The sequence below is a fragment of the Streptomyces sp. NPDC058008 genome (assembly GCF_042886395.1).
Lineage (GTDB): Bacteria > Actinomycetota > Actinomycetes > Streptomycetales > Streptomycetaceae > Streptomyces.
In genome coordinates this window covers 1-45,715 of sequence record NZ_JBHVQX010000050.1, presented here as the reverse complement: position 1 = coordinate 45,715, position 45,715 = coordinate 1, and the positions used below count along the sequence as shown (strand labels likewise).

Below are 45,715 nucleotides of genomic sequence, written 5' to 3'. Positions count from 1 at the left end.
GGGCGGAAGGTGCTCCGCCCCGCGCGCCGCCGCCTTCGGGGGTACGTCCGGGCGGCCGGTCAGCCCGTGCGGGCTCCGGTGTGCAGGGCGAGCGCACCGTGGGCCGGGAGTGTGGCCCGGACGGTGCCGTCGTCGCCGACCGTGACGGTGTTGCCGTCGCAGTCCTCCGGTGCGGCCGCGATCACGTCGCAGTACGTGCCGCCCGGCAGCGAGGTCGTGAAGGTCTCGGCCAGGTCGCCGTCGCCGTCGTTGACGGCGACGAACCCCTTGTCGCCACGGCCGAAGGCGATGGCGCTGCCGCCGTCGTCCCACCAGTCGGTCAGCTCCGCCTGCCCCACCTCGTTGCGGAAGCCGACCATGCCGGTGACGGTGCGTTCGGCGTGCGTGTCCGTCCATCCGTCGGCGCCGCTCGGCGGGCCGGCGTCCTTGTCGGACCACTCGTAACCGGAGTACACGTTCGGCGAACCGTAGGGCGAGGCCAGCATGAAGACGTTGGCGAGGGTGTAGGCCGCGCCGTCCTTGTAGGTCAGCGTCGAACCGTTGCGTTCGGTGTCCCAGTTGTCGACGAACGTACGCGCGGAGGCACCGGGCAGTTTGCCGTCGGCCACGGATTTCAGCTGAGCGAGGGCGCCTCCCCGGAAGGCGCTCTTCAGATGGCCCCCGTAGCGGAACTCGTCCACGTCTCCGATCGCGGTGTACTCCTCGGGCTGTACGGCTTCACCGCCCCCGTGGATGACCTCCGAGACCCAGAAGCCCGGATCGGCCGTCTTCCCCTTGATCGCGGCGAGGTCGTCGGCCGCCATGTGCTTGGCCGCGTCGACGCGGAAGCCGTCGACGCCCAGCGACCGCAGGTCGTCGAGGTACGCGGCGATGGTGGCGCGGACGTTCTCCTTGCCGGTGTCCAGGTCGGAGAGCCCCACCAGTTCGCAGTTCTGGACGTCGTCGCGGTCCGCGTAGTCCTTGATGTCGGTGCGGCAGGTGTGGAAGTCGGCGTCCTGGAAGGAGCCGGGGTAGTCGTACTTCGTGTAGGCCGTTCCACCCGTGCCCGTCCCCGACCCGGCGGCCATGTGGTTGACGACGACGTCGGCCATGACCTTGACGCCGGCGGCGTGGCAGTCCTCCACCATGCCGGCGAACGCGTCGCGGTCCCCCAGCCGGCCCGCGATCCGGTGGCTGACCGGCTGGTAGGAGGTCCACCACTGGTCGCCCTGGATGTGTTCGGTGGCGGGGGACACCTGTACGTAGCCGTAGCCGGCGGGGCCGAGCTGATCGGTGCAGGCGGACGCCACGTCCGCGTACGGCCGCTCGAACATGGTGACGGTGACGGTCTTCTCGCCGGGCGGCACGGCCTGTGACTGCCAGGGGGCGAGGGTGGTGAGACAGGCGGCGGTGACCACTCCGGCCAGCGTTCCGCCGATCAGGCGGACTCGGTGCTGCATGTGCGGCTCCTTCGACGACAGGGCACGGCTGTGCCCTCGAAGGCAGCCACGCGCCAGGCTGCCGTGGGGGGAACGCCTGGGAGCCTGCCGCTCCGGCCGCGCGGTCGTCAAGGATTTCTGCAAGCTCTTTCAGATTCTTGCGCAAGTCCCCGCGGACAACTGCCCCGTGTGCGTGAGCCGCGCGGTCCGACGCGCCGACCGCCCGGCCGGAAGGACACGCCCGCGTCGCCCGGCGGTCCCGTGCGGCGTGGGCGCACGGCTCCGCAGGCTCGTGCGGTCCGGGCGGGGCCCGGCCGCGGGCCGCCCGGCGGACCCGGACAGGCCCCGTCGCGGATCAGGCGGGCGGCGGTGGCAGCAGTCCCGCGGCCTCACGCAGCGACTCGGCGTGCCGGGCCAGTTCGGGTTCGCCGCCGCGGTCCGCCGGCATGGACGCCATCAGGGCCAGCCGGTCGCGCCAGCTGTTCCCGGCGAGCGGCACGGCGACGGTGTTCATCCCCGGCACCGACTCGCCGGCGCTGTCGGCGCGGCCGAGGGTACGGATCCCGGCCAGCTCCGAGAGCAGCGCCGTGCGGGAGACGAGGGTGCGGCCGGTGGCACCGGGCAGCCGCTCCTGCGGGTAGAGGGCGCAGACCTGTTCGGTGGTCAGCCGGGCGAGCAGCACCTTGCCCGCCGAGGTGGCGTGCGCGGGGTGGGCGCGTCCGGTCTCCAGGACGGCCCGCACGGGGTGCGGCGACTCGCGGCCGTCCGTGATGATCACCTGGTCGCCGATCAGCGCGGCGGTGCTCACCGTCTCCCCGGTGGCGGTGGCCGCCGCGTCGAGCACCATCCGGAGCCGGGCCCGGATCTCGGGGCCGTACCCGGCAGGGCGTCCGAGCGTGACCAGTTCGGGCCCCGCGGAGTAGCCCCGGCCCGAGGTGTCACGGGTGGCGAATCCGCGTGACTCCAGGGTGCTGAGCACCCGGTGGGCGGTGGAGCGTGCCACGTCCAGTTCCCGGGCGGCGTCGGTGACCGACAGGGTGTCGTGGGTGAGGAAGAGGCGCATCAGACGCAGTCCGGTGTCCAATGACTCGATGATGTAGCTCCTGGGATCGGCCACGGGGTCCTCTCGGTCGTGTCACTGGGGCCGTGTTCCTGCGCGGCGCCCTGCGCCCATGATTCCGCCCCGGCCGGGCGGCGGAGCAACCGCCGTCCGCCACAGGGCCGGTGAGGTGGCGCGGCACGGCTCACGCGAGGCCGGAGCGGGCGGCGGAGCCGTACGGCCGGGCGTCGGAACCACGCCAGGAAGGCCGAAAGTTTCCCATTGGACGGAATGGCTGTATCGCGGCCCGTGTGACGGAGGCCACGCTCGTCCGACCATCGCATGCGAACCCACAGGAACTCTCTCCGCGAGCCGCGTTCGGAGGATCCATTGTCCGCGCACACCCCCTCCCTGACAGCCGCCCGCCAGCCGGGCGGCCGCACCGCAACACCTCGGCCACAGCCCCGGAAGGCCGCACTCGCGGCGTTCCTCGGCAGCATGCTCGAGTACTACGACTTCTTCATCTACGGCTCCGCCGCCGCCCTGGTGTTCCCGACCCTCTTCTTCTCGTCGGACAACCCGGCGGTCGGCACCGTCTCCGCCCTCGCCACCTTCGGTGTCGGCTACGCGGCCCGTCCGCTCGGCGGCGTCGTGCTCGGCCACTTCGGCGACAGGGTCGGCCGCAAGAAGGTCATGGTCTTCACCCTCCTCATGATGGGCTTCTCCAGCCTGGCCGTCGGTGTGCTGCCGACCTACGAACAGGTGGGCATCGTCGCCCCGGTCCTCCTGGTGGTAGCGCGCCTCGGCCAGGGCATCTCGGCCGGCGGTGAGGCCGCGGGTGCCAGCACCCTGACACTGGAACACTCGCCCGAGGGACGCCGCGGGTTCTTCACCAGCTTCACGATGTCCGGCACGATGGCGGGCATCCTGCTGGCCAGCTTCGTGTTCATCCCGGTGGCCTCCCTCCCCGAGGCCCAGCTGATGTCCTGGGGCTGGCGGGTGCCGTTCTGGCTCAGCATCGTCATGATCCTGCTGGCCTACCTCGTACGCCGGCGTCTGGACGAGACACCGGTGTTCGTGGCGGAGGCGGACGCGGAGGAACTGCCGCCGCTCCCCCTGGCGCACCTCTTCCGCACCCAGTGGGCCGATGTCCTGAAGGTCATGTTCGCCTCGCTCTTCGCGGTGTTCCAGACCGTCTTCATGGTGTTCGGCCTGGCGTACGCGACCTCCGACGCGGTCGGCCTGGACCGGTCGGCCATGCTCTGGGTCTCGGTGGCCGCCAACGCGGTGGCCGTGGTGGCGGTGCCCGCCGCGGCGGCCCTCTCGGACCGCGTCGGACGGAGGCCGGTGTGGGTCGTGTCGGCCCTCGCCTGCGCGATCCTGGTCTGCGCCTACTTCTGGGCCGTCTCCACCGGGAACTTCATCCTGATCGTCGTGGTGGCGGTCCTGCTCAACGGTGTGGCGTACTCGGGCATGAACGGTCTCTGGCCGGCCTACTTCTCCGAGCTCTTCGCCGCCCGCGTACGCTACTCCGGCTTCGCGACCGGCAGCCAGTTCGGCTTCCTGCTCGCGGGGTTCGCCCCGGCCATCGGTTTCGCGATCATGGGCGAGGGCGTCAACGGCTGGATCCCGGTCGCGGCCTTCGCCGCACTCTGCGGAGTGGTGTCCGCCGTCGCCGTGCTCACGGCGCGCGAGACGCACAAGGTCCCCCTGGCCGAGCTGGGCACACCGCGACCCCGCCGCTGAACGCCCCTGACCCGCACGCACGCTCGTCGGAAGGATCCGCCATGCCCGTCTTCGCGGTCGTCTACACCTACACGCAGGACACGGCGGGACGCGACGAACACCGCCCCGCGCACAAGGAGTACCTGTCCCGGCTCGGCGACCTGGGCGTCAATCTCTGCTCCGGGCCGTTCGGCCCCGAGGAGGCCCCCGGGGCTCTCCTCCTGATCCGGGCCGGCACCAGGGAGCAGGCCGTCCGGCACACCGAGGGCGACCCGTTCCGGCTCCACGGCCTGGTCGGCGAGGTGTCGGCCCGGGAGTGGACACCCGTGCTCGGCCCGCTCGCGCCACTGATCTGACCCGTGCGCGGGGCACGGGGCGTCGCGGGGCATACTCACGCGACGCCCCGGCCGGTTCGCCAACGCCCACGGGCCACCCGCACGGGTGGCGCGCCCACGGTGACACCCGCCGGAACACGTGCCCGTCCGGAACCGCCGGAACAGAAGGTGACCGCACATGGCCAGATCGAACGCAGGAGAGTCGGTTCTCAGCCGCGCCATGCGCATCCTGCGACTGTTCACGTCCAGTTCGCCCACCCTCACGGTGTCGGAGATCGCCCGGCGGGCCGGCCTCCCCATGGCGACGGCCCACCGGCTCGTCGGTGAACTGGTCGAACTGGGAGCCCTCGACCGGGTCGAGGGCAGACAGGTGCGCATGGGCTACCAGCTCTGGGAACTGGCCTCACGGTCCTCCCGGGCCCTCGACCTGCGCCAGGTCGCCATGCCGTTCATGGAGGACCTCCAGACGGTGGTGCGCCACCACACGCAGATCGGTGTGCTGGAGGGCACCGACGTGCTCTACCTGGAGCGGCTGTCCGCCCGTGGCGCGGTGAACAACATCACCAGGATCGCCGGCAGGCTGCCCATCCACGCGACCTCGGCCGGTCTCGTGCTCCTCGCCCACAGTCCTCCGGATCTCCAGGAGGAGGTGCTGTCGCAGTCCCTGCGGCGCTACACCGCCCGGACGGTCACCGATCCGGTACGGCTGCGCTCCCTGCTGGCACAGGTGCGCCGGGAGGGGTTCGCCGTCGCGGCCCAGATGATCAGCCAGGCCGGGACGGGCATCGCCGCCCCGGTGCGGGGCGGCGACGGCGACGTCGTCGCGGCGCTGTCCGTCGTCGTTCCCGCCGCCGATCCCGGTCCCCGCGCCCTGGTCCCGGCGCTACTGGCGGCGGCCCGCGGCATCTCGCGGGCGATGGGCGCCCCCACCTGCGACGACGACCTGCTGCGCAGCCACGGGCCCCGGCTGCCGGGCGACGGCACCGACCGCCCTTTCCATTGAGCGGAAAGCGTGTTGTGGGCCTCCTCGGCCGCACGGCACGCTGGTCACACCGCCGGACGGCCCCCTGACGGGCCAACAGGCGCGAAGTACGGGGGAGTCGGAGCGCGGGTGCCCGCGGACCGCGTCGGTCCTCCCGGGTCCCGGCCGCCGACGGACCGCCCGGCTCCTCCGCCGTACCGACAGATCGTCAGCACGTGCCCCCGGTCCGCATCCGTGCGCGTACCACCCCCGGCAGGACGGTATCCATCCCATGACCTCACAGACCACTCGTGTCCGGACACAGGTCGGCATCGTAGGTGCCGGCCCGGCCGGGCTCATGCTCTCGCACCTGCTGTCCGTGGCGGGCATCGACTCGACCGTCGTCGAGGTGCGTGACCGCGCCGGCATCGAGACCACCATCCGGGCCGGCATCCTGGAGCAGGGCACCGTCGACCTGATGGCCGCCACCGGTGTCGGCGACCGCGTCCTGGCGGAGGGGAGCCGCCACGACGGCATCGAGATCCGCTACGGCGGGGAGAGCAGGCGCATCGACTTCCCGTCGCTGACGGGCCGCTCGGTCCACCTCTACCCGCAGCACGAGGTGCTCAAGGACCTGATCGCCGCGCGGCTGGACCGCGGCGCCGACATCCGGTTCGGCGTCACCGGCGTCACCCTCCACGACGTCACCACCGACCGGCCGGCCATCGGGTTCACCGATGCCGACGGAACGCCCGTCGAACTGCGCTGCGACGTGGTCGTCGGCTGCGACGGCTCCCAGGGCATCAGCAGGCCCGCCGTTCCCGACACCCTGCGCACGGACTACTTCCGCGCCTATCCCTTCGGCTGGTTCGGCATCCTGGCCGAGGCGCCGCCCAGTTCCGACGAACTCGTCTACGCCCATTCCGAGCGTGGTTTCGCCCTCATCAGCTCACGCACACCGACCGTGCAGCGGATGTACTTCCAGTGCGACCCCCGCGAGGACGCCACGCAGTGGAGCGACGCGCGGATCTGGGACGAGCTGCAGGCACGGGTCTCCGGCAACGGGTTCTCGCTCAAGGAGGGAAGGGTCTTCCAGCGCGGCGTCATCCCGATGCGCTCGTACGTGTGCTCCCCGATGCGGCACGGACGCCTCTTCCTCGCCGGTGACGCCGCCCACACGGTCCCGCCGACGGGGGCGAAGGGCCTCAACCTCGCCGTCTCCGACGTCGCGGTGCTCTCGCAGGCCCTGGAGCGCTTCTTCCTCGACGGCGACCCCGGCCTGCTGGAGGAGTACGGGAACACGGCGTCGGACCGCGTCTGGCGCGCCCAGCACTTCTCCTGGTGGATGACCTCCATGCTCCACCGCGACGAGGCGGCCACCGACTTCGACGCCCGCCGCCGGCTCGGAGAACTCGGCATGGTCACCGGATCCGCCGCCGGCCGCGCCTTCCTCGCCGAGGCGTACACCGGCTGGCCCGTAGCCCTCACCAATCCCTGGTCGGTGGCCGCCGAGGCCATCCGGCTCACCGCGGGCCGCACCCCGTGACCCGCCCCCACCGAGGAGGAGCACCGCCATATGAACGCTGATCGGCAGCACACGGGACGGGTTGCCGGCAAGGTCGCCGTCGTCACCGGAGGCAGTGGCGATCTGGGCGCCGCCGTCGTCCGCATGCTCAGCGCCCACGGGGCGAAGGTCGCCAACTTCGACCGGACTCCCCCCGCGGTCGCGTGGGGAACCGGCTCGGTGGCCGACTGGACCCTCGACATCACCGACGCCGCCCAGGTGGAGACGGCCGTGCGCGAGGTGGCCGAACGCTTCGGCGCCCCCGACGTCCTGGTCAACAACGCCGGTGTCCTCGGACGCCCCGCTCCCTCGCACGAGTCGACGGAGGAGGAGTTCGACGCCGTCATCGGGGTCAACCTCAAGGGCACCTGGCTGCTGACGAAGTACGTCGTGCCCCACATGATCAGGCAGGGGCGCGGCAGCATCGTGAACTTCTCCTCGATCCACGGCCTGACGGGCGGCGGCAACGTCCCGCTCTACCACGCGTCCAAGGGCGCGGTCCGGCTGCTGAGCAAGTCGGACGCCGTGGTGTACGGGCCGTACGGGATCCGGGTGAACTCCATCCACCCCGGCTCCATGCGCACCAGGATGAGCCGCGCCTCGGCCGAACGCAGCCCGCTGGGCCCCGAGGAGTACTACCGGCAGCTGGTCTCCGGCAATCCGATCGCGCGCCAGGGCGAGCCGGACGAGATCGCGTACGGGGTGCTGTACCTGGCGTCCGACGAATCGTCCTTCACGACGGGCACCGAGCTCGTCGTCGACGGTGGCTACACCGCCCACTGACTTCCGAGCCGCGAAAGCTGGACATCATGAGTGACACGACCTACGAGTGCGACGTTCTCGTCGTCGGTTCCGGCGCCGCCGGGATATCGGCCGCCCTCAAGGCGAAGCAGCAGGGCCTCGACGTCCTGGTGGTCGACAAGGAGCCGTACCTGGGCGGCACCACCGCCGTCTCCGGGGGCTGGCTGTGGGTGCCGGGCAACAAGCAGGGCGTCGCCGAGGGCGACACCCGCGAGGAGGCCGAGACCTACATCAGGGCACTGGCCGGTGACTCCTACGACCCGGACGCCGTCGGGGCGTTCCTCGACCTGGTGCCCGAGGCGCTCGACTTCTTCGAGAACGACGCGGGTGTCGAGTTCCACTATCCCGAGATGGCACCCGACTACCAGATGGACACCCCCGGGGCACGCAGGTCGGGCCGCGCGCTGACGGTGAGGAAGGCCGACGGCCGGACCCTGAAGAAGGACCGCCGCCGCGTCCAGCCCTACCTCCACACGTACACCGTGTTCGGCTACATGCCGGAGATCGGTCCGGACATCGCCACGTTCATCAAGGCCAACCGGTCCGCCAAGGCGTTCCTCTACGTGACGCGGCGGCTGGTCAGGACCTGGTCGGAGCGGATCCTGTTCCGCCGCGCCTTCACCCGCACCAACGGCAACGCCCTGATGACCCGCATGCTCGCCGGCGCGGGGGACATGGGCATCCCGATGTGGACCGGCACGAAGGTCACCGAGGTCCTCCGGGACGAGCGGGGTGCGATCGGCGGTGCGGTGATCACGGGTGCGCACTCCGGAACGGTCCGCGCCAGGTACGGAGTCGTCCTCGCCGCCGGCGGCTTCTCCGGCAACGCCGCGCTGCGCACCCGGGCCTTCGCGCACGACCCCCGCGGCGACGACCACTTCACGCCCACGATCGGGCACCAGGGTGACAGCTACTTCCTGGCCGAGCCGCACGGCGGAGTGCTCGACACCCGGCCCCACCAGCCCGCCTCCTGGGGGCCCGTCACCGTCTGGAAGAACCTGCGGGGCCAGGAGCGGATCTTCCCCCACCTGCGCGCGTTCGGACTGCCCGGCCTGATCGCGGTGAACCGCGAGGGTGAACGGTTCGCCAACGAGTCGTACTCCTACCACGACTTCGGCGTGGAAATGATCAAGGAGAACGCGGGCCGGCGGGACACCTTCGGATGGATCGTCGCGGACAGGAAGGCCATGCGCACCTACGGCATCGGGTACGCGAAGCCCTGGCCGCTGCCCGCCTGGTACTACAGGAAGGTCGGCTATCTGATCCAGGGTTCGTCGGTCGCGGACCTGGCCTCCAGGATCGACGTGCCGGCGGAAGCGCTCCGCAGGACCCTGGAGGAGTTCAACGCCGACGCGGCGCTGGGGCGGGACACCAGGTTCAAGCGCGGTTCGAACTGGTTCCACCACTTCAAGGGCGACATGGAGCACAAGCCCAACCCCAACCTGGCCCCCATCGACAAGGCCCCCTACTACGCCGTACGGATCCAGATGGGCGACCTCGGCACCTACGCGGGGCTCTCGGTCAACGGGCGCGGCGAGGTGCTCGCCGCGAGCGGCCGGGGGGTCCCCGGGCTGTACGCCGTCGGGACGGCCGCCGTCAGCGTCTTCGGCGGCGGCTATCCGGGCTACGGCGCCAACATCGGCCCGGCCATGGTCTTCGGCTACCGGGTGGGCAGGGACATCGCCGCGCACGCCGCGGAGCGGTCGGGCGGGCTCCGGAAGGCCGCCGCCCGGGACGGGGACGGCTGAGCCGCCCGGACCCCCTGCGGTGAGCCCGTGCCCTCCGTCGCGCGCGGGGCCGGGGAGGCCCGGTCAGGGCTCCGCGGCGGCGTGGCGCGGGGCTGCCTCGGGCCGGTGGACCGCCGTACACCGGGGCGGTCTTGACCGGGTGTCGGCCGTGCTGCTTGGATCACGCGCATGAAGCGCTGCCAGGAGCTCACGCGACGACGCCACGTCGATCTCGCGCGTACCGCCGGCGCGCTCTGTCTCCGCGCGGGCTGACGACGCGGGCGGTCCACTCCGCCCCCGCTCCCCCGCACCGGCTCCTCCCCCTTCGCCCGACGACGGACGTGCGGGGTCGCCGCCGCCCCGCTGCGCCGTCCCGTGGGACGCCGCCGCAGTCCCCGCAGCCGCCTCCGGTGCGCTCGCGCACGCGTGTCCGCCGCTCACGTGCCGTCGAACGGACGCTCAACACCCCTGGTGCGCACGGCGGTCGGTGATTCCACGCCGGCCCTGCCGGTTCGCAGGTATCCGAAAGGACCGTCCCGTCGTGTCCCTCTCCCCCGCTCTCCGACGCACCGCCCGACGGAGGGCCGTCGGCGCTCTGGTCGCCGCCGTCGTCCTCGGTCTCGCCGGCTCCGCCTCGGCGGTGTCCCCCTCGTCCTTCGGCCCGACGCCTCCGCACAACCCCTACGCGGGCCCCGACGGACCGCCACCATGCACGGGGACACCGGTTCCTCCGACACGTCGCCGCTGGCCGGGCCGGGGGCCGGCGCCCTGTCCTCCTCACGCACCGCCCTCGCCTCCGCCTGCCCGACCGTCCTGGTGGGAGCCGACGGCTACCCCGTCGCCCTGTGCACCCCGATCTTCGGCCAGGTACCCACGGTGCATCTGCTCGATCCGGACGACGGGTCGTCCCTGGCCACGCTGAAGCTGGCGAAGGGGTCGCTGCTCGGGGGCGTCTACGCCTACATCGACCACCAGGACCGGCTGGTCGTCGCCGACGGCAGCCGCAGCCTGCTGCGGGTCGGGCACCACCAGGACGGCGACGGCGGCTGGAGCCTGGCGGTCGACCGGAGGCTGTCCCTGGCGTCCGTCATACCGGAGGACGACGCGGTCACCGGCCTGTCACCCGACTGGGACGGCCGTGTCTGGTTCGCCACCGGCGGCGGGGTGGTCGGCACCGCCGACGACACCACGGGCGCCGTGCGGGCTCTCGCCCTCCCCGCCGGTGAGCGCGTCGCCAACAGCATCTCCACGGCCCCGGAGGGCACGGCGGTCACCACCACCCACGCCACCTACCTGCTGACCGCACCGGACGGGACGCCCGAGGTCGTGTGGCGCACCGCGTACGACCGGGGCTCCGCTCGCAAACCCGGGCTGCTGAGCTGGGGCAGCGGATCGACCCCGACGTTCTTCGGCCCGGCCGGGGGCACCGAGTACGTCGCCATCGTCGACAACGCCGACGCGGCGGCGAACCTGAAGGTGTACCGCACCGCCGACGGCTCGGACATCTGCTCGGTCCCGGTGCTCCGGGCGGCGAACGGTCCCGGCAGCGAGAACTCCCCGGTGGGAGTGGGCCGCAGCGTCTTCGTCGCGGGTACCTACGGCTACCCGTACCCGGCCGTCCCCGAGGGGGCGGGCCCCGCCGTCCCCGCTTCCGCGGACTTCGCGGGCGGCCTGTCCCGGGTGGACGTACGGGCGGACGGTTCCGGCTGCTCCCTCGTGTGGGACAACACCCTGCGATCGGCGGCCGTGCCGAAGCTGTCGACGGCCGACGGGCTGCTGCGCACCGTGGTGCGCGACCCGCTGATCCCCGGCACCAGGGGGACCGGCCTGCTCGATCCGTACCGCTACGTGGAGATCGACCCCGGCAGCGGTCGGGTCACACGGTCCATGAAGGTCGGGGTGGGATCGCTGTACGACACCGTGCAGATGGCGGGGACGATCGCGCCGGACGGTGCCTATCTGCAAGGCACGGTGACCGGGGTGCTGCGCGTCACCGCGAAGTGAGCGTGCGTGGCGGGCGGTCCGGCCGGCCCGCCACGCACACCCCGGCCGTGACGTCCCGTCACCCCGGGGTGTCGTCCGTATCGAGGAGGGGCGGTGAGGGGAGCCCGAAGTGACGGGCGATGATCCGCAGGGTGAGCGCTCCGTCCACGTTGAACGCGGGATCGGCCTCGTACGCCGGGGTCCGTCTTCCGACGATCCCGGCGGCGAGCAGTTCGCGCACCAGGAGGTCCCCGCTCCGCCGCGATTCACGACGGCCGCCGACGTTGAAGACCGTCCGCTCGAATCCGCCGCGGCTGTGGGCGAACTGGAAGGGATGGTCGTCGCAGTGCGGGATCATGTAGTTCTGGCCGTGCGCGCAGGTACAGGCGGGCGTGGACGCGAGGAACACGCTTTCCGCCGGCCCGGGGCCCTCCACCCGGTCCGCGTAGCGGAATCCGGTGAGGTCGCAGGCCAGTTGCCAGGCCGAGAGGCCGTCCGACGCGGGGTAGGCGTCATGGGTGACCCAGGCCCAGCCTGACGAGTGGCCGCCCGCGCGCGCGGGACGTCCCGCCTCCTCGAAGGCGGCGTACAGGGTGGGCAGGCTCATCCCCCTGAGGAAGGTGGCGTAGGTGTGCGGAGCGAGCCGGGTCACCGCGCCGCCACCTCCCGGGAGAGCGGGGGCGAGGGCAGCCGGAAGAAGTCGGCCATCACCCTCACCAGACGGATCTCGTCGTCGGGGTGGTGTTCGGAACAGTCGTGTCCCTCCCCTTCCTCCCACCCGCATTCCGAACCGGGGCCTATGAGGTTCGCGGCCAGGAGTTCGGCGGAGAGGTGGTCGGGGTTCTCGCCCACCCGCAGGCCGATGTCCTCGAAGCTGAAGTGGAGGATCGTGCGGCCGTCCCGGTAGTACGAGAAGTCCGGGCCGTGCGCCTTCGCGCTGCACGGCTCGGTCACGAAGACGACGGCCTCTCCGCCGTCCCGGGACAGACCCCGGTAGTCGACGGGGTCGAAGTCGTCGGCCTCGGGGTTCACCATGTCGTGCACGGCCCACGCCCAGCCGTCGCCCTCGCCGCACACCAGGGGTTCACGCAGCAGGCCGCGCAGCTCCTCGGCGAGTGCGCCGGGGGACGTGCCCCGGACGAAGACGAGGTTCACCTCGTGGTCGGGGAAGGCGTGGTCGGTCCAGTCGGTCATGCCGAGGACTCTAGACGCGGGCACTGACATCGAGCGTGGGAGCGGAGTCGGGCCACCGGGGCGGTCCGACTCCCCGTCGGCCTCTCTCCCGACGACCCGTCAGCAGAGCGCGTCCGCACGGCTGACGGTGCGGGGGCCGGGCGGACGCGTCCTGCGGCCGCGGGCACCCTCGCGGGCTCCGGGGGGCACGGCCGGCGCACGGTGGAAGAGTGGACCGCAGTCAGGTTAGGGTGCCCTTATCGACGCTCTTCCGGTACCCCTGCCTCCCCTCCCAAGGAGATGTCCATGCGCCGCGTGACGGAACAGGTTCGCCCCGCGGACGGTGCGGACGACTTCTTCGAAGGGTTCGGGCTGACCGGCACGCCGGGCTCCGACGCGTTCTGGGCGACGGCACGGGCCCCCGTGTCGGTGCCCGCCGACGACGGCGGCTGGGTGACCCTGTTCCTGTGGCGGGGGTCCCCGGCGAGCCTCGGCTTCGAGAGCCGGCCGGCCCCGGTGCCCCTGGTCCGGTGGCGCGACACCGACTGCTGGTACGCCGAGGTCCGCATGTCCCCGCGCCTGTGGGCCACCTACCAGTTCCTCACGGACGACGGGGCGTACGCCGACCCCCTCAACCCGGTCGGCGCGGGCGGGGACCGGTCCGTCGCCGCGGTCCCGGACGCCCCGCACCAGCCGCACTGGCCCGTCGTCGGCGCCGACGACGTCCTGCCCGTCCCGGCTGCCCGGATCCGCTGGACCGGCGGCCGGCTCGGCGGCCGGCGCACCGTGCGGATCCATCCGGCGGGCGGCGGCGGTCCGGTGGTCCTGCTGCTCGACGGGGACGACTGGCTGTACCTGCACCCGGCCATGGCCGCGTTCGACTCGGCCGTGGCGGCCGGCGACATGCCGCCCGTCACCCTCGTCTTCCTTCCGGCCAGGGACAGGGTGGCCGAGTTCGGGTGCGCGCCCGACCTGTGGGAGGCGGTCCGGGACGAACTGCTGCCGCTGGTGGCGGAGTCCGGCGTACGCGCGGACCTGGACCGGCTGGTCGTCGCGGGGCAGAGTCTCGGCGGACTGAGCGCGATGTACGCGGCCCTGGAGTTCCCGGAGCTGGTGTCCCGTGTCGCGTGCCAGTCACCGTCGTTCTGGTGGACGCCTGGGGCCCCGGAGGCGGCGGACCCGCTCGGGGGCCCGCTGGGCGGTGCCGTCGCGGAACGGCTTCGGGAGCGCCCGGACCTGTCCGGGCTGCGGGCCGCCTTCGACGTGGGAGAACACGAGTCGCGGATGCTCCCCCACTGCGAGCTGGCCGAGACCCTGACCGAACAGGCGGGTGCGACCGTGCGCGTCTCACGGTCGCCGTCGGGCCATGACCGGGCAGGCTGGCGGCACGCGCTGCTCCGGGACGTCGCCTGGGCGCTCGCCTAGGGTGTCCTACGCCGGGTCGTGGGCCGGGTGGGCGGACCAGGAGCACAGGCGGCCCCCGGCCCGGCCGGGGTCCGGCAGGGTTCGGGGGCCGCACGGCCCGCGCACGCGAGGGTCAGGCTCCCGCCGTCCCGGAGTCCTCGTGCAGCTTTTCGAAGATGAACTCGTGCTTGAGGAACGACGTGTCGTACTCGTGCCCCGGATGCGGCGGGATCAACTGCGAGGCCTGGATGAGCCGCCAGCCGTCCAGCAGGGCGTCCAGGCCCGTGCCGTAGGGAGGTTCGTCGCCGTCCCCCGTGGTCGGACGGGTCCGCCCGGTGCCGTCGTAGGACGACCAGCCGATCACCTCGGCGTCGAGTGCCGAGTTGGCCAGGAAGAGGATCAGGACCTGCTGTCTCATGCGTTGCTCCCCAGGGCCGGACGGTTGTTCACACGCGTGACCCAGTGGTCGATGTCGAAGGTGTCGTCGCCGGTGAGGGCCCGCCAGAGCAGGACCCGGTTGTGGACCTCCAGCCGGGCGGCGGCGGGCTCGTACCAGTCGAAGCCGGCCCGGAGTTCGCTCTCCACCTCCGGGGCGCCGAGGTCGTCGGTGTTCCACAGGCGGACCTGGGGAACGGTCGGGTTGAATCGGATCTTGAACATGTAGCGGGGTGTGTCGCTGTCGTTCCTGCGGCCTCCGTGCCAGATCCCGTGGTGGAGGAGGACGACCGTACCGGCGGGGCACACGAGCCGGGTCTGGCCGCGAAGGTTCTGGTAGCGGCCGGTGTCGGTCTCGTTGGTGCGGCGCAGGTGGCTGCCGGGCACGCTGAGGGTGCCGCCCATGTCGGCCGTGACCTCGTGCGGGTAGTACATGAGCTGGATGTCGAAGGCGTCGGGCCGTACGTCGATGATGGCGTCCCCGTGCAGCGGCTGGGCGGACCCCTGGTGCGGTTCCCGCACGTGCACGGCGTGGTGGTCGACGGTCGGCCCGGGGCCGACCAGGCTGGAGATCGCGCCGGCCACGGCGGGCAGCGACGTCAGACGCCGGGCGAAGGAGCCCGGGGGGAACGCCTCACCGAGCGGCGTCCCGTAGGGCACCGGGGGTATCCCGGCGTCCAGGACCTCGACCGCCTGCGCGTTCATCCCGGGTGGGACCACCGCGTCCATGCGCAGGGACCCGCTCGCGACGAAGCGGGCGACCTGGACCGAGGTCAGCAAGTGTTCTCTGGTCGTCATGTCGCAACGGTAGGGGGCACCCGGCGCCCAGGGCATGGGCTGCATTCGTGGTCCACTGGTAGATTTTCGGCATGGACGAGGTCTCCATCCCCCTGGCCACGCCTCCCCGCGTGGTGAACATCGGCGTCGGTGTGCACGGTGTCAGCGGCCTGCGCGACGTCTTCCGGCTGCCCGACCTGTGGCAGATGCACCTGTACGGGTACGCGGGACACCTCACCGTCGGCGGCAGGCGGCACGCCATCGCCTCCGGGCGGGTGAGCCTGATCCCGCCCGGCGCCGAGGCCACCTTCGACTACCGGGGCCGGTCGGAGCACCTGTACGCGCACCTGCGGATGGCGGAGACCGGGGAACGCCACCGCGTGCCCGTCATGCAGGACGCCGGTAGGGAGGCCCCTCTCGTCTCCGGCCTGATGAACCGGGCGCTGGCCGCCATGCCGGTGGCCCCGGCCCAGGCGACGGCGGAGATGTGGACGGCGCTGTGGCGGGTCGCGCGGCTCGCCGGGCGCGGGCGTCCGGACGGGGCGCACGGGGCGGTCGCCGCGGCCATGGCCCACATCGAGGCGAACCTGGCCGCCCCGCTGACGGTGCCGGAGATCGCCCGGCGCAGCGGGATCTCGCACAGCCAGCTCACCCGCCTCTTCCGCGCCGAGACCGGCTCGACCGTGGCGGCCTACATCCGGCACCGCCGCCTGGACCACGCCGGGCATCTGCTGCGTGAGTCGACGATGTCGATCCAGGCCATCGCCGGCTCGGTGGGCATCGGTGACCTCCAGGCCTTCAACAAGGCGTGCCACCGCGAGCTCGGCGGGTCGCCCCGCGCGATCCGTGGCCGGCTCCTGCCCGGCGAGGGCGCGGAACCGGCTTGATCCCGGCCCGCTTCCCGGCGGAATCACACGCTCCGCCGGACGACGGCTTCAGGGGCGGAAAGGCATGGAGTCGGGCGGGACGGGCACACTGCCTGGCACTGCAGAAGCGGCACAACAGACGACAGGCGGGTGAACACGCATGAACGACCAGGCGGACACCGTCGCATCGGCACCTTCCGCTCCGGCAGTGGTGCGGGGCGACAGCTCCGAGAGCATCCACCGGGCGCGCGAGGCCTCCCGGGCCTTCACCGACCGTCTCGCCCCGGCCCCGGATCCCACCACGGCCGATTCCCTCCTTCTGGTGGTCTCGGAGCTCACGACCAACGCGCTGCGGCACGGCGGCGGCAGGTACACCCTGGAACTCTCCGCCACCGAGGACTCGGTGACGGCCGCGGTCAGCGACCCGAGTCCGGCGGCGCCGCGTGAGCGGACACCGGACCTGAACGGCGGCAGCGGGGGGTTCGGCTGGCACATGATCCGCCGCCTGGCCACCGAGCTGACCGTGACGCACGGATCCGGCACCGGCAAGACCATCCGCGCGCGGCTCGCCTTCTGAGCCGAGGGCGCTTCCGCGTCCGGCCGCCCCGGTCGTCAGCAGGCCGGGTCACCGCGGCGCGCGTCCGGTGGTGACGGCCACCCGGCCGTGTCCACCAACCGGGCTACATCGCGTCGCCCACGCCGGCCGTCCCCGGATCCGCTCCCCCGCGGGCCTACTGTCGCGCTGTGCTCGATGTGATCCCGGTGGTCAAGCGCCTCCTGCTCGGCAAGGCACGGCGCAGTGAGGAGCTGGGCGAGACCCTCCTGCCCAAGCGGCTGGCCCTGCCGATCTTCGCCTCGGACCCGCTGTCGTCCGTCGCGTACGCCACGCAGGAGATCTTGCTGGTCCTGACGCTGGGCGGGCTCACCTATCTGCACTTCGCCCCGTGGATCGCCCTGGCGGTCGTACTGCTGATGGTGGTCGTGGTGCTGTCGTACCGGCAGGTCGTCCGCGCCTACCCGGGCGGCGGCGGCTCCTACGCCGTCGCCTCGGCCAATCTGGGCCCGTCCGCCGGGCTGGTGGTCGCCGCCTCGCTCCTGGTGGACTACGTGATGACCGTGGCGGTGTCCGTCGCCTCGGGTGTGGACAACATCATCTCCGCGGTACCGGAGCTGGCGAGGCACCGCGTCCTGATGGCGATCGGATTCGTGGTGCTGCTCACCGCGGTCAACCTGCGGGGTGTGCGTGAGTCCGGCCGCGCCTTCGCCGCCCCCACCTACCTGTTCGTCGGCGGGGTCCTGATCATGTGCGCCACCGGCCTGATCCGGTACCTGCTGGGGGACGCCCCGGTGGCCGAGAGCGCCCGGTACGGTGTCGAGGCGGCACCTGGCGGGACGGGTCTGGCGGGCTTCGCGCTGCTGATGCTCGTGCTGCGGGCCTTCTCCAGCGGGTGCACGGCGCTCACGGGGGTGGAGGCGATCTCCAACGGGGTGCCCGCCTTCCGCCGGCCCAAGCCGGCGAACGCGGCGGCCACCCTGCTGGTGATGGGGACCCTCGCCGTCACGATGTTCGCCGGGATCACCACACTCGCGATCATCGCGAAGGTGCACATCACCACCGATCCCTGCCGGCTGACCGGGCTCGCCGACTGCGCCGCGCAGACCCAGCTGACCGTCATCGCGCAGCTCGCCGACGCGGTCTTCGGCGGCAGGAACAGCTTCGGCTTCTACTTCATCCAGGCGGCGACGGCACTGATCCTGATCCTCGCCGCGAACACCGCCTACAACGGCTTCCCCACGCTCGCCTCCATCCTGGCCAGGCACCGCTATCTGCCGCGCCAGCTGCACGACCGCGGTGACCGTCTGGTGTTCTCCAACGGAATCCTGGCGCTCGCCCTCGTCGTCAGCCTGCTCCTGTGGGTGTACGGGGCGAGCGTCACCGCCCTCATCCACCTCTACATCCTGGGCGTCTTCACCTCCTTCACGCTGTCCCAGACCGGCATGGTCCGGCACTGGAACGAGGAACTGCGCACCCAGCGGGATCCCGTGCTCCGGCGGCGCCACCGGGTGGCCCGGATCGTCAACGCGGTCGGGGCGTGCGTCACGGGGCTGGTCCTGGTCATCGTGCTGGCCACGAAGTTCGCCCAGGGCGCGTGGGTGGCCGTGCTCGCCGGCGTCCTGCTCTGGCTGACGATGCGCACCGTCCGCCGCCACTACGACGCCGTCGCCGCCGAGTTGGCCGTGAGCGACGCACGGGCCGCTCTCGCCCCGCCGCCCCGCGTCACGGCCGTCGTCCTCGTGCCCGCCATCGACCGGCCGACCCTGCGGGCGCTGTCCTACGCCCGGGCCTTCTCGCCCGACCGGCTGGAGGCACTCGCCGTCGCCGTGGACCGGGAGGCCGCGGCGGCGCTGCAACGGCAGTGGCGGGACCAGGACATCGACGTACCGCTCCGCATCACGGACTCCCCCTACCGCGACGTCACCCGGCCGGTCATCGACCACGTGCGCGCCATCCGCCGTGAGAGCCCCCGCGACGTGGTCGGCGTGTTCATCCCGGAGTACGTCGTCGGCCGCTGGTGGGAGACCCTCCTGCACAACCAGTCCGCCCTGTGGCTCAGGACGCGGCTGCTCCTCCTGCCCGGTGTCATGGTCACCAGTGTGCCCTGGCGGCTGGCCTCCGCCGGGCGCGCGCCGGCCGACCGCACCCGGGCCCCGGGAGCGGTCCGGCGGGGAGAACCGGGCCCGGCCCACAAGGACACAGCCGACGGCCCCCGGCCTCCGGACACGCGGGACCCGGGCAGCTGAGGGCCGTTCGGCGGGCGCTCACCGGGCCACGGCGCGGCAGTAGTCCTCGTCGGAGGCGAGGAGGTGGCGGTGGGTGTCCTCGGCGGTGATCACCCCGTCGTCCAGGACCAGGACGCGGTCGGCGGCGTCCAGGAGGGCGGGGCTGCTCGTGATCACCACGGTGGTGCGGCCCTTGCGCAGCTTCGCGATGTTGCGCGCGATGAGCTGCTCGGTGACGGCGTCGACCGCTGTCGTGGGGTCGTGCAGGACCAGCACGTCGGAGTCGGCGGCGAGGGCGCGGGCCAGGGACAGCCGCTGGCGCTGCCCCCCGGAGAGGTTCGCGCCGCGGTCCCGGACGCCGTGGTCGAGTCCTTCGCGGTGGAGGGCGACGACATCGGTGAGCAGCGAGGCCTCGACGGCCTCCGCCACCGTCGAGCTGGTGCCCGAGGGGTCGATGTTCGTACGGAGGCTGCCCGCGAAGATCTCCCCGTCGTACGGGTTGACCAGCAGGTGCTCGCGCAGTGCCTCGACCGAGAGGTCCGCGATGGCCCGCCCGCCGATCCTGACCTCTCCCCCGTACGCCCGGGGCGGGACGTGAGCGCCCAGGACCGAGGCGAGTTCGGCCGCCGCGCGGGGCCGGTAGGCGGCCACGGCCACGAACTCGCCCGCGCGGACGCGGAAGGTGAGACCGTCCAGGGAACCGTGGCGGACGCCGTCGATCTCGAGGTCCCCGCCGGGGGCCGGGCGTTCACGGCCCGGGGTGGTCAGGGGCGGCGCGTCCAGCACCAGTGCCATCCGGTCGGCCGAGGCGCGCGCCATCATCACGTACCTCGGCATCTCCGAGAACATCTTGAGCGGTTCCATGATGAACTGCGCCAGGCCGACGGCCATGACGAGCTCGCCGATGGTGATCAGGCCCGCGTACGCCAGCCAGCCCGCCGTCAGGGTCACGGCGGCGGCGAGGACCGCGTTGAGGGCCTGTGCGGTGCCCGCGTAGATCCCGTTCACCCGGGCGACGACGAACGCCTGGTGCTTCGCCAGGCTGCTGACCTTCCGGTAGGAGAGGAACGCGGAGTGGTTGCCGCCGAAGCCGTGCAGCGGGCGCAGGCCGGTGATGAGGTCGGCGACCTTGGCTCCCGCCCGCGCCACGCGGGCCTGCTGTTCGCGGGTGCTCGAACCGATCCGTCTTGACATGACGCTCAGGACGGACAGGATCGCGACGGTGCCGACGATGACCAGCAGGCCGAGCCGGATGTCGGCCAGGCCCAGCGCGACCGACGCGACGGCCACCGCGACCAGCGAGCTGATCAGCAGCGGAACCACCTCGACGATGTCGGAGGTCTGGTCGGCGTCCTCGGTGGCGATGGTCAGCACCTCGCCGGACTTCAGGCCGACGTCCCTGGCCACGGGCTGGAGTCCGCAGGCCGCGACCCGGACCCGCCAGCGGTGCGCCTCGGTCGTGTTGGCCTTCTGAAGGACCCGCATCCCGAAGCGCCAGGACAGCGACACGGTCGTGATGATCACGGCCAGTGCGCCGATCGACAGGCCGAGCGAGCCCAGGCTCCGGTCCCGCATCGTGTGTTCGACGATCAGGCCGAGCGCGATGGGGAACGCGGTCTCGCCCGCCTGGTAGAGGCCCATGAGGACGGTCCCCCGGACCACCGCGCCGGCGTTGCGGCGCAGTGCGGTCCGGAGGATGGCGGCCCCCGGGCGGGGCCGCTTCGCGTCAGTTGTTGTCATCAAGGTGACGGGCAATCGCTTCCGGGGTTCGAAGGGTGAGCAGATCACGGATCGTGATCACAGGACCGTACTCGCGGCGGAGCAGGCCGATCAGCCGGACCGCCAGCATGGAGTGCCCGCCGAGGGAGACGAAGTCGCTCAGGGCGCTCACCTCGTCGTCGTCCAGGTCCAGTGCCTCGGCGAAGAGTTCGCAGACCACCGTCTCGGTCCCGGTCCGCGGGCCGCGCTCGTCCACCGTGGTGAGCACGCCGAGCGGCCTGGCCTCCGGCAGGGCCTTGGTGTCGGCCTTCCCGTTGACGGTCAGCGGGATGCCGTCCACCTCGGCGTAGTGCGTCGGGCGCAGGAAGTCCGGCAGCCCCGCGCCGACCTCCGCGGCGACCGCCGCCAGGTCCGATCCGTCCAGCACGAGGTACGCGGCCAGCCGGTGGGAGCCGTCCACCTGGGGGTCGGGCTGGGCGACCGCGGCGACGAACCGCACCGCCGGGTGGGCGGCGAACGCCGCCTCCACCTCGCCCAGTTCGACCCGGTGGCCGCGGATCTTGACCTGCTGGTCGGTGCGGCCCAGGTACATCAGGTTGCCGTCGGGCCGGCGTACCACCAGGTCCCCGGTGCGGTACATGCGCTCGCCGGGTGCGCCGTACGGGCACGCGACGAAGCGGTGCGCGGTCTGGGCGGGCTGGCCGAGGTAGCCGCGCGCGATGCCGACGCCCGACACGTACAGCTCACCGGGCACCCCGTCCGGCAGGGGCCGCAGCCAGGGGTCCAGTACGTACACCTCGGTGTTGTCGATCGCGACGCCGACCACGGGGTCCGGGCACTCGAAGGTGCCGACCCCGAGGGTGTTGATGGTGTACTCGGTCGGCCCGTACAGGTTGTAGCCCGCCGTGCCCTCGGTCTCCGCGAGCCGCTGCCAGAGCGCGGGGGTGACGGCCTCGCCGCCCAGGAGCACCAGCGCGGGGCGCCGCGCGGGGTCGTCGAGCAGGCCTTCGGCGACCAGTTGCTGGGCGTAGGTCGGGGTCACGTTGACGACGTCGATGCCGTGCTCCAGGCAGTACTCGACCAGCCGGGGCGCGTCCCGGCGCAGTTCCTCGTCGCAGATGTGCACCTCGTGGCCGTCGGCGAGCCACAGCAGCTCCTCCCACGACATGTCGAAGGCGAACGACACGGTGTGCGCGATGCGGAAGACCCGGTGACCGTGGCCGGCCAGCACCGGCTCGAAGATCCGCCGCTGGTGGTTGATGAGCATGTTGGTGAGACCCGCGTACTCGGTCACCACGCCCTTGGGCTTCCCCGTCGATCCGGAGGTGAAGATCGTGTACGCGGGGTGCCGCAGGCGGTCCGGGTCGTCCGGGGCGAACGTGACGTACGGTGCGGCCTCGGGCAGGGGCCGGTCGAGTTCGATCAGGTCGCCGGTCAGCCGGGGGGACACCGCGCTCACGGTGAGGATCACCTGCGGGCGCGCGGCGTCGAGGATCGCGGCGATCCGCTCGTCGGGGTGGTCCAGCTCCAGCGGTACGTAGGCGGCGCCCGCGCGCAGCACGGCGAACAGCGCCACGATCGAGTCGAGGGAGCGCGGGACCGCGAGACCCACGGTCGTCTCCGGTCCGATCCCGCGCCGGACCAGGACGCCGGCCACCGCGCGGCTGCGGTCGCGGAGCTGGGCGAAGGTCATGGCCGCGCCGTGGGCGACGAGGGCGACCCGCTCGGGGTCCCGGTCCGCCGCCCGGTCGAACCTGTCGACGACGGTGTCCGTGCCGATGTCCGTGCGGACGGCGGGGCCGGGTTCCCGCCCGGGGCCGGGCAGCGCGCCGACCGGGCCGGCCGCGCGCGCCAGGTCGTCGAGCACCCGCAGGTAGTCGTCGAGGAGGCGCCGGGCGCCGGGGGTGTCGCCGTCACGGTGCTCCAGCTTGACGGTGAGCCGGTCGCCGGGGGTGACGACCCAGGTGAACGGGTAGTGCGTCGAGTCGTCGGCCTTGACCGAGGTGATGCCGTGCCGGGCGTTCATCTCGGCGAACGCGTCCATATCCAGGAAGTTCTGGAGCACGAACAGGTTGTCGAAGAGGGTGTCGTGCCCGCTGGCCCGCTGGATCTCGCCGAGGCCCAGGTGTTCGTGCTCCATGGCCTCGACCCTGGACGCCTGGACGGCCGACAGGTACGCACCGGCCGTGTCGTACGGCCGGGCCCGTGTCCACATGGGCACCGTGTTGAGGAGTACGCCGACGACGCCGGACAGTCCCTCGCCCTCGCGGCCGGAGACGGTCACCCCGAACACGGCGTCGCTCCGGCCCGTACGGGCTCCCAGCATCAGGCCGAACGCCCCGGTCAGCACGGAGTTCAGCGTGACGCCGTGCAGCCGGGCGGCCTCCCGCAGGAGTTCGGACCGTTCGGCGGACAGCCGGTGCACGAGCGCGTGCGGCAGGTCGTCCGTGAGGACGGGATCCGGGCCCGCGAGGAGGGTCGGGCCGGTGAGGCCCGCCAGGTGTTCCGCCCAGAAGCGTTCCGACACGGCGGGGGGCCTGGCGTCGAGTGCCCGGGCGACGTCCTCGAAGGCCGGTGCGGCCGGGGTCGCGTCCAGGGGCTCGCCGGCGAGGACGGACCGGTAGGCGTCGAACAGGTCCCGCAGCACGATCTCGCGGGACCAGCCGTCCCACAGCAGCAGGTGGTAGCTGAGCAGCAGGGCGTCGCGGCCGTCGTGCAGACGCAGCACGGTCAGCCGGATCAGCGGCGGCCGGTCCGGGTCGAATCCGGTGGCGCGGTCCTCGGCGCACAGGGCTTCGGCCTCCGCGTCGGTCAGGGGGCCGACCGTGCGGACGTCGGCCCGCCGGCCCGCCTTGAGGACCTGGACCGGGTTCCCTCCACCGTCGGTGGTGAAGCCGGCGCCCACGACCGGGTGCCGTGCGATGACGTACGCCATCGCCTCGGACAGGGCGTCGGTGTCCAGGCGCCGGTCGAAGGTGAAGTAGCTCTGGGCGACGTAGTGTCCGGACGGGCCGGCCATCTGGGCCTGGAAGTACAGGCCCCGCTGGAGCGGGGTGACCGGTGCGGTGCGTTCGGCCGTCGCGGAGGCGTCCGCGATCTGTTCGAGCGCGGTGCGCCAGTGGCCGGTCAGCTCGTCGGGGACGCCGTCGGCGAGGGTGAAGGCGGCGTGCAGGCTTCCCGTGGCCTCGTCGGTCCAGGCGTTGACCTCGACGGCGTACGGGCTGGGGCCCTCGGCGCCGGTGATGGCCAGGGCCTCGGACTCGCCACCCCGGCCGAGGTAGTTGAACAGCACCTGCGGGCGGGCCGTGAGCAGGGGGGCCGTCTGCGGGTCCAGGTACCTCAGCCGGCCGTAGGCGACGTGGCCGTGCTCGTCGGCCTGGCGATCGGTGATCTCGCGCGCCGCCGCCACGGGGTCGGTGTGCGGCGTCAGCCGTACGGGGGCGATGGCGGTGAACCAGCCGACGGTGCGGGTGTAGTCGTGGTGCTCCAGCGCCGGGACCCGGCCGTGCCGCTCCAGTTCGACGGCGAGGTCGGTGGGCGCGGGCTGGATGTGGGTGAGCGCGGCCCTGAGCGCGCCGCAGAGCAGCTCCGTCAGGCCGAGCCCGAGTACCGCGGGCGCGGTGCGGGTCACCCGGTCGCTCACCTCGGGCCCGAGCACGACGGTGGTCGAGCGCCGGCCCTCGACGGCGGGCAGCAGCGCGGGGGCCCGGAGCGTGGTGATCCAGTGGCCCGGTTCGCCGGAGGTCCGGACGGACCCGGAGTTCAGGGCCTCGGCGTACTCGGCGTAGGACGTGGTCGGCGGCGGCAGCGTCCCGCCGGACAGGGCGGTGGCCAGGTCGTCGAGCAGGATCAGCCAGGACACGGCGTCGACGGCGAGGTGGTGGACGGTGACGACCAGGGTGCGGCTCGGTTCCAGCCAGGAGAACGCGACGACCTCGCCGGTCCCGGGGTCGAGGCGCCCGGCGGCTCCGTTCGCCGCCTCCGTCGCGTCGGCCGTGTCCGGCCGGTCGACGGTGATCTCACGCGCGGGTCCGGTGCGCAGCGACCACACGCCGTGGTCGGTGTCCAGCCGCAGCCGGAGGACCGGGTGCGCGGCCACGACGGCGTTCGCGGCGCGCCGGACGTCGGCGAACTCCGTTCCCTCGGCCGTCACGAGCGTCCTGGCCTGGGCGAACCGGGCGAGCGGACCGCCCAGTTCGCGCTGTCGCAGGATGATGGGCGTCGGTGCCAGGGGGCCGTCCTCACGGGGGGCGGGCGCGGGCGCCGCGGGCTGCGGTGCGCGCGAGGCCAGGTGTCCGGCGAGCGCGCGGGGTGTCCTGCACAGGAACACGTCGCGCGGCGCGATCGGGAGACCGAGGGCCCTGGCCCTGTTGATCACGGTGATGGCGACGATGCTGTCGCCCCCCGCCATGAAGAAGTCGGTGTCGGCGTCGACGGGGAGGGAGCCGGGCAGCGTGTCGGCGAAGATCCCGATGAGCGCCGGGAGCGCGGATCCGGCCGGTGCGGCCTCGGCGACGTCCTGGGCCGCGCGTTCGGTCAGCGCCTTGCGGTCGAGCTTGCCGTTCACCGTGAGCGGCAGGGCGTCGGCCCGCAGCACCCGGCCGGGCACCATGTGCACGGGCAGCTTCGCGGAGAGCCGGCCGGTGAGGTCGTCCGGGACCCGGCCCACGATGTGCGCGACGAGGTGGTCCTCGGTGTCGGACACGGTGACGGCCACGTCCACCACACCGTCGAGTTCCCGGATCGCGGACTCCACCTCGCCGGGTTCGATCCTGAAGCCCTTGAGCTGTACCTGGTCGTCGGCGCGGCCCGCGAACTCCAGCTCCCCGTCGAGCGTGCGGCGGGCGAGATCCCCGGTGTGGTACATGCGGGAGCCGTCGCCGGCGAACGGGTTCGCCACGAACCGGCCCGCGGTGAGGCCGGGCCTGCCCAGGTAGCCGAGGGACACCTGGTCACCGGCGACGTAGATGGCGCCCACCCGGCCGGGCGGCACGGGCCTGAGCCGCTCGTCGAGCACGTACGCGGCCAGGCCGGGGACCGGGCCGCCGATCGGGCTGACGTCGTCGCCGAGGTCGTCCTCGGTGAGGACCCGGTGGGTGACGTGGACGGTGGTCTCGGTGATGCCGTACATGTTGACCAGCTCGGGCGACGCGGTGCCGTACCGCTCCACCCAGCCGCGCAACCGCGCCGGGTCCAGCGCCTCGCCCCCGAAGATGATCCGGCGCAGGGTGGTGACGCGCTCGTCGGACTGCCGGTCGGCCTCGACGAACCGGTAGAACGCCGAGGGGGTCTGGTTGAGCACGGTCACGCCGCGCTCGCGGACCAGCCGGTGGAAGTCCACCGGGGAACGGGTCAGCCCGTACTCGGGCACCAGCAGCTCGCCGCCGTGCGTGAGGGCGCCCCACAGCTCCCAGACCGCGAAGTCGAAGGAGTAGGAGTGGAACTGGACCCAGACGTCCTGCGGGCCGAAGTCCATGTCGGGCCGGGTGTTCGCGAGCAGGGACACGACGCTGGAGTGCGGGACGACGACACCCTTGGGCCGGCCGGTCGAGCCGGAGGTGTAGATGACGTAGGCGGGGTCGTGCCATCCGGCGCTCGCCGCGGCGGGCACCGGCTCGTGCGTCCCGGCGTCCTGCGGCAGTTCCTCCCCCAGGACGAGCAGGCGGGGCCGCGTACCCGTTCCGCGGGCCAGCAGGTCCGTGAAGCGGCCGTGCTCCTCACGGTCGACGAGGACCGCCTGCGGGGCGGCGTCGGACAGGACGTACTCCAGGCGTTCGTCCGGGTAGGCCAGGTCCAGGGGCACGTAGGCTGCGCCCGCCGTGACGACCGCCACCAGGGCGACGATCTGCTCCAGGGAGCGCGGGACGGCGACGGCGACCCGGCTGCCGGGCCCGACACCGGCCGCGCGCAGGGACGCGGCCAGCGCGTTCTTCGCGGCGGCCAGTTCGCCGTAGGTCAGCGACCGGGTTCCGCCGTCGAGAGCGCACCGGGTGACGGCGGTGGCCTCCGGGTCGCGGCCGGCGGCGGCGTCGAACAGCGCGTCCAGGGTCGTCGGGACGACGTGCCCGGGGCTGCGGGCGTCGTCGGGGGCGAGGTCGTCGACGAGGGCGTCGGGCCGGGCGAGGAGTCCGGTGAGGGTCCGGGTGAAGGTGCGCAGGACCGCGTCCGCGCCCGGCCCGCGCAGCAGCTCGCCGTCGTAGATCAGGTTGAAGCGGGCGCGGCCGGCGGGGGTGCGTTCGACGACCAGGGTCAGCGGGTAGTGGGGGGCGCCTTCGTTCGTGATGTGGGTGACGGCGAGTTCGTCGCCCGGACCGCGCAGGGCTTCGAGGTCGGTGGCGACGTCGAAGACCACCAGGGTGTCGAAGAGGGCGCCGCCGCCGGCCTGGCGGGCGATCCTGGCGAGGGAGACGTGCTGGTGGGCCAGGACCGCGCCCTGGTGCTCGCGCACCGAGGCGAGCAGTTCGCGGGCCGTGGTGTCACTGTCCCAGCGGGCGCGCAGGGGGATGGTGTTGATGAACAGGCCCACCATGTCCTCGATGCCGGGCAGCTCGGCGTCACGACCGGACACCGTGGAGCCGAACACCACGTCCCTGCCCCGCAGGAGGCCGCCCAGGGTCACCGCCCAGGCACCGTGCACCGCCACGCTCAGCGGCACACCCGCCGCCCGGGCGGCCGCGTCGACGTCGTCCTCGGGCTCCACGGCGGTGTCGGTGAACCGGTCGGACGGGGTGTGCCCGTCGGCGACGAGCGAGGGACCGGGCAGTCCGGCGAGTTCGTCGCGCCAGACCCGGTCGCTCTCCTCCTCGTCGAGCGCGGCGAGCCGGCGTACGTGGTCGGGGAAGCCGCCGAGCGGATACAGGCTGCCAGGCGCGTGGTACTCGGTCAGCAGCGCGCGGAGCATCGGCGGTACCGACCAGCCGTCGGCGATGATGTGGTGCACGGTCTGCACCAGCACGGTCCTTCCGGGTCCCCCGCGGATCAGGGTGTAGCGCATCAGCGGGCCCGTGGCGAGGGCGAACCCGGCGCGGCGGTCCCGTTCGGCGTGGTCGCGGATCTCGGCGTCGGTGATGCCGGGGCGGTCCAGCGTGGTGAAGGGCGCCGGTGTCCCGCTCTCCAGCACGGAGACGACCCGGCCGTCGGCGAGCGCCACGAACCGGGCGGCCAGATTCGGGTAGAGCGTGAGCAGCCGGGTGGCCGCCGCCGCCAGCCGGTCGGCATCGGCCTCGCCGTCCAGGGTGAGCAGCTGCTGTTCGACGTAGCTGCCCGTGGAGTCGTCGTCGAAGACCGAGTGGAAGTACAGGCCCTCCTGGAGCGGGGTGAGGGGGAGGATGTCCCGCAGCGCCGGGCCGTCCAGGGCGTCGACGTCGTCCTGGGTGAGCCGTACGAGGGGGAAGTCGCCGGGTGAGTGGCCGCCCTGTTCGAGCGCGGCCAGTCCGGTGAGGGCCTCCCGGAGGTGGTCGCCGATCGTCCCGGCGTCCTCGTCGGTGAGCAGCCCGTCGGGCCAGGAGAGGGTGGTGACGAGTTCGTACGCGCCGTTCGGGGCGGGTTCCGCGATGGCGTTGAACTCCAGGGCGCGGGGCAGCCGCATCCTCGGGTCGCGCTTCTCGCCCAGCTGTCCCGTGGCGCCGGCGGACCGCCAGTCACCGGCGGTGCCCGAGTCGAAGCGGCCCAGGTAGTTGAACAGCACCTGCGGGGCGGGCGTGTCGAGCCCCGCCCCGGTCAGGTAGCGCAGGACGCCGTAGGAGAGCCCGTTGCCCGGTACCCGTGCGAGGTCGTCCTTGACCGCCTTCAGCGCGGCGGCCAGATAGGCGGGGCCGGTGAGGTCGTCCGCCGCGCCGGGGTCCACGACCACCGGGAACAGGGTGGTGAACCAGCCCACGGTCCGCGACAGTTCCGGCTCGAAGCCGGCGCTGTCGGCCACGAACCGTGCTTCGCGTCCGTGCCCTTCGAGTTCGATGTGTGCGAACGTCTGGTCCTGGCCGAGGTCACGGCGCCACCGGGCGAGCGCGACGGCCAGTGCCGTCAGGAGTACGTCGTTGACGCCCGCGTGGAACTTCGCGGGTATCTCGCCCAGGAGGGCGGCCGTGGCCGAGGGGCCGACGGTGACGGTCCTGGTGCGTTCGACGGCGACGGTGTCGGCCGCGGACAGCGGGCGCCTGCCCAGCGGTGCGTCCACGGCGGGGAGGGGGCGCAGGTAGGCGGCGCGGTCCCGTTCGAAGTCGCCCGCCTCCAGCACCTGTGTCCAGCGCCGGAACGACGTGCCCACCGGGGGCAGCTCGACCGGTGCGCCGGAGGTGAACTGCCCCCAGGCGGTGGCCAGGTCCTCCATGAGGATCCGCCAGGACACGCCGTCGACGACGACGTGGTGGACGACCACGACGAGCTGCCGTGCCTCGCGGCGCCAGACGGCCCGCAGCATCGCGCCCTGCTCGGGGTCGAGTCCTTCGGTGGCGAGTGCCACGCAGTCGTCGAGCGGCAGCGCGCTCTCCTGCCATCCGGTGAAGGGCCGGCCGGCCGGCGGGATGTCGAAGCTCCAGCGGTCACCGCGCACGAGCTTCGCCCGCAGCATGTCGTGGCGCCGGTCCAGTGCGGTGAGGATCGCGTCCAGGGCTTCGGCGGTCAGCTCCGCCGGGGTGTCCAGGACGACCGACTGCACGAAGCCGTCGATCGCGTCGGTCGTCTCGCCGAGCCACTGCACGACGGGGGATCCGACGACGGGGCCGGTCGCCACGTCACCGTGTCCCGCCGGGGTGACGTCCTCCTGGCTGACGACGGCCGCCAGGGCCCCGACGACGCTGTGGGTGAAGATCTGGCGTGCCGTGACGTAGAGTCCGGCGGCGCGCAGGGCGCTCAGCAGCGAGATGGCGAGGATGCTGTCCCCGCCGAGCCGGAAGAAGTCCTGGTCGGTGCCGACCTCGTCCAGCCGCAGCACCGAGGCGACGGCCGCGCACACCAGGCGCTCGTTCTCGGTGGCGGGCGCGACGAACGAGCCCGTCCGGAGCAGGGGTTCCGGGAGGGCGCCCCGGTCCAGCTTGCCGTTCGCGGTGAGGGGGAACTCCTTCAGCACGACGACGTGGGTGGGCACCATGTACTCGACCATGTGCTCGACGGCCCATGCCCTGACCTCGTCCCCGTGCAGCTCCTCGCTGCCGGTGGCCGGGATGACGTAGCCCACCAGGTAGGTGCCGCCCGCCGGGTTCTTCTTCGCGAGGACACAGGTGTGCCGGACCGAGGGGTGTTCGCCGAGGCCCACCTCGACGTCCTCGATCTCCAGCCGCATGCCGCGGATCTTGATCTGGTTGTCGGCCCGGCCGAGGAAGTCCAGCGACCCGTCCGGTGCGAACCGGGCGAGGTCGCCGGTGCGGTACAGGCGGGATCCGTCCGTGGCGAAGGGGTTCGCGACGAAGCGGGACGCCGTCAGGCCGGGCGCGTTGACGTAGCCGCGGCCGAGGAGGAACCCTCCCACGTACAGCTCGCCGCCGACCCCGACGGGGACCGGGCGCATCTCGTCGTCGAGCACGTACAGCTGGGTGTTGGGGTTGGCCCTGCCGATCGAGGTGGACAGGCGCTCGGCCTCGCCTCGGTAGATGACGTGCGAGACGCCGATCGTCGTCTCGGCCGGGCCGTAGCCGTGGTACATCGGGATGTCGAGCCGGGTGCGGAAGCGTTCGTAGAGTTCCGGGGTGAGGACCTCGCCGCCGCACCACACGTGCCGCAGGCTGTCCAGCCGTCCGGAGTCGCCGGCCATCTCCAGGAGGACGTCCAGCATGGACGACACCAGGTAGGTGAAGGTGACGCGCTGTTCGGACAGCACGCTCAGCAGGTGGTGGGGGTCTCGCTCGCCGCCGGGCCGCAGGACCACGAGCCGGCCGCCGCACACGAGCGGCAGGAAGATCTCGTTGATGGAGATGTCGAAGGACAGGGGTGCCTTGAACAGGGAGGCGTCGTCGTGGCCGAAGCCCAGGATCTCCCGGGACTGCCACAGCAGGCGCTCGCTGATGGCCTCGTGCCGGATCATGGCGCCCTTGGGGCGTCCGGTCGAGCCGGAGGTGAAGATCACGTAGGCGAGGGCCGCGCCGGGGACGGTGAGGCCGGCGGGCTCGGCGGGGCAGGAGGCGTACCCCCAGGCCGCGAGGTCGACGGCCACCGCCTCGGGTTCACCCGCCGGGGACTCACCGGAGCCGTTGAGCTGGAGCACGACGTGGGCGTCGGCGATGACGACGGCCCTGCGCTCGGCGGGCCACCGAGGGTCCAGCGGTACGAACGCGCAACCGGCCTGGAGCACGCCGAGCAGTCCGATCACCATGTCGGCGGAGCGTTCCAGCGAGATGCCGACGACCTGCTCGGCGGTGAGCCCGCGTTCGGTCAGGTGGTACGCCAACTGGCTCGCGTATGCGGCGACCTGACGGTAGGTGAGGCTGCGGTCCCCGTCGACCACGGCGACGGCGTCGGGCCTGGCCCGTGCCTGCTCGTGGAACATCTCCACGACGGTCGGGCGGACGCGGTCCGCGTCGGTGTCGTTCCACTCCGCCAGGGCCCTGGCCCTCGCCTCGGCGCCCACGGGTCCGATGGTGCCTACCGGCCGGTCGGGGAAGTCGGCCAGGTCGTCCAGGGCCGCCTGCGCCCCGGCCGGGAGCACGCCTTCGGGGGCGCGGATGCTCCGGCCGTCCTCGGCGATCTCCCAGCCGGCCGGCGCGGAACCGCCGTTGCCGGCCCACCGGAGTACGTCGGTGAACAGCGTGGCGGGGGTGAGGCCGATGCCGTCGGGACTGCGGCCCGTCGCCCAGTACGCGAGTCCGATGGCGCACGCCGCGGCGATGGTCCGGTCGGAGTGGTCCCCGGTTCGCCTGCGTACGTCGTCCAGGCTCGTGGGGGAAAGCAGCACGGAGCGGGCGGTGGGATACGTCATCGGGGGCTCATCGTCCTTCCAACGGGCGGGAGTGGGACCAATCTCATCCCAGGGACGTCTGGGGTCTTTCGTTCGGATCAGGCCGGATCAGGGGGCGGGCCGGGCGCCGGGCGGCGCCTGGGACGACGCCGCGCGGCGCGGCGCGTCCGGGGGTGGGACGGGCGGGGCGGAGTCCTAACTTCCCTCGCGCCAGGCACGCCACAGGCGGGCGTACCGTCCGCCCAGGGCCACCAGTTCCTCGTGGGTCCCCTCCTCCACCACGCGTCCCGCGTCCAGCACGGCGATCCGGTCCGCCGCCATGGCCTGGGTGAGCCGGTGGGCCACGAACAGCGTGGTCCGGCCCGAGCACGCGGCCTGTACGGCGCGCTCCAGCGCGGCGGCTCCCTCGCTGCCGGCCTCCGCGGTCGACTCGTCGAGCACCACCACCGCGGCACGGTTCAGCACCAGCCGGGCCAGGGCGACCTGGGCGACCTTGGTGACGTCCAGGCGTTCGCCGCCCTCACCGACCATGGTGTCCAACCCGTCGGGCAGCGCCTCGGCCCACCGGTCGGCACCGACGGTGCGCAGCGCGTCCATCAGTTCGGCGTCGGTCGCCAGCGGTGCGGCGAGGCGCAGGTCGTCGGCGAGCGGACCGGAGAACACGTGCGTCTCCTGGGTCAGGATGCTCACCAGGGCGCGTGCGCCCGCCTCGTCCAGGCCGGCCAGGTCGTTCGGCCCGATGCGCACCGAGCCCGCCTGCGGCGTGCCGATGCCCGCGATGAGGGCGGCGAGGGTCGACTTGCCCGCGCCGGTCGCCCCCACCAGGGCGAGCGACCGGCCGGCCGGGATCTCCAGGCTGACGTCCCGCAGGACCGGCTCCTCGGCGCCGGGGTAACTGAAGGTCAGCCCCCGCACCGCCACCGGGTACGGCATGACCTCGGCGGGCGCCGCGGAGGCGTCGCCGACCAGCCGGTCCTCGGAGGGCTCCCCCAGGACGCCGACCAGCCGGGTGAGGCTCGCGCCCGACTTCTGCGCCTCGTCGAAGGTGAACATGATGGCGCCCAGCGGGGTGAACAGCCGGTGGAACATGAGGGGCGCGGCGGAGACGTCGCCCAGGCTCGCGGACCCGGTCTCCAGCAGGACGTATCCCACGACGAGGATCAGGACCAGCCCGATGAACTCGGCGCGGTTCTCCCGGCCGACGAACCGGCCGAAGACGCGGAAGACTTTGATGCCGAGGTCGCGCACGCGCCACGACTCGGCGGTGACCTTCTCGCGGAAGGCCTCCTCCAGCCGGTAGGCCCGGACCGTGTCGATCCCGTTCAGGCCGCTGATCAGCGCCTGCGCGCGGTCGGCCTGGGCGGCCCTCTGCTGCCGGTACATCGGGGCGGACCTGGGCAGGTACCAGCGCAGGGCCAGCGCGTACGCGGGCAGGGCGCCCGCGCCGGCCAGGCCGAGCCTCCAGTCGAGTCCGAACATGCCGATCGTGGCGATGGCGACCAGCACACCCGCCGAGAACACCGTGGGGATCGCCGTGCGGATGCCCCGGGAGAGTACGGCCACGTCGTCGCCGACCCGGGACAGCACGTCCCCCCGGCCGACCTGCTCGATCCGTGCGCTCGGCATCCCCAGCACGGCCCGGACGGCGGCTTCCCGCAGCTGTGCGAGAAGGTCCGCCCCCAGCCGTCCGATCAGGTACGTGGACGCCGCGGTGGCCGCCGCGCCGAGCAGCGCGGCGACGCCCATCAGGATCCCGATGGTGAGCAGCACCGAGCGGCCGTCGCCCTCGACCACGCCGTCGACCACCCGGCCGAGCAGGAGCACAGGAAGCACCTGGAGCGCCGCCCCGGCCACCGTGGTGAGCACGGTGCCGGCCGTCAGCCAGGGCACCTCGCGGCACCGCGCGACGACCCATCGGGTGGACTCGCCTCCGGCGGCCGTGCGCAGGGTGGCCGGGGCGACGCGCGTGTCGGTGCTGCTCACTCAGGAACCGGACCAGGTCGGCGGCGGACGCGGGCGACGGGCCTCACCGGTCGACCGACTTGACGAGTTCGTCGATCGCGTACGGCAGGGAGAGCAGGGTTCCCTGGGACATGGCGGCGCCGACGGCCGGGCCCTCGCTGTCCAGCAGGTACGACACCTTCCCGGCCTTGACCGCGGACAGGTTGGCGAACAGCTCGAACTTCTTCAGCGCGTCCTGGTCCGCCTTGTCGTTGACGACGAAGATGCGGTCCACGTCGACCAGGTCCATGCGCTCGGGGGAGAGCTGGGTGTAGAACTTGTCACCCGCGATCTCGTCGACCTTGGTCGCTCCCTCGAAGCCGATGCCCGTCACCAGCCGTCCGCGTACGTCGGTCGTGGTGAAGGGCGCGACCGAGTCCTCGTACCAGGACAGTGCGACGGCGGTCTGGCCGGCGAACTCCGGGTGCGCCTCGCGGGCGGCGTCGAGCTTGCCCTGGATGCCCTTCACCAGTGCGGCGCCCTCGTCCTCCTTGCCGAGCGCCTTGGCGATGTGGACGGCGTTGTCCTGCCAGGGCGCGCTGAAGAGTTCCTTCTCGGCCTTGGTGCGGCCCACGGTGGGGGCGATCCTGGAGAGCTTGTCGTAGGCGGCCCGGTCGATCTCGGAGTAGACCGCGATGATCAGGTCGGGCCGGAGTGCGGCGATCTTCTCGTAGTTGGGGCCCGAGTCGCCGTTGCTCATCACGACCTCGGGGCGGGTGTCGCCCCACTTGTCCTTCACCCAGGGCCACTGGGTGTTGATGTCGGGCGACGTGCCGGCCGGGTTCGGGTACTGGTCGACCATGCCGACCGGCTTGATGCCGAGCGCGAGGATGGCCTGGTCGTCGGTGTAGCCGACGGAGACGACCCGCTGGGGGGCCTTGGTGATCTCGGTGGATCCGAACGCGTGCTCCACGGTCACCGGAAACGCGCCGGCGGCGGCCGCCGGGGCCTTGTCGGCCGTCCCGTCCTCCGGGTCCGACCCGCATCCCGCGAGAAGGCCGACGCCGAGCGTCACCGCGGAGAGAGTCGCCGCCACCCGCCGCCATGTCTTCGGAAACATCGATCTGTGGAAGAGCATCCGTACATCCCCTGCTTTCGCGCTGTCCGCTACACCCGTCTGAGGGCAGCCAAACCTTACCCACACATGATGAGGTTAGCCTAGCCTAACTATAGCTATTTCCCTTACTGGCACCTCAGTTGAGCTGCACATGCGTGCGACCGATGGGCACGATGAGCGGACGGTCGCCCACCGGGTCGTCGATCACCCTGGCCCGCAGCCCGAACGCCTCGTACAGGAGATCGGCCGTGATCACGTCACGCGGGTGCCCCTGCGCCAGGATCGACCCGGCCCGCATGACGACGAGGTGGTCGCTGTAACGGGTGGCCAGATTGAGGTCGTGCAGCACCATCACCACGGTGCGGCCCGATTCGTGCAGGTCGTCCACCAGGTCGAGCACGTCGATCGCGTGCGCCAGGTCGAGATAGGTGGTCGGCTCGTCCAGCAGCAGCAGGTCGGTGCCCTGAGCCAGCGTCATGGATATCCAGACGCGCTGGCGCTGGCCGCCGGAGAGCGAGTCCACCGGCCGGCCGGCCAGGTCGGACACCCCGGTCATGGCGAGCGCGCGTTCCACGACGGAGGCGTCGTCCGACGACCACTGCCGCAGCCAGCTCTGGTGCGGGTGGCGCCCCCTCGCGACCAGGTCGGCCACCGTCAGCCCTTCCGGTGCGACCGGTGCCTGCGGCAGGAGGCCGAGCTTCTTCGCCACGTCCCTGGTCCGGAGCTTGACGATGTCCTCGCCGTCCAGCACGACCGCGCCCGCCGTCGGCCTGAGCAGCCTCGTCAGGGTGCGCAACAGGGTCGACTTCCCGCAGCCGTTGGGGCCGATGATCGTGGTGATCAGCCCCGGCGGCACCGACACGTCGAGTCCGTCGATGACGGTCCGGCCGCCGTAGCCGACCGTCACTCCCCTGGCCGCCAGCCGTGGGACGGTCCCGGCCGCGGAATCGGTCTTCGTGATGTGCTGGGTGTCCACAGGTTCCCCCGTTGTCCGGTCCGTACGGTCGTCTTGGTCAGCCATGTGCCGACTGCCTGAGGTTCGCCCGCACCAGCAGGTACACCAGGAAGGGACCGCCGATCGCCGCGGTGACCACGCCGACCGGGAGGGAGACCGGCAGCGCCGCCCGCGCGATCAGGTCCGCGCCGATCAGCAGCAGGGCGCCCACCAGCCCGGAGGCCACCAGGGGCGGTGTGGGGCAGCGCGCCAGACGCATCGCCACCTGCGGGGCCACCAGGGCCACGAAGGGCACCGGGCCGGCCGCGCTCACCGCGGAGGCGGCCAGCAGGACCGCGCACAGCAGGAGGACCGCCCGCACCCGCGTGAAGCGGACACCCAGCCCGGCGGCGATCTCGTCCCCCAGGTGCATGGGCTTGAACTGGAAAGCGGCGGCGGCCACCACCACCACGAGGACGAGCGAGCACCAGAACACCGTCCGGACCTCGTCCCAGGACCGGTTGTCCAGCGAGCCGACCAGCCAGGCCTGCGCCCGGGCCACGTCCCTGATGTCGGCGGTGGCGAGGAGCCAGGTCGTGATCGCCTCCATCACGGCGGTCACCGAGATCCCGATGAGGATGAGCCGGAATCCGTCGATCCCGCGCCGCCATGCCAGGAAGTAGACCAGCAGACCCGTGCCGAGGCCGCCCGCGAGCGCCGCCGCCGACAGGCCCACCGTGCTGACGACCGCGGTGGCCGCACCGCCCGACACCGTCACCAGGAAGACGGCGACGGCGCTCGCTCCCCCGGTGATCCCCAGGATGTCGGGGCTCGCCAGCGGATTGCGGGCGACGGACTGCGTGATGGCCCCGGACAGCCCCAGGGCGATCCCCACGAGAAGTCCGGCCAGGGCGCGCGGCATCCGCAGATCCATGATGACGAACTCGTCGACCTGCTCGCCCCGGCCCAGGATGGTGGCGATCACGCGGGGCAGGGCGATGGGGAAGTCCCCGACCCCGACGGACACGCAGAACACCAGGAAGGTGGCCACGGCCAGCAGCAGGGTGACGCCCACGATCCAGGGCCGCCAGACGAACGACATCGCACCGAGCCGGACGCCGGGGGCCACCGACCGCTTCACCTCTGTCCCGTTCATGCGCTCCTGAACTTTCCACGCCATACGAGAGCCGCGAAGAACGGGGCACCGAGCAGGGCGACGACGACTCCGGCGTCCAGCTCGCCCGGACGCACCACCAGACGTCCCACGATGTCGCAGACCAGGAGGACGACGGCACCGAGCAGACCCGCGTACGGCACCAGCCAGCGGTAGTCGGGCCCGGTCAGGTACCGGGCCACATGGGCGACCATCAGGCCGAGGAACGCGATGGGGCCGCAGGCCGCCGTGGCCGCCCCGGCGAGCAGGGTGACGGCCGCGATGCCCACGGTCCGGCTCAGCGCGATGTTCACGCCCAGCCCGCGCGCCACGTCGTCCCCCAGGTTGAGGAGGTTGAGGGAGGGCAGCGTGGTGAGGGCCAGGACCAGTCCGCACGCGATGAACCCGATGACCGGCCAGATGACGTCGAAGCCGACACCGGCCACCGAGCCCGCGTTCCAGAAGCGCAGGGCGTTCAGCGACTTGAGGTCCGACAGCGCGACAGCGGTCGTCATCGCCGCGAGGAACACCGTGACCCCCTGGCCGGCCAGCGCGAGGGTCAGCGGGTTGCCGGCCCCCCGCCCGATGCTCGACAGCCCGAACACGACCACACCGGCGACGGCCGCCCCCAGGAATCCGAACCAGACGTACTGGAAGGGGGAGGTGAAGCCGAACACCGCGATGGCCGTCACCACGGCGAACGAGGCGCCGGAGTTCACACCGAGCAGGCCGGTGTCCGCGATCGGGTTGCGTGTGTAGCCCTGGATCAGCGCGCCGCCGGTCCCCAGGGCGATGCCCGCGACGATCGCGAGCACCGTCCGGGGCACCCGCACCGTCCGCACGATGAGCCTGATCTCGGTGAGGCGCTGGTCCGATTCCGGCGCGGCGGACAGACCGTGCCACACCTCCGCGGGACTCAGCGCCCGCGCACCGACGGCCAGCGACGCGGCGGCGCCGATCGCGAGGACCGCCACCAGCACGCCCAGGCCGACACCTCGTCTCCGAGGTGCTTCGGTGGCGCTCCCGGGAGCGGAACGCTCCGCTGTAGTCGTGCTCATGTCGACGAACGATATCCCTTTGATCTGCGTACGTTTCACGGGCAGTTGGGGGCCCGCGCCCCTCCGGCCGGGCACCTTCGGCTCCGGGGCGGAATGCCCGTGACGGTGGCGCCGCGCGGACTATCCGGCGGTGCCGCCGGCCCCCTCGGCGACCAGGCGGGCCTCGTCGGGGGCGCCCTTGACGCTGCGGTCGAGGAGGGAGTCCAGGATCTCGCCGACCCGGATCGCCGTGTTGGAGAGCAGCGCGGAGGTGATGCCGTGCGTGTGTTCCGTCCCGCCCTGGAGGTAGATGCCGCAGCGCAGTCCCGGATCGGTCGTGATGCGGTAGTCGCGCTCGACGCGCACGCGCCCCTCCTCGTCGCGGAGGCAGCGGGCCCCGACCTCGCCGAGGAGGCCGAGCGGGTCGACGGGGCTGTAGCCGGTGGCGAAGACCACGACGTCGGCGTCCATGACGGTCTCCTCCCCCGTGACCAGGGACTTCACCGTGGCCTTGACCGTGTCCTGCTGCTCCTCGACGGCGACGAGCCGGGACACGTTGAGGAAGCGCAGCCGCTCGGTGCCGAGGACCTTCTCCTGGTACGTCTGCCGGTACAGGTCGTCGATCAGGTCGATGTCCACCACGGAGTAGTTGGTGTTGCCGTGGTAGTCCATCAGCCGGCGTTTGACGTCGCCTGGTGCGGCGAAGTACTCGTCGACCGCCCCGGGATCGAAGATCCGGTTGGCGAAGCTGCTGTCGTCGGCGGGACTGTAGCCGTAGCGGGAGAAGACCGCGCAGACCTCGGCCTCGGGGAAGCGGCGGTGCAGGTAGGCGACGTTCTCCGCGGCGCTCTGCCCCGCTCCCACGACGACGAACCGGGAGGGCGAGGTGCCCTCGATCCCGTCCACCTTGGCCAGCAGGTCGGAGTTGTGCCAGACGCGGTCCCCGCGCTCCACTCCCTCGGGCATGAGCGGTCGCAGACCGGTCCCGATGACGACGTTGCGGGCCCGGTGGACCACGAGCCCCTCCGCCGAACGGACCGTCACGTCCAGGTACTCCTCGGCCCCGTCGACCAGGACCGGCGTGACGCCGACCACCTCGTGGCCGTAGGAGACCATGTCGCCGACCTTGGCGGCGGCCCACTCGAAGTAGTCGTGGAACTCGACCCGCAGGGGGAAGAGGTTCTTGTGGTTGATGAAGTCGACCAGCCGGCCCTTGCTCTGCAGGTAGCAGAGGAAGCTGAACTCGCTGGTCGGGTTCCGGAGCGTGACCAGGTCCTTGAGGAAGGACACCTGCATGGTCGCGTCGTCGATCAGCATCCCGCGGTGCCATCCGAAGCGGGGCTGCTGTTCGAAGAAGTGGGCGGCGAACGGCTTCTGTTCTCCGGCGCCCGCGTTGTGCTCGCTGATCGCTATCGCCATGGCCACGTTGGACGGCCCGAAGCCGATCCCGATGAGGTCGTGGACCTGTGGTGCGTCGCCAGGCCGAACCGGTGACATGTCACTCCCATCGTGCGGGGAAGCCGCCTGAAGTCGCGGGAAACCCAAGACCGGGCACACCGAACAGGGTGGCCCGCTGTAATTTAGGTGAGCCTAAGCTCATCTGTCGGAGCTGTCGATAGGGCGCCATGAGGACGACCGGACGCCGACCCCCGCCAACAGGTCGGCGAGGGTGCCCTGTTGCAGAGTAAGGCAAGCCTCGCTTTACTAGACACTCGTCAGTCCCTGTAACGAGGAGGAACACATGCGGGTCGTCATGTTCGGGTACCAGACCTGGGGGCATCGCACCCTGCAAGCCCTCCTGGATTCCGAGCACGACGTGGTGCTGGTCGTGACACACCCCAAGAGCGAGCACGCGTACGAGAAGATCTGGAGCGACTCCGTCGCCGATCTCGCCGAGGCGCGGGGCGTGCCGGTGCTGATCCGCAACCGTCCCGACGACGACGAGCTGTTCGCGCGTCTGGAGGAGGCGGCCCCGGACATCATCGTGGCCAACAACTGGCGGACCTGGATCCCTCCGCGCATCTTCGGCCTCCCCCGCCACGGCACGCTGAACATCCACGATTCGCTGCTGCCGAAGTACGCGGGTTTCTCCCCGCTGATCTGGGCCCTGATCAACGGCGAGTCCGAAGTGGGCGTCACCGCGCACATGATGAACGACGAGCTGGACGCCGGTGACATCGTCCGGCAGGAGGCCGTTCCGGTCGGCCCGACGGACACCGCCACGGACCTCTTCCACAAGACGGTCGATCTCATCGGCCCGGTGACCACGGGCGCACTCGGTCTGATCGCCGAGGGGAAGACCGAGTTCACCCGCCAGGACCGCTCCCTGGCGACGTTCTTCCACAAGCGCTCGGCCGAGGACATCCGCATCGACTGGAACTGGCCCGCCGAGGACCTGGAACGCCTGGTCCGCGCCCAGTCGGAGCCGTACCCCAGCGCCTTCACCTTCCACCGGGGCCGGCGCATCGAGGTGCTCGCCGCCGTGGTGTCCGAGAACCGCTACGGCGGAACGCCCGGGCGCGTCTTCTACCGCGAGGGCGACGGCGTGGTCATCGTCGCCGGATCCGACGCCCGCACCGGCCGCAACCACGGTCTGGCCATCACCCGGGTGCGCACCGAGGACGGCCGGGAAGTGCCCGCCACGGAGTACTTCACCTCCATGGGCGGCTATCTGACCAGCCGTCCCTGACGGTCACGGCCCCCGTCCGCCGGGCACCCCGTGCCGGTCCCGGCGGACGGGGGCCCGGCGCGCCCCGCTCCGGCGGCACCGGCCGTCGGGGGTGTCGCACGCCGCTTCAGCGGCGGCGGTGAGCCCGGTCACGACGGGCCCCGGACAGCCGGTCCGCCCCGCGCTCCGGCCGCGTCACCGGTCACCGCGTCCGGCACGCCCCGTCACGTGGGCGGCCGAAGCTGCTCGCGTACCCATCCGGGATCGGGGTTGGTGTGCGGGCGGCCCGCCACGACCACGGTCGGCACCGTCTCGTCGCCGCCGTTGGCCGCCCGCACCGCCGCCGCTCCGGCCGGGTCGCGCTTGATGTCCACCCAGTGCAGCCGGCCCGCGTTCCGCCCCAGCCGGATCCGCAGGCGGAGGCAGTACACGCAGCCCGCCCGCCAGTAGACGACCGGCCGCCCGTCGGCGGCGCTGCGGCGCACCGCCTCCGCCGCCCCGACCGGCCGGGGGAACACCAGCGGCGAGTACAGGACCGCGAGCAGGACGAACGCCAGGGCCGGTACGAGGGCGGCCCCGACGGTCCCTCCGCCGACCGTCGCGGCGGCGGCGAACAAGCCGCAGGCCAGGAGCCATACCGGCAGGATCCAGCTACGCATCATGGGAAGGCAGGCTACCGGTGGCCACGGGGCGGCGCACCGACGCGGCCACGCGGCGGTCGCGCCGACGGCCCTTCCGTGCCCGCTGCCCGGAGAATGAGGGCACGTCCGTTCCGTCCTCTCGGCAGGAGTCACCCATGTCCGTCCGCCGGGTCGTGCCCGACATCCGCTCGGAAGCCATGGAGGAGAGCCGCGACTTCTACGGCCTCCTGGGGTTCGAGGAGGTCATGAACCACGGGTGGGTCACGACGCTTGCGTCCCCCTCCAACCCCACGGCGCAGATCACCTTCACGAGCGGCGACAGGAGCGCGCCGGTCGTGCCCGACATGAGCGTGGAGGTGGACGACGTGGAGGCGGTCCACGAGGCCGTGCGGCAGAGCGGGGCGGACATCGTGTACCCGTTGCGGGACGAGGAGTGGGGGGTGCGCCGGTTCTTCGTCCGGGACCCCAACGGCAAGGTGATCAACGTACTGAGCCACCGATGACCCGCCGCTGCCCCCTGTACGGCAGCCGGATCCGCCGCCGCCCTCCGGCAGCGGATCCGGTGCTCACGCACGGCCTCGTGCTCACCGCGGCGGCTCCCCTGGGACCGGCCGTAGCACTCGACGCGCGGGCAGGGGGCGAGCACACACCCGGCGGCCCGGCCCGCCGGACCCCTCACCGCCGGACGACAGGGCGCACGCCGCCGGGCCTCCCCTTCCGCACCGACGGCCGGCTGCCCCTGCCCGTCCGGTCCGGCACCCCGCAGCGGGGCGACGGGAGGCGCCGGGACCGGGGCACGGCCGGGCGACGGCGGCCCCGCCCCTCCCGCGAGGTGACGGCCGCCGCGGCACACACGATTCCCCTCACCCGCAGGCGCGGCCCCTCCCCTCCCTCTCCTCACCGGCCCACCGCACTGCTATTGTTCTAATTCAATGCGAACAAGTTGAGGGGGAGAAGATGAACGCCATCAGAAGGGCCGCCCTGACAGCCGTGCCGTTCGGCGCCGCCACAGCCGCGTACCTCGGTACTTTCCTGGCGTACCACGACCGGCTGCCGCAGCGAATCGCCACCCACTTCTCGGGGGGCGGTGGGGCCGACGCCTTCATGGGCCGGACCACCGCGCTGTGGACCGGGTGCGGTCTGCTCGTGGGCCTCGGCCTGCTGTTCACCGTCCTGTCCGTGGCCTCCGGGAAGAACGCGGGGTCGCGGCTCAACACCGCGCTCGGGGCCGGCACGGCCGTCGCCCTCGGCTATCCGCTGGTCCTCACCGTGCTGGTCAACGTGGACGTCCAGGACTCGTCGGGCGTACGGCTGCCGCTGTGGCACGTGGCGGTGCTGCTGCTCGCGGGCGTCGCCGTCGGGGCACTGGTCTGGTGGCTGATGGACGAGGAGCAGCACCCCGAGCCCACGTCGGCGGCTTCCCTGCCGCTGGCCGACGGCGAGGCGGCGGCCTGGAGCCGCACGATCGTCTCCCGCGTCCTGCTGCTCGCGGCCGGCGCCATCGTGGTCGCCGGGGTGTTCACGGTGGCGTTCGGCTCGTGGCAGCGGGGCCTGGCACCGCTGGTCATCGGCCTGGTCTGCGGCGCGGCCGCCGCGGTCCGGGTCACCGTCGACCGGCGGGGGCTCACGGTCACCTCCACGGTCCTGCCCAGGCCGCGCCTCGCCCTGCCGCTGGGCAGCATCGCGGACGCGGGCAGCGTCCGGGTCAACGCCATGACGGAATTCGGCGGTTGGGGGTACCGGATCCGCCCGAACCGGCGGGGTGTCCTGCTGCGTTCGGGCGAGGCGCTCTCGGTCCGTACGACGGGCGGACGCGAGTACGTGGTCACCGTCGACGACTCGACCACCGCGGCCGCGCTGCTCAACGGCCTGACGGACCGCGACGCGAGGGAGCGCGACCAGTAATGCTGTTCCGTGTCCTTCCCGGCTCGCCCGTACCCCTGGGCGAGCAGATCGCCGCCTGTGTCCGGGGCGCGATCGCCGACGGCACGGCCGCTCCGGGTGAGCGGCTGCCGCCCGCCCGCGAGGTCGCCGAGTCCCTGGGCGTCAACGTGCACACCGTTCTGCGCGGCTTCCAGCGGCTGCGCGACGAGGGCCTGCTGGAGCTGCGCCGCGGCCGGGGTGCGGTGATCACCGCCGCACCCGGTGCCCCGGGCCGGGCGCGGATCGCCGAGGCCGTACAGGCGCTCGTCGACGAGGCACGGGAACTCGCTCTCACGGACCAGGAGTTCCTGTCCCTGGTCCACACCGCCCTCGGGGACACACCCGTCACCGCACCGCCCGCGCCCTGAGACCGGGAGGCGGTGCCGCCGCCCGCTCCCCCGGCTGCGCCGCCCCCTGTCACGTGCGACGGACAGGGGGTCGGCCGTGTCACATCCCGTCCGGCCCGTTCACCGGGGCACGGGCCGGTACGCCGGCGGGTCCTCGGTCGCATCGGTAACACGGTTGACACACCGGCCTGTTGAAGCGGGGCCGGAGTGATCATAGACTCCTGCGCCGTCGGCTCCGGTTCGCGTTCGCGACGGTGACCCAGCTCCGCGGGCGCGTACGGCCACGGTCGTGCCTCACGGCGGACCGGAGACCGCTGCTCGGCCTGCACCACTGCGAAACCCCGTACCCACCCAGCCGGGAGAAGCATGTGAGAGCACGTCGCACGGCCAGTCTGGCCGCCTCCGCACTCGTCACCACCCTCGCCCTGACCGGGCTCCTCTCCGGCCCCGCGGCCGCCTCCGGGCCCACCGCCGCGCGGGGCGGCCCGGGAGCGGTCGCCTCGGCGACCGACCCCGTCACGCACGAGGAGAACGACCGCGTCCCGGAGGGCTCCCTCTGGACGCAGCACTACTTCCCGTCGTCGGACCGCTCCGGCACCGAACTGCACGCCGACGTGCTGCTCCCCGAGGGTCTTCCGAGGAAGGCGAAGGTGCCCGTCATCCTGTCGGTCGGCCCGTACTTCGGGCACTCCGGACAGACCGGTGCCGAGGGCTGGAGCCACACCGGCCCCTCCGACCGCTTCCAGGACTTCATCGAGGGCACCGACCTGTTCGACCAGGGCTACGCCTTCGTCATGGTCGACCTGCGCGGCTTCGGCGGGTCCACCGGCTGCCTCGACTGGGGCGGTCCCGGGGAGCAGGCGGACGTGAAGGCGGCGATCGACTGGGCCGCGAAGCAGCCCTGGTCCACCGGCGCGGTGGGCCTCTACGGCAAGTCCTACGACGCCGCCACCGGCCTCATGGGGAACAACCTGGACCTGCGGGCGCTGAAGGCCGTCGTCGCCCAGGAACCCGTCTGGGACATGTACCAGTACATCTACTCCAACGGCGTGCCCCGCCCGAACGTCACCGGCACCGCCAACGCGTACAACTCCATCGCCACGCTCCCCCAGCTGCCGGACGACGACCCGCGCTATCTGGCCAACTCGCGTTACGAGGAAGCCCATCCGGAGTGCCTGACCGGGAACGCGGCCGGATACCGGATCGCCGACCAGAAGGACCCGTTCTGGACCTCCCGCGACCTGGCGAAGGCGGCCAAGGGCACGGACACCCCGCTCTTCGTGACCCAGGGCTTCATCGAGAACAACACGAAGCCCGAGGAGATGCAGGAGTACCTGGACAACCACAAGGGCCCCGAGCGCGGCTGGGTCGGCCAGTGGGAGCACGTACGCGGCGGGGACCGCACGAGTGACGGCCGGCTGTCGATGGGCCGTGAGGGCTGGTACGACGAGACGCTCTCCTTCTACGACCAGTACCTCAAGGGCATCAAGCCGGCCGTCCGTTACCCGGCCTACTCCGTCGAGGACTCCACCGGCGCGTGGCGGGCCCAGAAGACCTGGCCGGTGGTCGAGCGCTCCGTGAACATCTCCCTCGGCGGCGGCTCGTACGTGGACGACGGCGGCCTCTCCTCCGCAGGCACCCTCGCCCCGGCAGCCCCGGAACGCCTGAAGTCCTCCGGGAACTGGGACCTGGAGAACGCCCCCTCGATCGAGCCGGCCGCACCTGAGGGCCCGGCCGAAGGGAAGGCCCTGATCCAGGGGGCGGGGGCCGTCACGTCGAACTTCACGGTCCGGTCCGAACCGCTCAGGAAGGCCGTGCGGGTGACCGGCACCCCGAAGATCTCCCTCACCGCTGAAGGCAAGGGCAACGTGATGCTCAAGCTGTACGACGTCGCCCCCGACGGCACCGCGGTCATGTTCGACGAGCAGGTCTCGCTCCTGAACACCCGCAAGCTCACCGTGGACCTCAAGTCGACCGACTGGACCCTGGCGGCCGGGCACGTCCTGGCGGTGCGCATCGGGTCCATCCAGACCGGCTCCTGGCGTGACACCCCTTCCGGGGAGACGATCAAGGTCACGAAGGCACAGCTCGCGCTGGCCCTGGACGACCCGTCCGACGACGTCGCCACCGGCGGCGCCCGCTCCCCGTATCTGGACACCTATCTGCGCCAGTACACGGCGCCCCTTCCGGCCGGTCCGGCCACGTTCAGGGTCGTTCCCGGCGGCCGCCTCTGACACCGGGGCGGGGTCGGCGCGCCGCGGCGCCCGCGGCGCCACCACCCCCCCCCCCGCGATAAAACCCCAACGGGCGGGGGGCGGGTGGCCCGCCCAGCCGGAGACAATTAAAGAAACTACCATG

The 45,715-nt window shown here is 72.4% G+C and carries 31 protein-coding genes and 1 pseudogene; 17 read left to right on the top strand and 15 right to left on the bottom strand.

Annotation, left to right across the window (positions count from 1 at the left end; all coding sequences use genetic code 11):
- Window positions 1-59 precede the first annotated feature (59 nt).
- Together ACFVS9_RS32960 and ACFVS9_RS32955 are read right to left on the bottom strand one after the other, a co-directional pair.
- On the bottom strand, window positions 60-1,439 hold the full coding sequence (locus ACFVS9_RS32960) for an alpha-amylase family protein (protein WP_389938477.1): 1,380 nt from the start codon (window positions 1,437-1,439) through the stop codon (window positions 60-62).
- 334 nt (window positions 1,440-1,773) lie between these two features.
- Window positions 1,774-2,535 (bottom strand): IclR family transcriptional regulator, encoded by a 762-nt coding sequence (locus ACFVS9_RS32955; RefSeq protein WP_389938474.1) that lies wholly within the window; start codon window positions 2,533-2,535, stop codon window positions 1,774-1,776.
- 420 nt (window positions 2,536-2,955) lie between these two features.
- On the opposite strand from ACFVS9_RS32955, the gene ACFVS9_RS32950 reads away from it, so the two are divergent.
- The 8 genes and pseudogenes from ACFVS9_RS32950 (at window position 2,956) to ACFVS9_RS32915 (ending at window position 11,574) form a co-directional block, all read left to right on the top strand.
- Window positions 2,956-4,203 (top strand): MFS transporter, encoded by a 1,248-nt coding sequence (locus ACFVS9_RS32950; protein WP_383116347.1) that lies wholly within the window; start codon window positions 2,956-2,958, stop codon window positions 4,201-4,203.
- 41 nt (window positions 4,204-4,244) lie between these two features.
- Window positions 4,245-4,538: a YciI family protein gene (locus ACFVS9_RS32945; RefSeq protein WP_383116346.1), complete on the top strand. Its 294-nt coding sequence runs from the start codon at window positions 4,245-4,247 to the stop codon at window positions 4,536-4,538.
- A 157-nt stretch (window positions 4,539-4,695) separates the two neighbouring features.
- Window positions 4,696-5,520 carry an IclR family transcriptional regulator gene (locus ACFVS9_RS32940; protein ID WP_383116345.1) on the top strand — a complete coding sequence of 275 codons (825 nt, stop codon included), beginning with the start codon at window positions 4,696-4,698 and terminating at the stop codon, window positions 5,518-5,520.
- A gap of 250 nt (window positions 5,521-5,770) precedes the next feature.
- Window positions 5,771-7,024 (top strand): 4-hydroxybenzoate 3-monooxygenase, encoded by a 1,254-nt coding sequence (locus ACFVS9_RS32935; protein ID WP_389938469.1) that lies wholly within the window; start codon window positions 5,771-5,773, stop codon window positions 7,022-7,024.
- A gap of 30 nt (window positions 7,025-7,054) precedes the next feature.
- The gene (locus ACFVS9_RS32930) at window positions 7,055-7,825 is read left to right on the top strand and encodes an SDR family NAD(P)-dependent oxidoreductase (protein WP_389938466.1); all 771 of its coding nucleotides are present in this window, start codon (window positions 7,055-7,057) and stop codon (window positions 7,823-7,825) included.
- 26 nt (window positions 7,826-7,851) lie between these two features.
- Window positions 7,852-9,591 carry an FAD-dependent oxidoreductase gene (locus tag ACFVS9_RS32925; RefSeq protein ID WP_389938463.1) on the top strand — a complete coding sequence of 580 codons (1,740 nt, stop codon included), beginning with the start codon at window positions 7,852-7,854 and terminating at the stop codon, window positions 9,589-9,591.
- Window positions 9,592-9,759: 168 nt separating this feature from the next.
- Window positions 9,760-9,843: a putative leader peptide gene (locus ACFVS9_RS32920; protein WP_383116352.1), complete on the top strand. Its 84-nt coding sequence runs from the start codon at window positions 9,760-9,762 to the stop codon at window positions 9,841-9,843.
- Between the two features lie 322 nt (window positions 9,844-10,165).
- A pseudogene (locus ACFVS9_RS32915) lies at window positions 10,166-11,574 on the top strand (hypothetical protein).
- A 58-nt stretch (window positions 11,575-11,632) separates the two neighbouring features.
- On the opposite strand, the gene ACFVS9_RS32910 reads toward ACFVS9_RS32915, so the two are convergent.
- Both ACFVS9_RS32910 and ACFVS9_RS32905 read right to left on the bottom strand, forming a co-directional pair.
- Complete coding sequence (locus ACFVS9_RS32910) at window positions 11,633-12,205, bottom strand: hypothetical protein (RefSeq protein WP_389938460.1); 573 nt, start codon at window positions 12,203-12,205, stop codon at window positions 11,633-11,635.
- On the bottom strand, window positions 12,202-12,747 hold the full coding sequence (locus ACFVS9_RS32905; protein WP_383116340.1) for a hypothetical protein: 546 nt from the start codon (window positions 12,745-12,747) through the stop codon (window positions 12,202-12,204). The genes ACFVS9_RS32910 and ACFVS9_RS32905 overlap by 4 nt, the downstream gene beginning before the upstream one ends.
- A 285-nt stretch (window positions 12,748-13,032) precedes the next feature.
- On the opposite strand from ACFVS9_RS32905, the gene ACFVS9_RS32900 reads away from it, so the two are divergent.
- Window positions 13,033-14,151 carry an alpha/beta hydrolase-fold protein gene (locus tag ACFVS9_RS32900; protein WP_383116339.1) on the top strand — a complete coding sequence of 373 codons (1,119 nt, stop codon included), beginning with the start codon at window positions 13,033-13,035 and terminating at the stop codon, window positions 14,149-14,151.
- Between the two features lie 112 nt (window positions 14,152-14,263).
- Here ACFVS9_RS32900 and ACFVS9_RS32895 read toward each other — a convergent pair whose 3' ends face one another.
- Together ACFVS9_RS32895 and ACFVS9_RS32890 are read right to left on the bottom strand one after the other, a co-directional pair.
- Window positions 14,264-14,548 (bottom strand): hypothetical protein, encoded by a 285-nt coding sequence (locus ACFVS9_RS32895; protein WP_383116338.1) that lies wholly within the window; start codon window positions 14,546-14,548, stop codon window positions 14,264-14,266.
- Window positions 14,545-15,363 carry a phytanoyl-CoA dioxygenase family protein gene (locus tag ACFVS9_RS32890; RefSeq protein ID WP_383116337.1) on the bottom strand — a complete coding sequence of 273 codons (819 nt, stop codon included), beginning with the start codon at window positions 15,361-15,363 and terminating at the stop codon, window positions 14,545-14,547. The genes ACFVS9_RS32895 and ACFVS9_RS32890 overlap by 4 nt, the downstream gene beginning before the upstream one ends.
- Window positions 15,364-15,434: 71 nt before the next feature.
- Here ACFVS9_RS32890 and ACFVS9_RS32885 point away from each other — a divergent pair, with 71 nt between their 5' ends.
- The 3 genes from ACFVS9_RS32885 to ACFVS9_RS32875 all read left to right on the top strand — a co-directional run bounded on the left by ACFVS9_RS32885 (window position 15,435) and on the right by ACFVS9_RS32875 (window position 19,010).
- Window positions 15,435-16,229, top strand: coding sequence for a helix-turn-helix domain-containing protein (locus ACFVS9_RS32885; protein WP_383116336.1), 795 nt, complete (start codon window positions 15,435-15,437; stop codon window positions 16,227-16,229).
- A 139-nt stretch (window positions 16,230-16,368) separates the two neighbouring features.
- Window positions 16,369-16,785: an ATP-binding protein gene (locus ACFVS9_RS32880; protein WP_383116335.1), complete on the top strand. Its 417-nt coding sequence runs from the start codon at window positions 16,369-16,371 to the stop codon at window positions 16,783-16,785.
- A gap of 167 nt (window positions 16,786-16,952) precedes the next feature.
- Window positions 16,953-19,010 carry an APC family permease gene (locus ACFVS9_RS32875; RefSeq protein WP_383116334.1) on the top strand — a complete coding sequence of 686 codons (2,058 nt, stop codon included), beginning with the start codon at window positions 16,953-16,955 and terminating at the stop codon, window positions 19,008-19,010.
- Between the two features lie 18 nt (window positions 19,011-19,028).
- On the opposite strand, the gene ACFVS9_RS32870 is transcribed toward ACFVS9_RS32875, so the two are convergent.
- From ACFVS9_RS32870 to ACFVS9_RS32835, 8 genes are all read right to left on the bottom strand, one after another.
- Window positions 19,029-20,729 (bottom strand): ABC transporter ATP-binding protein, encoded by a 1,701-nt coding sequence (locus ACFVS9_RS32870; protein ID WP_389938455.1) that lies wholly within the window; start codon window positions 20,727-20,729, stop codon window positions 19,029-19,031.
- A complete protein-coding gene (locus ACFVS9_RS32865; RefSeq protein WP_389938452.1) occupies window positions 20,716-31,617 on the bottom strand; it encodes an amino acid adenylation domain-containing protein in 10,902 nt (3,633 codons plus the stop codon). Before ACFVS9_RS32865 ends, ACFVS9_RS32870 begins: the two co-directional genes overlap by 14 nt.
- Before the next feature lie 174 nt (window positions 31,618-31,791).
- Window positions 31,792-33,579 carry an ABC transporter ATP-binding protein gene (locus ACFVS9_RS32860; protein ID WP_383116331.1) on the bottom strand — a complete coding sequence of 596 codons (1,788 nt, stop codon included), beginning with the start codon at window positions 33,577-33,579 and terminating at the stop codon, window positions 31,792-31,794.
- A gap of 43 nt (window positions 33,580-33,622) precedes the next feature.
- Window positions 33,623-34,675, bottom strand: coding sequence for an iron-siderophore ABC transporter substrate-binding protein (locus ACFVS9_RS32855; protein ID WP_383116330.1), 1,053 nt, complete (start codon window positions 34,673-34,675; stop codon window positions 33,623-33,625).
- A gap of 115 nt (window positions 34,676-34,790) precedes the next feature.
- Window positions 34,791-35,630 carry an ABC transporter ATP-binding protein gene (locus ACFVS9_RS32850; RefSeq protein ID WP_383116350.1) on the bottom strand — a complete coding sequence of 280 codons (840 nt, stop codon included), beginning with the start codon at window positions 35,628-35,630 and terminating at the stop codon, window positions 34,791-34,793.
- Window positions 35,631-35,667: 37 nt separating this feature from the next.
- Entirely contained in the window at window positions 35,668-36,744 is a 1,077-nt protein-coding gene (locus ACFVS9_RS32845) for a FecCD family ABC transporter permease (RefSeq protein WP_389938447.1), read from the bottom strand.
- Window positions 36,741-37,799 (bottom strand): FecCD family ABC transporter permease, encoded by a 1,059-nt coding sequence (locus ACFVS9_RS32840; RefSeq protein WP_389938444.1) that lies wholly within the window; start codon window positions 37,797-37,799, stop codon window positions 36,741-36,743. The genes ACFVS9_RS32845 and ACFVS9_RS32840 overlap by 4 nt, the downstream gene beginning before the upstream one ends.
- Before the next feature lie 120 nt (window positions 37,800-37,919).
- Window positions 37,920-39,275 (bottom strand): lysine N(6)-hydroxylase/L-ornithine N(5)-oxygenase family protein, encoded by a 1,356-nt coding sequence (locus tag ACFVS9_RS32835; RefSeq protein WP_389938441.1) that lies wholly within the window; start codon window positions 39,273-39,275, stop codon window positions 37,920-37,922.
- Between the two features lie 244 nt (window positions 39,276-39,519).
- Between ACFVS9_RS32835 and ACFVS9_RS32830 the strand changes: the two genes are divergently transcribed.
- The gene (locus tag ACFVS9_RS32830; RefSeq protein ID WP_389938438.1) at window positions 39,520-40,467 is read left to right on the top strand and encodes a methionyl-tRNA formyltransferase; all 948 of its coding nucleotides are present in this window, start codon (window positions 39,520-39,522) and stop codon (window positions 40,465-40,467) included.
- A 203-nt stretch (window positions 40,468-40,670) separates the two neighbouring features.
- Here ACFVS9_RS32830 and ACFVS9_RS32825 read toward each other — a convergent pair whose 3' ends face one another.
- Window positions 40,671-41,108, bottom strand: a complete 438-nt coding sequence (locus ACFVS9_RS32825) for a glutaredoxin domain-containing protein (RefSeq protein ID WP_389938435.1) — start codon at window positions 41,106-41,108, stop codon at window positions 40,671-40,673.
- Between the two features lie 134 nt (window positions 41,109-41,242).
- Between ACFVS9_RS32825 and ACFVS9_RS32820 the strand changes: the two genes are divergently transcribed.
- The 4 genes from ACFVS9_RS32820 (at window position 41,243) to ACFVS9_RS32805 (ending at window position 45,591) form a co-directional block, all read left to right on the top strand.
- Window positions 41,243-41,590, top strand: coding sequence for a VOC family protein (locus ACFVS9_RS32820; protein WP_383116324.1), 348 nt, complete (start codon window positions 41,243-41,245; stop codon window positions 41,588-41,590).
- Between the two features lie 454 nt (window positions 41,591-42,044).
- Window positions 42,045-42,992 (top strand): DUF1648 domain-containing protein, encoded by a 948-nt coding sequence (locus ACFVS9_RS32815; protein WP_389938433.1) that lies wholly within the window; start codon window positions 42,045-42,047, stop codon window positions 42,990-42,992.
- Entirely contained in the window at window positions 42,992-43,378 is a 387-nt protein-coding gene (locus tag ACFVS9_RS32810) for a GntR family transcriptional regulator (RefSeq protein ID WP_383116322.1), read from the top strand. Before ACFVS9_RS32815 ends, ACFVS9_RS32810 begins: the two co-directional genes overlap by 1 nt.
- Window positions 43,379-43,725: 347 nt before the next feature.
- Window positions 43,726-45,591, top strand: coding sequence for a CocE/NonD family hydrolase (locus tag ACFVS9_RS32805; protein ID WP_389938430.1), 1,866 nt, complete (start codon window positions 43,726-43,728; stop codon window positions 45,589-45,591).
- The last annotated feature ends 124 nt before the right edge of the window (window positions 45,592-45,715 follow it).

Bases quoted from the DNA above. Each gene is read 5' to 3' on its own strand.
- ACFVS9_RS32960 (WP_389938477.1), bottom strand. From the start codon at position 1,439: ATGCAGCACCGAGTCCGCCTGATCGGCGGAACGCTGGCCGGAGTGGTC.
- ACFVS9_RS32950 (WP_383116347.1), top strand. From the start codon at position 2,956: ATGCTCGAGTACTACGACTTCTTCATCTACGGCTCCGCCGCCGCCCTG.
- ACFVS9_RS32945 (WP_383116346.1), top strand. From the start codon at position 4,245: ATGCCCGTCTTCGCGGTCGTCTACACCTACACGCAGGACACGGCGGGA.
- ACFVS9_RS32940 (WP_383116345.1), top strand. From the start codon at position 4,696: ATGGCCAGATCGAACGCAGGAGAGTCGGTTCTCAGCCGCGCCATGCGC.
- ACFVS9_RS32935 (WP_389938469.1), top strand. From the start codon at position 5,771: ATGACCTCACAGACCACTCGTGTCCGGACACAGGTCGGCATCGTAGGT.
- ACFVS9_RS32930 (WP_389938466.1), top strand. From the start codon at position 7,055: ATGAACGCTGATCGGCAGCACACGGGACGGGTTGCCGGCAAGGTCGCC.
- ACFVS9_RS32925 (WP_389938463.1), top strand. From the start codon at position 7,852: ATGAGTGACACGACCTACGAGTGCGACGTTCTCGTCGTCGGTTCCGGC.
- ACFVS9_RS32920 (WP_383116352.1), top strand. From the start codon at position 9,760: ATGAAGCGCTGCCAGGAGCTCACGCGACGACGCCACGTCGATCTCGCG.
- ACFVS9_RS32905 (WP_383116340.1), bottom strand. From the start codon at position 12,747: ATGACCGACTGGACCGACCACGCCTTCCCCGACCACGAGGTGAACCTC.
- ACFVS9_RS32900 (WP_383116339.1), top strand. From the start codon at position 13,033: ATGCGCCGCGTGACGGAACAGGTTCGCCCCGCGGACGGTGCGGACGAC.
- ACFVS9_RS32895 (WP_383116338.1), bottom strand. From the start codon at position 14,548: ATGAGACAGCAGGTCCTGATCCTCTTCCTGGCCAACTCGGCACTCGAC.
- ACFVS9_RS32890 (WP_383116337.1), bottom strand. From the start codon at position 15,363: ATGACGACCAGAGAACACTTGCTGACCTCGGTCCAGGTCGCCCGCTTC.
- ACFVS9_RS32885 (WP_383116336.1), top strand. From the start codon at position 15,435: ATGGACGAGGTCTCCATCCCCCTGGCCACGCCTCCCCGCGTGGTGAAC.
- ACFVS9_RS32880 (WP_383116335.1), top strand. From the start codon at position 16,369: ATGAACGACCAGGCGGACACCGTCGCATCGGCACCTTCCGCTCCGGCA.
- ACFVS9_RS32870 (WP_389938455.1), bottom strand. From the start codon at position 20,729: ATGACAACAACTGACGCGAAGCGGCCCCGCCCGGGGGCCGCCATCCTC.
- ACFVS9_RS32865 (WP_389938452.1), bottom strand. From the start codon at position 31,617: ATGACGTATCCCACCGCCCGCTCCGTGCTGCTTTCCCCCACGAGCCTG.
- ACFVS9_RS32855 (WP_383116330.1), bottom strand. From the start codon at position 34,675: ATGCTCTTCCACAGATCGATGTTTCCGAAGACATGGCGGCGGGTGGCG.
- ACFVS9_RS32845 (WP_389938447.1), bottom strand. From the start codon at position 36,744: ATGAACGGGACAGAGGTGAAGCGGTCGGTGGCCCCCGGCGTCCGGCTC.
- ACFVS9_RS32840 (WP_389938444.1), bottom strand. From the start codon at position 37,799: ATGAGCACGACTACAGCGGAGCGTTCCGCTCCCGGGAGCGCCACCGAA.
- ACFVS9_RS32835 (WP_389938441.1), bottom strand. From the start codon at position 39,275: ATGTCACCGGTTCGGCCTGGCGACGCACCACAGGTCCACGACCTCATC.
- ACFVS9_RS32830 (WP_389938438.1), top strand. From the start codon at position 39,520: ATGCGGGTCGTCATGTTCGGGTACCAGACCTGGGGGCATCGCACCCTG.
- ACFVS9_RS32825 (WP_389938435.1), bottom strand. From the start codon at position 41,108: ATGATGCGTAGCTGGATCCTGCCGGTATGGCTCCTGGCCTGCGGCTTG.
- ACFVS9_RS32820 (WP_383116324.1), top strand. From the start codon at position 41,243: ATGTCCGTCCGCCGGGTCGTGCCCGACATCCGCTCGGAAGCCATGGAG.
- ACFVS9_RS32815 (WP_389938433.1), top strand. From the start codon at position 42,045: ATGAACGCCATCAGAAGGGCCGCCCTGACAGCCGTGCCGTTCGGCGCC.
- ACFVS9_RS32810 (WP_383116322.1), top strand. From the start codon at position 42,992: ATGCTGTTCCGTGTCCTTCCCGGCTCGCCCGTACCCCTGGGCGAGCAG.